The 55,939-nt window shown below is 58.1% G+C and carries 52 protein-coding genes and 2 pseudogenes (1 of these 54 cut by a window edge); 27 read left to right on the top strand and 27 right to left on the bottom strand.

The window, feature by feature from the left end:
* Together ACWKWM_RS05060 and ACWKWM_RS05055 are read right to left on the bottom strand one after the other, a co-directional pair.
* Positions 1 to 32: the beginning of a COG3650 family protein gene (locus tag ACWKWM_RS05060; protein WP_483845081.1), read on the bottom strand. 649 nt of this gene lie to the left of the window's left edge; the window shows 32 of its 681 coding nt (coding positions 1-32); it begins with the start codon at positions 30 to 32; the stop codon falls past the left edge of the window.
* A 62-nt stretch (positions 33 to 94) separates the two neighbouring features.
* Positions 95 to 694, bottom strand: coding sequence for a short chain dehydrogenase (locus ACWKWM_RS05055; protein WP_483845080.1), 600 nt, complete (start codon positions 692 to 694; stop codon positions 95 to 97).
* Positions 695 to 798: 104 nt separating this feature from the next.
* Here ACWKWM_RS05055 and ACWKWM_RS05050 point away from each other — a divergent pair, with 104 nt between their 5' ends.
* Positions 799 to 1,707, top strand: coding sequence for a LysR family transcriptional regulator (locus ACWKWM_RS05050; protein ID WP_483845079.1), 909 nt, complete (start codon positions 799 to 801; stop codon positions 1,705 to 1,707).
* Between the two features lie 249 nt (positions 1,708 to 1,956).
* Here ACWKWM_RS05050 and ACWKWM_RS05045 read toward each other — a convergent pair whose 3' ends face one another.
* From ACWKWM_RS05045 to ACWKWM_RS05025, 5 genes are all read right to left on the bottom strand, one after another.
* Positions 1,957 to 2,658, bottom strand: coding sequence for an ABC transporter ATP-binding protein (locus ACWKWM_RS05045; protein ID WP_483845078.1), 702 nt, complete (start codon positions 2,656 to 2,658; stop codon positions 1,957 to 1,959).
* Positions 2,659 to 3,426 (bottom strand): high-affinity branched-chain amino acid ABC transporter ATP-binding protein LivG, encoded by a 768-nt coding sequence (gene livG, locus ACWKWM_RS05040; protein ID WP_349802180.1) that lies wholly within the window; start codon positions 3,424 to 3,426, stop codon positions 2,659 to 2,661.
* Positions 3,426 to 4,691: a high-affinity branched-chain amino acid ABC transporter permease LivM gene (locus tag ACWKWM_RS05035; protein WP_483845077.1), complete on the bottom strand. Its 1,266-nt coding sequence runs from the start codon at positions 4,689 to 4,691 to the stop codon at positions 3,426 to 3,428. The genes livG and ACWKWM_RS05035 overlap by 1 nt, the downstream gene beginning before the upstream one ends.
* Entirely contained in the window at positions 4,688 to 5,617 is a 930-nt protein-coding gene (gene livH / locus ACWKWM_RS05030) for a high-affinity branched-chain amino acid ABC transporter permease LivH (protein WP_483845076.1), read from the bottom strand. Before livH ends, ACWKWM_RS05035 begins: the two co-directional genes overlap by 4 nt.
* A 218-nt stretch (positions 5,618 to 5,835) precedes the next feature.
* Entirely contained in the window at positions 5,836 to 6,963 is a 1,128-nt protein-coding gene (locus ACWKWM_RS05025; protein WP_483845075.1) for a branched-chain amino acid ABC transporter substrate-binding protein, read from the bottom strand.
* Positions 6,964 to 7,289: 326 nt separating this feature from the next.
* Between ACWKWM_RS05025 and ACWKWM_RS05020 the strand changes: the two genes are divergently transcribed.
* A complete protein-coding gene (locus ACWKWM_RS05020) occupies positions 7,290 to 7,598 on the top strand; it encodes a DUF2288 domain-containing protein (RefSeq protein ID WP_483845362.1) in 309 nt (102 codons plus the stop codon).
* 194 nt (positions 7,599 to 7,792) lie between these two features.
* Here the strand turns inward: ACWKWM_RS05020 and ACWKWM_RS05015 are convergent, their stop codons facing one another.
* Entirely contained in the window at positions 7,793 to 10,087 is a 2,295-nt protein-coding gene (locus ACWKWM_RS05015) for a putative bifunctional diguanylate cyclase/phosphodiesterase (RefSeq protein WP_483845074.1), read from the bottom strand.
* A gap of 297 nt (positions 10,088 to 10,384) precedes the next feature.
* Here ACWKWM_RS05015 and ACWKWM_RS05010 point away from each other — a divergent pair, with 297 nt between their 5' ends.
* Positions 10,385 to 11,755, top strand: a complete 1,371-nt coding sequence (locus tag ACWKWM_RS05010) for a spinster family MFS transporter (protein ID WP_483845073.1) — start codon at positions 10,385 to 10,387, stop codon at positions 11,753 to 11,755.
* Between the two features lie 211 nt (positions 11,756 to 11,966).
* On the opposite strand, the gene rapA is transcribed toward ACWKWM_RS05010, so the two are convergent.
* Complete coding sequence (gene rapA, locus ACWKWM_RS05005; protein WP_483845072.1) at positions 11,967 to 14,813, bottom strand: RNA polymerase-associated protein RapA; 2,847 nt, start codon at positions 14,811 to 14,813, stop codon at positions 11,967 to 11,969.
* A gap of 205 nt (positions 14,814 to 15,018) precedes the next feature.
* Here rapA and ACWKWM_RS05000 point away from each other — a divergent pair, with 205 nt between their 5' ends.
* Entirely contained in the window at positions 15,019 to 15,369 is a 351-nt protein-coding gene (locus ACWKWM_RS05000; protein WP_483845071.1) for an aspartate-semialdehyde dehydrogenase, read from the top strand.
* Positions 15,370 to 15,445: 76 nt separating this feature from the next.
* Complete coding sequence (locus ACWKWM_RS04995) at positions 15,446 to 15,607, top strand: hypothetical protein (RefSeq protein ID WP_483845070.1); 162 nt, start codon at positions 15,446 to 15,448, stop codon at positions 15,605 to 15,607.
* A 108-nt stretch (positions 15,608 to 15,715) separates the two neighbouring features.
* Here ACWKWM_RS04995 and ACWKWM_RS04990 read toward each other — a convergent pair whose 3' ends face one another.
* On the bottom strand, positions 15,716 to 16,186 hold the full coding sequence (locus tag ACWKWM_RS04990; protein ID WP_483834419.1) for a MaoC family dehydratase: 471 nt from the start codon (positions 16,184 to 16,186) through the stop codon (positions 15,716 to 15,718).
* A 55-nt stretch (positions 16,187 to 16,241) separates the two neighbouring features.
* Positions 16,242 to 17,186 (bottom strand): lysophospholipase, encoded by a 945-nt coding sequence (locus ACWKWM_RS04985; RefSeq protein ID WP_483845069.1) that lies wholly within the window; start codon positions 17,184 to 17,186, stop codon positions 16,242 to 16,244.
* Between the two features lie 199 nt (positions 17,187 to 17,385).
* Here ACWKWM_RS04985 and fadD2 point away from each other — a divergent pair, with 199 nt between their 5' ends.
* The 4 genes from fadD2 (at position 17,386) to ACWKWM_RS04965 (ending at position 26,646) form a co-directional block, all read left to right on the top strand.
* Positions 17,386 to 19,074: a long-chain-fatty-acid--CoA ligase FadD2 gene (fadD2, locus tag ACWKWM_RS04980; protein WP_483845068.1), complete on the top strand. Its 1,689-nt coding sequence runs from the start codon at positions 17,386 to 17,388 to the stop codon at positions 19,072 to 19,074.
* A 425-nt stretch (positions 19,075 to 19,499) separates the two neighbouring features.
* Positions 19,500 to 21,197, top strand: coding sequence for a long-chain-fatty-acid--CoA ligase FadD1 (gene fadD1 / locus ACWKWM_RS04975; protein ID WP_483845067.1), 1,698 nt, complete (start codon positions 19,500 to 19,502; stop codon positions 21,195 to 21,197).
* 186 nt (positions 21,198 to 21,383) lie between these two features.
* A complete protein-coding gene (gene hrpA / locus ACWKWM_RS04970) occupies positions 21,384 to 25,295 on the top strand; it encodes an ATP-dependent RNA helicase HrpA (RefSeq protein WP_483845066.1) in 3,912 nt (1,303 codons plus the stop codon).
* Positions 25,296 to 25,524: 229 nt separating this feature from the next.
* Positions 25,525 to 26,646, top strand: a complete 1,122-nt coding sequence (locus tag ACWKWM_RS04965) for a beta-ketoacyl-ACP synthase III (RefSeq protein ID WP_483845065.1) — start codon at positions 25,525 to 25,527, stop codon at positions 26,644 to 26,646.
* A gap of 267 nt (positions 26,647 to 26,913) precedes the next feature.
* On the opposite strand, the gene ACWKWM_RS04960 is transcribed toward ACWKWM_RS04965, so the two are convergent.
* A complete protein-coding gene (locus ACWKWM_RS04960) occupies positions 26,914 to 28,194 on the bottom strand; it encodes a putative porin (protein WP_483845064.1) in 1,281 nt (426 codons plus the stop codon).
* A 276-nt stretch (positions 28,195 to 28,470) separates the two neighbouring features.
* On the opposite strand from ACWKWM_RS04960, the gene ACWKWM_RS04955 reads away from it, so the two are divergent.
* Entirely contained in the window at positions 28,471 to 29,595 is a 1,125-nt protein-coding gene (locus ACWKWM_RS04955) for a GNAT family N-acetyltransferase (protein WP_483845063.1), read from the top strand.
* Between the two features lie 167 nt (positions 29,596 to 29,762).
* On the opposite strand, the gene ACWKWM_RS04950 is transcribed toward ACWKWM_RS04955, so the two are convergent.
* From ACWKWM_RS04950 to ACWKWM_RS04935, 4 genes are all read right to left on the bottom strand, one after another.
* On the bottom strand, positions 29,763 to 31,595 hold the full coding sequence (locus tag ACWKWM_RS04950; protein ID WP_483845062.1) for an ABC transporter ATP-binding protein: 1,833 nt from the start codon (positions 31,593 to 31,595) through the stop codon (positions 29,763 to 29,765).
* A 121-nt stretch (positions 31,596 to 31,716) separates the two neighbouring features.
* Positions 31,717 to 32,274 (bottom strand): peptidylprolyl isomerase, encoded by a 558-nt coding sequence (locus ACWKWM_RS04945; protein ID WP_483845061.1) that lies wholly within the window; start codon positions 32,272 to 32,274, stop codon positions 31,717 to 31,719.
* Positions 32,275 to 32,372: 98 nt separating this feature from the next.
* Positions 32,373 to 33,161: an alpha/beta fold hydrolase gene (locus tag ACWKWM_RS04940; protein WP_483845060.1), complete on the bottom strand. Its 789-nt coding sequence runs from the start codon at positions 33,159 to 33,161 to the stop codon at positions 32,373 to 32,375.
* Positions 33,162 to 33,278: 117 nt separating this feature from the next.
* A complete protein-coding gene (locus tag ACWKWM_RS04935; protein WP_483845059.1) occupies positions 33,279 to 34,202 on the bottom strand; it encodes a LysR family transcriptional regulator in 924 nt (307 codons plus the stop codon).
* 49 nt (positions 34,203 to 34,251) lie between these two features.
* On the opposite strand from ACWKWM_RS04935, the gene ACWKWM_RS04930 reads away from it, so the two are divergent.
* The 3 genes from ACWKWM_RS04930 (at position 34,252) to ACWKWM_RS04920 (ending at position 35,673) form a co-directional block, all read left to right on the top strand.
* Positions 34,252 to 34,566: a 3-phosphoglycerate kinase gene (locus tag ACWKWM_RS04930; protein ID WP_483845058.1), complete on the top strand. Its 315-nt coding sequence runs from the start codon at positions 34,252 to 34,254 to the stop codon at positions 34,564 to 34,566.
* A gap of 460 nt (positions 34,567 to 35,026) precedes the next feature.
* The gene (locus ACWKWM_RS04925; RefSeq protein WP_483845057.1) at positions 35,027 to 35,356 is read left to right on the top strand and encodes a hypothetical protein; all 330 of its coding nucleotides are present in this window, start codon (positions 35,027 to 35,029) and stop codon (positions 35,354 to 35,356) included.
* A 53-nt stretch (positions 35,357 to 35,409) separates the two neighbouring features.
* Positions 35,410 to 35,673: a hypothetical protein gene (locus ACWKWM_RS04920; RefSeq protein WP_483845056.1), complete on the top strand. Its 264-nt coding sequence runs from the start codon at positions 35,410 to 35,412 to the stop codon at positions 35,671 to 35,673.
* Positions 35,674 to 35,779: 106 nt separating this feature from the next.
* On the opposite strand, the gene ACWKWM_RS04915 is transcribed toward ACWKWM_RS04920, so the two are convergent.
* Positions 35,780 to 37,042, bottom strand: coding sequence for a mechanosensitive ion channel family protein (locus tag ACWKWM_RS04915; RefSeq protein WP_483845055.1), 1,263 nt, complete (start codon positions 37,040 to 37,042; stop codon positions 35,780 to 35,782).
* A gap of 180 nt (positions 37,043 to 37,222) precedes the next feature.
* Between ACWKWM_RS04915 and ACWKWM_RS04910 the strand changes: the two genes are divergently transcribed.
* Positions 37,223 to 38,563, top strand: a complete 1,341-nt coding sequence (locus ACWKWM_RS04910; protein ID WP_483845054.1) for a DEAD/DEAH box helicase — start codon at positions 37,223 to 37,225, stop codon at positions 38,561 to 38,563.
* 111 nt (positions 38,564 to 38,674) lie between these two features.
* On the opposite strand, the gene ACWKWM_RS04905 is transcribed toward ACWKWM_RS04910, so the two are convergent.
* On the bottom strand, positions 38,675 to 38,950 hold the full coding sequence (locus ACWKWM_RS04905) for a hypothetical protein (RefSeq protein ID WP_483845053.1): 276 nt from the start codon (positions 38,948 to 38,950) through the stop codon (positions 38,675 to 38,677).
* Positions 38,951 to 39,127: 177 nt separating this feature from the next.
* Here ACWKWM_RS04905 and ACWKWM_RS04900 point away from each other — a divergent pair, with 177 nt between their 5' ends.
* Entirely contained in the window at positions 39,128 to 39,535 is a 408-nt protein-coding gene (locus tag ACWKWM_RS04900) for a transcriptional regulator (protein WP_483845052.1), read from the top strand.
* A gap of 115 nt (positions 39,536 to 39,650) precedes the next feature.
* Here ACWKWM_RS04900 and ACWKWM_RS04895 read toward each other — a convergent pair whose 3' ends face one another.
* From ACWKWM_RS04895 to ACWKWM_RS04880, 4 genes are all read right to left on the bottom strand, one after another.
* Positions 39,651 to 40,523 carry a DUF6279 family lipoprotein gene (locus tag ACWKWM_RS04895; protein ID WP_483845051.1) on the bottom strand — a complete coding sequence of 291 codons (873 nt, stop codon included), beginning with the start codon at positions 40,521 to 40,523 and terminating at the stop codon, positions 39,651 to 39,653.
* Positions 40,524 to 40,599: 76 nt separating this feature from the next.
* A complete protein-coding gene (locus ACWKWM_RS04890) occupies positions 40,600 to 41,328 on the bottom strand; it encodes a TorF family putative porin (protein WP_483845050.1) in 729 nt (242 codons plus the stop codon).
* 164 nt (positions 41,329 to 41,492) lie between these two features.
* Positions 41,493 to 41,972 (bottom strand): hypothetical protein, encoded by a 480-nt coding sequence (locus ACWKWM_RS04885; protein WP_483845049.1) that lies wholly within the window; start codon positions 41,970 to 41,972, stop codon positions 41,493 to 41,495.
* Between the two features lie 185 nt (positions 41,973 to 42,157).
* Complete coding sequence (locus ACWKWM_RS04880; RefSeq protein ID WP_037012170.1) at positions 42,158 to 42,337, bottom strand: hypothetical protein; 180 nt, start codon at positions 42,335 to 42,337, stop codon at positions 42,158 to 42,160.
* Positions 42,338 to 42,719: 382 nt separating this feature from the next.
* Between ACWKWM_RS04880 and ACWKWM_RS04875 the strand changes: the two genes are divergently transcribed.
* On the top strand, positions 42,720 to 43,556 hold the full coding sequence (locus tag ACWKWM_RS04875) for a CvfB family protein (RefSeq protein ID WP_483845048.1): 837 nt from the start codon (positions 42,720 to 42,722) through the stop codon (positions 43,554 to 43,556).
* Between the two features lie 82 nt (positions 43,557 to 43,638).
* A complete protein-coding gene (locus ACWKWM_RS04870) occupies positions 43,639 to 44,040 on the top strand; it encodes a DUF2177 family protein (RefSeq protein WP_483845047.1) in 402 nt (133 codons plus the stop codon).
* Between the two features lie 151 nt (positions 44,041 to 44,191).
* On the opposite strand, the gene ACWKWM_RS04865 is transcribed toward ACWKWM_RS04870, so the two are convergent.
* Positions 44,192 to 44,572 (bottom strand): hypothetical protein, encoded by a 381-nt coding sequence (locus tag ACWKWM_RS04865; RefSeq protein WP_483845046.1) that lies wholly within the window; start codon positions 44,570 to 44,572, stop codon positions 44,192 to 44,194.
* 214 nt (positions 44,573 to 44,786) lie between these two features.
* On the opposite strand from ACWKWM_RS04865, the gene ACWKWM_RS04860 reads away from it, so the two are divergent.
* From ACWKWM_RS04860 to def, 3 genes are all read left to right on the top strand, one after another.
* Positions 44,787 to 44,978, top strand: coding sequence for a CsbD family protein (locus ACWKWM_RS04860; RefSeq protein WP_483845045.1), 192 nt, complete (start codon positions 44,787 to 44,789; stop codon positions 44,976 to 44,978).
* A gap of 255 nt (positions 44,979 to 45,233) precedes the next feature.
* Positions 45,234 to 46,214: a YihY/virulence factor BrkB family protein gene (locus ACWKWM_RS04855; RefSeq protein WP_483845044.1), complete on the top strand. Its 981-nt coding sequence runs from the start codon at positions 45,234 to 45,236 to the stop codon at positions 46,212 to 46,214.
* Positions 46,215 to 46,292: 78 nt separating this feature from the next.
* On the top strand, positions 46,293 to 46,832 hold the full coding sequence (def, locus tag ACWKWM_RS04850) for a peptide deformylase (RefSeq protein ID WP_483845043.1): 540 nt from the start codon (positions 46,293 to 46,295) through the stop codon (positions 46,830 to 46,832).
* Between the two features lie 9 nt (positions 46,833 to 46,841).
* Here the strand turns inward: def and ACWKWM_RS04845 are convergent, their stop codons facing one another.
* Positions 46,842 to 47,672, bottom strand: coding sequence for a class I SAM-dependent methyltransferase (locus ACWKWM_RS04845; RefSeq protein WP_483845042.1), 831 nt, complete (start codon positions 47,670 to 47,672; stop codon positions 46,842 to 46,844).
* A gap of 161 nt (positions 47,673 to 47,833) precedes the next feature.
* A complete protein-coding gene (locus tag ACWKWM_RS04840; RefSeq protein WP_483845041.1) occupies positions 47,834 to 48,232 on the bottom strand; it encodes a GNAT family N-acetyltransferase in 399 nt (132 codons plus the stop codon).
* Between the two features lie 120 nt (positions 48,233 to 48,352).
* On the opposite strand from ACWKWM_RS04840, the gene ACWKWM_RS04835 reads away from it, so the two are divergent.
* The 7 genes from ACWKWM_RS04835 to ACWKWM_RS04805 all read left to right on the top strand — a co-directional run bounded on the left by ACWKWM_RS04835 (position 48,353) and on the right by ACWKWM_RS04805 (position 53,892).
* A complete protein-coding gene (locus ACWKWM_RS04835; protein ID WP_483845040.1) occupies positions 48,353 to 49,294 on the top strand; it encodes a fatty acid desaturase in 942 nt (313 codons plus the stop codon).
* A gap of 14 nt (positions 49,295 to 49,308) precedes the next feature.
* Complete coding sequence (locus ACWKWM_RS04830) at positions 49,309 to 50,091, top strand: phosphate/phosphite/phosphonate ABC transporter substrate-binding protein (RefSeq protein WP_483845039.1); 783 nt, start codon at positions 49,309 to 49,311, stop codon at positions 50,089 to 50,091.
* A gap of 222 nt (positions 50,092 to 50,313) precedes the next feature.
* Positions 50,314 to 50,823, top strand: a complete 510-nt coding sequence (locus tag ACWKWM_RS04825; protein ID WP_483845038.1) for a sigma-70 family RNA polymerase sigma factor — start codon at positions 50,314 to 50,316, stop codon at positions 50,821 to 50,823.
* A 60-nt stretch (positions 50,824 to 50,883) separates the two neighbouring features.
* Positions 50,884 to 51,897 (top strand): ABC transporter substrate-binding protein, encoded by a 1,014-nt coding sequence (locus tag ACWKWM_RS04820; RefSeq protein WP_483845037.1) that lies wholly within the window; start codon positions 50,884 to 50,886, stop codon positions 51,895 to 51,897.
* A 305-nt stretch (positions 51,898 to 52,202) separates the two neighbouring features.
* The gene (locus tag ACWKWM_RS04815; RefSeq protein ID WP_483845036.1) at positions 52,203 to 52,751 is read left to right on the top strand and encodes a GNAT family N-acetyltransferase; all 549 of its coding nucleotides are present in this window, start codon (positions 52,203 to 52,205) and stop codon (positions 52,749 to 52,751) included.
* A gap of 109 nt (positions 52,752 to 52,860) precedes the next feature.
* Positions 52,861 to 53,388, top strand: a complete 528-nt coding sequence (locus ACWKWM_RS04810) for a hypothetical protein (protein ID WP_483845035.1) — start codon at positions 52,861 to 52,863, stop codon at positions 53,386 to 53,388.
* A gap of 66 nt (positions 53,389 to 53,454) precedes the next feature.
* Positions 53,455 to 53,892, top strand: coding sequence for a nucleoside deaminase (locus tag ACWKWM_RS04805; RefSeq protein WP_483845034.1), 438 nt, complete (start codon positions 53,455 to 53,457; stop codon positions 53,890 to 53,892).
* A 122-nt stretch (positions 53,893 to 54,014) separates the two neighbouring features.
* On the opposite strand, the pseudogene ACWKWM_RS04800 reads toward ACWKWM_RS04805, so the two are convergent.
* Positions 54,015 to 54,452 (bottom strand): annotated as a pseudogene (locus ACWKWM_RS04800) (methyl-accepting chemotaxis protein); the annotation flags it as partial.
* Positions 54,453 to 54,551: 99 nt separating this feature from the next.
* Positions 54,552 to 55,229 (bottom strand): annotated as a pseudogene (locus ACWKWM_RS04795) (PAS domain-containing protein); the annotation flags it as partial.
* Positions 55,230 to 55,939 lie beyond the last annotated feature (710 nt).

Below are 55,939 nucleotides of genomic sequence, written 5' to 3'. Positions count from 1 at the left end.
GCGAACATAACGACGGAACGAGCAGCGAACATGGGAGGGTCTCCAGACAAGTGCCGCCACGTTACTCAGCCTGTTCGCTCATCACAAGAGGCGATTATCCGACGTGATAAGTCTGTCCGGTTTGTAGCCCTTCGACACTTTTCGCATACGCCAGCGCTACATCGGCGGCAGGCACCGGTTTAAAGCCCCGAAAGTAAGGCGCGTAGCTGCCCATGGCCTCCACCAGCACATTGGGGCTGACCGAATTGACCCGCATGCCGCGCGGCATTTCAATCGCGGCAGCACGCACAAATGCATCGATGGCGCCGTTGACAAGGCTTGCCGACGCCCCGGCAGCAATGGGGTCATGGCTGAGCACGCCGGTGGTGAAGGTGAACGACGCGCCGTCGTTGGCAAATTCGCGACCGATCAGCAGCAGATTGACCTGCCCCATCAGTTTGTCCCGCAGACCGAGGGCGAAGGATTCTTCAGTCATGTCAGCCAGTGGCGCGAACGTCACGTTCCCTGCTGCGCAGATCAGCGCATCGAAAGGACCTGTCCGTTCGAACAGTTTGCGGATCGAGCCGCTGTCACTAATATCGACGTGCTCCTGGCCACTGCTGCGGCCGATTCGAACGATGTCGTGGCGTGGCGCCAACTCTTTCTCAATCGCCGAGCCAACGGTCCCGCTGGCGCCAATCAATAGAATTTTCACGGTGCAGTCCTTACCTGGATGGATATGACGCACAGTGTGAATCGCGTTTGCCCAGGGATATATGGGGTAAAGCGCAAACCCGGTTTGTGGATAAGGAAACAATGATGAGCGAAATGGATGATCTGGCCGCGTTCGCGATGCTGGTCGAGGCCAACAGTTTTACCCTCGCCGCGCAATGGCTGGACACCAGCACCAGCCAGTTGTCCAAGCGCATCAGCAAGCTTGAGAAAAGCTACGGCGTGACTTTGCTTCATCGCACGACCCGCAGCCTGACGCTGACCTCTGCCGGCGCGATTCTGCTGCCCGAAGCGCGCGCCTTGCTGATGCAGCGGGACCGGGTGCGCGATGCCATGGCCTATTTGAGCGAAAGCTTGACCGGCACGGTGCGCCTGACGGTTCCGGTTTCTTTGGGCGAAACGTTCTTTGAAGGGCTGCTGACCGAGTTCGCCGAGAGCTATCCACAGCTTCAGGTGGAGCTAGACCTCAACAACCATTTTCGGGACATGCGCCGCGACGGTTTTGACCTCGGGATTCGCTCCAGTGTCGGGGTGGATGAGCGGCTGGTGGCCAAGCCGCTGCTGGCGTTACAGGAGTTGACCTGTGCCGGCCCTGCGTATCTTGAGCAGTTCGGCACACCGCAGACGCCCGAAGATCTACGCGCCCATCGCTGTTTGCTCAATAGCCATTACAGCGGTCGGGAATCCTGGGTGTATCACCGCAACCATGAGCTACAGCGGGTGCCGGTGAGGGGCACGTTCGCCAGTAACCATTACGGACTGTTGAAGCGCGCTGCATTGGTCGGCGCGGGTGTCGCGCGACTGCCGTCTTACATGATCCACAACGAACTCAACGATGGCCGCTTGCACTGGCTGCTGCGCGATTACCAGACACCGACGTCATCGCTGTTTCTGGTGCATCCGTTCGAGGGGCAATTGCCAAGGAGAACCCAGGTAATGGCCGATTACCTGACCACCTGGTTTGAGCGCAGCAGCCAGGCGTTGGCCAATCTGTAGGCTGCGCGCTATCTGTAGGAGCCAACTTGTTGGCGAGGGAGGATGGCGCGCTGTGTCAGCAATGACGCTTCGCGAACAAGTTCGCTCCTACAGGGGAATGCAGTTTTTGTGGGAGCGGACCTGTCCGCGAAGGGGCCAGTACATTCGATAAATTTCTATCGACTGAAACGACGCATTCACGGACGAGTCCGCTCCCAAAGGTTCTTCCTCGACCGGAAGATTATCGTTTTTGATTAACCGTCCTGCTCATCACCCACCCAAGTAAGCATCGCGCACTTTTGGGTCGACCAGCAGTTCCTCGCCGGTGCCTTGCATCACCACCCGACCGTTCTCCAGCACGTACGCGCGATCAGCGATTTTCAGCGCCTGGTTGGCGTTTTGCTCCACCAGAAACACCGTCACGCCATCACGTCGCAGCTGTTCGACGATCTCGAAAATCTGCTGAATGATGATCGGCGCCAGACCCAGCGATGGCTCATCGAGCAGCAACAGCTTGGGCTTGCTCATCAGCGCGCGGCCAATCGCGAGCATTTGCTGTTCGCCACCGGACATGGTGCCGCCGCGTTGATTGAAGCGTTCTTTGAGGCGTGGAAACAGGTGCAGCACCTTGTCCATCTGCTCCTGGTAATCGTCCTTCTCGGTGAAGAAACCGCCCATGGCCAGGTTTTCTTCCACGGTCAGGCGCGCAAACACGCGACGGCCTTCCGGCACCACCGCGATGCTCTTGCGCATGATCACCGACGATTCCAGCCCCACAAGCTCTTCACCCATGTAACGGATGCTGCCGCTGTGGGCGCGGGGCGAACCGCACAGGGTCATCAGCAGCGTGGACTTGCCCGCGCCGTTGGCACCGATCAGCGTGACGATCTCGCCCTGACGCACATCGACGCTGACGCCGTGCAGTGCCTGGATCTTGCCGTAGAAGGTGGAAACGTTTTCGAATTGCAGCATTTACGCTTCCCCCAGGTAGGCTTTGATCACTTCAGGATTGTCACGAATCTGTTCGGGTGTGCCGTCAGCCAGCGGTGTGCCCTGGTTGATCACGACGATGTGATCGGAAATGCTCATCACCAGCTTCATGTCGTGCTCGATCAGCAAAACGGTTGCGTTGTGCTCGTTACGCAGCACACCGATCAACGCCTTGAGGTCTTCGGTTTCCTTGGGGTTCAGGCCCGCAGCGGGTTCGTCGAGCATGAGGATGCGCGGGCGCGTCATCATGCAGCGGGCGATTTCCAGACGGCGTTGCTGCCCATAGGCCAGCGTACCGGCAGGACGGTTGGCGAACTCTTTCAGATCCACCGCTTCGAGCCAATGCTCGGCGTACTCCATGGCCTCGCGCTCGCTTTTGCGATACGACGGGGTCTTGAACAGGCCGGACAGAAAGTTGGTGTTGAGGTGACGATGCTGAGCCACCAGCAGGTTCTCGACAGCGGTCATTTCTTTGAACAGGCGCACGTTCTGGAACGTACGCACCACGCCTTTGCGGGCGATTTCATGACCGGCCAGGCCTTGAATTGGCTCGCCGTCCAGCAGGATGGTGCCAGCCGTCGGCTTGTAGAAACCGGTCAAGCAGTTGAACACGGTGGTCTTGCCGGCGCCGTTGGGGCCGATCATCGACACCACCTGTTTCTCGTGAACGGTCAGGCCCACGCCGTTGACGGCCAGGAGGCCGCCGAAGCGCATGCTCAGACCTGAGGCTTGCAGAAGTGGACGGCTCATCAGCTCAGATCCCCTTTGAGTTTCATTACGGGACGCTGCATGGGCAGGAAGCCCTGAGGACGCCAGATCATCATCAGCACCATCAAGGCGCCGAAGCCCAACATGCGGTATTCACTGAACTCACGCATCATTTCGGGGAGCAGAATCATCACGATCGCCGCCAGAATCACGCCCAGTTGCGAGCCCATGCCGCCCAGTACCACGATCGCCAGAATGATCGCTGACTCAAGGAACGTGAACGATTCCGGCGTGATCAGGCCCTGACGTGCAGCGAAGAAGCTGCCGGCAAAACCTGCAAATGCAGCGCCCAGGGTGAAGGCCGAAAGCTTGATGATGGTCGGATTCAAACCCAGCGCGCGGCAGGCGATTTCGTCTTCGCGCAGCGCTTCCCACGCGCGGCCAATCGGCATGCGCAGCAGGCGGTTGATCACGAACAGCGCCGCCAGTGCCAGCAACAGCGCAACCAGGTAAAGGAAGATCACCTTGTTGATCGAGTTGTAGGCCAGGCCGAAATACTCGTGGAAAGTCTGCAAGCCTTCGGCGGCTTTGCGCTCGAAGCTCAGGCCGAACAGGGTTGGTTTTTCGATGTTGCTGATGCCGTTCGGGCCGCCGGTGAGGTCGGTCATGTTACGCAGCAACAGGCGAATGATTTCCCCGAAACCCAGCGTCACGATGGCCAGATAGTCGCCTCGTAGACGCAACACCGGGAAGCCCAGCAGGAAGCCGAACAGCGCCGCCATCAATCCGGAAATCGGCAGGCAGATCCAGAAACCCAGGCCGAAGTAGTGCGACAGCAGCGCGTAGCTATAGGCGCCGACGGCGTAAAAGCCGACGTAGCCCAAATCCAGCAAGCCAGCCAGACCAACCACGATGTTCAGGCCCAGGCCAAGCATGATGTAGATCAGGATCAGCGTGGCAATGTCCACCGCGCCGCGCGAACCGAAGAATGGCCAGATGAACGCGCCGACCACCAACGCCAGCAGGAACCAGCGCTGAGTCGACGGCAGGGTCAGAAAGTTGCTGGCCTTGCTCGGAACACTGGGCAGACTTGGGGATGAACGCCAGGCAGCGCTGATTTGCTCAGCGAACAGCACCCGCAGGAACATCAGCAGCGCGCAGCCGAAGATGATCGCGACGGTGGTGTGGCTGGCGCCGAGAACGGTCAGGTTGACCCCGACGATTTCCAGCTTGAGCCCCAGGATCGGGTAAGCCACGGCCAGCACCAACAAGGCGCTGAAGAAGGCCGATTTAAGATTGCGAGTCATACTTTTTCAACCTCCGGACGGCCCAGCAGGCCGGTTGGCCGGAACAACAACACCAGAACGAGCAAGCCGAACGCCACCACATCCTTGTACTGGTCGCCGAAGATGTCGGCGCCAAACGCTTCAGCCACCCCCAGCACCAGACCGCCGAGCATCGCGCCCGGGATACTGCCGATGCCGCCCAATACCGCAGCGGTGAAGGCTTTGATACCGACCAGGAAACCGGCGTTGGGGTTGATCACGCCGTATTGCATGCTCAGCAATACCGCAGCGACCGCCGCCAGTGCAGCGCCGATAACGAAGGTCAGGGCGATGATGTTGTTGGTATTGATGCCGAGCAGGTTGGCCATCTTGATGTCTTCGGCGCAGGCGCGGCAGGCGCGTCCCAGACGAGAGCGGGAGATGAACCAGGTCAGGGCGAGCATCGCGATCAGGGTCACGATGAAAATCAGGATCTGCATGTAGGAGATCACCACTTCATGGGTGCTCACACTGCCGAATACGATGTTGCCGGGGATCAGGTTGGGGATCGATTTGTCCTTGGAATCCTGCGCAAGCAGCACAGTGTTCTGCAGGAAAATCGACATGCCGATGGCGGAAATCAGCGGGATCAGACGGTTGCTGCCGCGTAACGGACGGTAGGCGACCCGCTCAATGGCGTAACCGTAGGCGCTGGTCACCACGATACTGGCGACGAAAGCTGCGGTGATCACCAGCGGCAGGCTGTTGATACCCATCATGCTCAAGCCGGCAATGGCGATGAACGCCACGTACGAGCCGATCATGTACACCTCGCCGTGAGCGAAGTTGATCATGCCAATGATGCCGTACACCATGGTGTAGCCAATGGCGATCAAGGCGTAAGTGCTGCCAATGGTCATGCCATTAACCAGCTGTTGGAAAAAGTGATAGATGTCTATCTCGGGCATTGCCGCGTGCTCCTAAAAACCTTATCGGTGTTTCACTGGTGAAGTCTTTTTCCCGCTCGCACGTCGTGATCTACGTCCGCGTTTGGCACGAGCCCAGTGATTCACTGGTGCGGTTTCAAGATGTTCAGGTGGGCGCAATCTTGTGAATTGTGACCGGGCCTTTAAAACAAAGCCCACTGCGGTTGCAGTGGGCTTCGGGTTCGACGCAGGGCGTGTGATTACTTCACAGGCGCTTCAGTCTTGGTGCCGTCTTTGTGCCAGGTGTAAACGACGAATTTGAAGTCTTTCAAGTCACCCTTGGCGTCAAACGACAGATCGCCGGTAGGGGTCTTGAAGTTACCGGCGTGGATGGCAGCAGCCACTTTGGCGGTGTCTTCGGACTTGGCGGTCTTGATGGCTTCGGCGATGACTTCAACGGCAGCGTAGGCCGGGAACACGAACGGACCGCTCGGGTCTTCTTTCTTCGCGGCGAAGGCGTCAACCAGTGCCTTGTTGGATGGATCCTGGTCGAACGATTTCGGCAGGGTCACCAGCAGGCCTTCGGATGCGTCCTGGGCGATCTGCGAGATCGAGGCGTTGCCCACGCCTTCCGGGCCCATGAAGCCGGCTTTCAGACCTTTTTCCTGTGCCTGACGCAGGATCAGACCCAGCTCAGGGTGGTAGCCGCCGTAGTAGACGAAGTCGACGTTGGCCTGTTTGAGCTTGGCGATCAGCGAGGAGAAGTCTTTGTCGCCGGCGTTGATGCCTTCGAACACAGCGACTTTCACGCCGTCTTTTTCCAGAGTCTGCTTAACGGCGGTGGCGATGCCTTCACCGTATTGCTGCTTGTCGTGGATGACCGCAACGACCTTAGGCTTGACCTGCTTGGCGATGTACTCACCAGCGGCTGGGCCTTGAGCGCTGTCCAGACCGATGGTGCGGAAGATCAGCTTGTAGCCACGAGCAGTGATTTCCGGGCTGGTTGCAGCCGGGGTCACCATGATGATGCCTTCGTCTTCGTAGATGTCGGACGCTGGCTGAGTGGAGCTGGAGCACAGATGGCCAACCACGAACTTGACGCCGTCGTTGACCACTTTGTTGGCGACCGCTACCGCTTGTTTAGGGTCGCAGGCGTCGTCATATTCCACCGCTTCGAGTTTCTTGCCATCTACGCCGCCTTTGGCGTTGATTTGCTCGATGGCCATTTTCGCGCCGCTGAACTGCATGTCGCCGTATTGGGCAACCGGCCCGGTTTTAGGGCCGGCGATGCCGATCTTGATGGTGTCGGCTGCGAATGAATGGCTGGCAACACCCGCCAGAACCAGTGCGGCGAACAGCTTGGAAATCTGAGTAATACCCTTAGTCATGATGCTCCACTCTTGCGTTGTCGTTTTTATAATCCTGACGGCCAAAAGGCGCAGGACCAGATTAACTTATCCAGACCGTACCCCCGGCAACTGTACCGGAACAGTTTAGAGCGCCGATTGATCGCTTGAAAAGCTGGCTGCGAGGGGCAAAGCGTGTCGATGTCGCTTAATTGACACAAAGATACACATTCATGCCGGTCGATCCCTGTGAACTCCCCAAATCTATCGGCGTGTGTGAAGTTCTCTGCAATCAATCACTTGAATCTGGGTTTGTCCGAAGAAAACAGGGCGCTATCATTGCCCGGATTTTCTTTTTGGTGAAACCCATGACGCAAGAACCTAGCACCCTCTATGCCAAGCTGCTTGGCGAGACCGCATCGATCACCTGGAAAGAATTGCAACCGTTCTTTGCAAAGGGTGCCCTGTTGTGGGTCGAGCCTGAGCAGGATTTGATCGCAGTGGCAGTGGCCTTTGCCGAGAACGATGAAACGGCCGTGGCCGGCTGGCTCGGTCGGGGGGACGTTGTGAAAGTGGCTGAGTCGCGGGCCTTGGACTTGCTGGAGCGCGATCCGGCGTTGTGGGCCGTCGTTGTTGCCCCTTGGGTGCTGATCCAGGAAAGGGCATCGCAGTCGTAGGTGCTTTGTTTTGGTGCGAGCAGTGATGGCAAAGTGGGTAGGTCAGTAACTGTCGGCTGTGCTCAGGTAGCGAAAAATCCCATGACAGTGCCTGCTTTTCTGTAGGAGCCAACTTGTTGGCGAGCCGGACTCTGGGGTAAATCAGATCAGACGCTTCGCGAACAAGTTCGCTCCTACAGTATCTTCATGCGCCCTTAAGTCTGCCGAATAGGTTTTGATCGGAAACGATCGGCTCGTGGGTCTTCGGGCGCTTCGACGCTTTCGAGTTGCGGCGTATGCAAACTCAGTCGGGCGGCTTCGAGCATTGCCATGGTGGGGGAGAGCCCTGCCGGTTTGCGCTGATTGATTTGCTGCACCAATGGCAGCAAAACCTCAAGCGGCGCCGGTTTGCTGAACAGATAACCCTGCACGTAATCGCAACCATGCTTGCTCAGAAACTCTAGCTGCGCAGCGGTTTCCACGCCTTCGGTCACGACTTTGAGGTGCAGCGTGTGGGCCATGACGATGATCGCTTGCACGATCTCCATGTCCTGTGGCGAAGCGGGTATGTCGAGGATGAATGAGCGGTCGATCTTCACGGTGTCCAGCGGCAGGCGTTTGAGATAGGCCAGCGACGAATAACCGGTGCCAAAGTCGTCGATGGACAACGCAACACCCATCTTGCGGATTTCCTTGAGCAACACAATCGTGTTGCTGATATTGCCCATCAGCGCGTTTTCCGTGACCTCCACCTCCAGCCGATTAGCGCAAACGCCGGCGTCCTCAAGGGCATGAGCAACTTCGTCCACCAGCGCGTCGCGCGCCAGATTGAGCGCCGAGCAGTTGACCGCGATGATCAGTTTGTCAAAGTCCGATTCACGCAACTTACCCAGATCGTGACAGGCGCGGCGCAGCACCCAATTGTCCAGTTCGGCAATCAGGCCGTTGTTCTCGGCGATGGTGATGAAACGATCCGGCGTCAGCAGCCCCTGCGTAGGGTGCTGCCAGCGCACCAGTGCTTCGAGCTTGGCGACGTGCCCGGTGCGCAAGTCGACGATGGGCTGGTAATACAGCTGCAGCTCGTTCTGCTCGCGCAGGGCGTGACGCAGTTGCTCCTCAAGTTGCAGCTCCATGCTGGCGCGGGTTTTCAGGTTGGCGCTGAAGAAGTGAACCGTATTGCGCCCATGCCCTTTGGATTGATACAGCGCCAGGTCCGCGTGCTTGAGCAGTTCATCGCAACTGTCGCCGTCGTCAGGGAACACGCTGATGCCAATACTGGTGGTCATCACCATGCGCCGACCGCTCAGGTCGATAGGCTCTTTCATTTTCTGCATGACCCGCTGGGCCAGATAACGCGATTCATCAGGGTTTTGCAGGGTGATGAGGATGCAGAATTCGTCTCCACCAAACCGCGCGACCACATCAGCCGCGCGCGTCGCGCCACGAATACGATCAGCGATGACCTTGAGCAGTTCGTCCCCGGCGTCGTGGCCCAGGCTGTCATTGATGCGTTTGAAGTGATCGATGTCCAGAAACATCACCGCCAGCTTGCCGTTGCACCGTCGCTGTTCGGTCAGCCGTTCGCCGAAAACCTGATTGAAGCCGCGACGGTTGATCAGGTTGGTCAGAGGGTCATAGTGCGCGACCTGCTGTAGAGACGCGCGCGCTTGATCGAGTTGATTGAGCAGCGCGTTGACCCGGCGCAGGTCGTGATCCTTGCCCTGCAGCTTTTTGTCGGCCAATGCGGCGCTGATGCTGCCGGTCATGATCAGCAGGACGATCAGGGCAATGGTCAGGCTCAGTTGCAGGCCATTCTGGGTCCCGGCCATTTGCAGTGTCGCGTCCGCCGGCACCACCAGATGCAACGCCCACATGCCCATGAAGTGCGTGCTGACGATACCGGCGCCCAATACCAGACTGGCGACGTACTTGAGCAAGTGGTGGGTCAGGCCGCTGCCATTGCGAAAGCGCATCGCCAGTATCAGCGCCACCAGACTGGACGCGATGGCGATCACGATCGACAAGCTGAACAACAGCGGATCGTAGTACTGAGTGGCGCTGGAGCGCATCGCCGACATGCCGACGTAATGCATGGCGGCAATCCCCAGCCCCATGCAAGTGGCCGCCAACAGGTATTGCCCCGGTCCTAACGACGCCTGGTTCAGCGCGCGCATCGCTACCAGCCCCGCGAAGAGCGCGATCATCAGCGAAGCCACGGTGATGGGCAATTCGTAGTGGATTTCCAGCGGCGTCTGAAACGACAACATGCTGATGAAGTGCATGGCCCAGATGCCCACCGCCAGGCACAACGCCCCAAGTCCGCGCCAGCGTATTTTCGCGCTGGGGTTTTCCACATGCCCCACGCGTTCGGCGATGTTCAGCGTGGCAAAACTGGCGGCGCAGGCAACCACGTAAGCGAGCAACACCAGAGAGGGGTTGTGATTGCAGTTGATCAGCAGACGGCCGTCTGCCGGGATGGCATTTAAAAATTGTATGCCCAGCCATTCCATAGCGTGTCCCTGTGCCAAATCCAAGGTTGCCACCATCCGAGTGGAGTGCTGGCAATTTGAAATGATTATAGATATCCGTTTGAGTTAGTCAGCAGGTGCAGGACGGCCGCACCAACTATTTCGAAATAACACTACTAACTAAAGGTTATAAGCCTATAGCCGGTTTTTGTTGCCGTGAGTCTGTTGCAGTGATCCGCCTCCATCCACTTTACGAATGTTTACAGACATGGCCCCCGGACGGATTTAGATTGCGGGCACAGGCAGTCCCCGAATAACAAAAATAGAGACGGATGACTCATGGGCGAAACTTCAATTGCGGCCAATAAACAAGCAGCGAATGCATGGCGCGTTCTGTTTCTGCTGTTTCTCGCCAACCTGTTCAACTTCTTCGACCGCACCATCCCGGCGATCATCATCGAGCCGATCCGGATGGAGTGGCACCTGAGCGATTTCCAGCTAGGGATCATCGGCACCGCGTTCACCCTGGTGTACGCCATTGCCGGCTTGCCGCTCGGGCGCATGGCCGATAACGGCTCGCGGCGCAAATTGATGGGCTGGGGCCTGGCGGTCTGGAGCGCGCTGACGGCGGTCAACGGGCTGGCGGGCAGTTTCTGGACATTCCTGCTAGTGCGCATGGGCGTCGGCATCGGCGAGGCGAGCTACGCGCCTGCGGCCAATTCGCTGATTGGTGATCTGTTCCCGGCCCACAAGCGTTCGCGGGCGATGGGCATTTTCATGCTCGGCCTGCCACTGGGTCTGCTGCTGGCGTTCTTCACCATCGGCGCGATGGTCAAGGCGTTCGACAGCTGGCGCGCGCCGTTCTTTATCGCGGCGGTGCCGGGGCTGATTCTGGCGGTGTTCATGTTCTTCATTCGCGAGCCGCAACGAGGGGCGGCCGAGAGCGTGAAAATGTCCCAGGAGAAAATCAAAAAGCCGATTCGCAGCGTGCTGGCGATCCCCACGTTTCGCTGGCTGGTGCTCGCCGGGCTGGCCTTCAACTTCGCGACCTATGCCTGCAACTCGTTCATGGTGCCGATGCTGCAGCGCTATTTTTTGCTGCCGTTACAGGAAGCGGCCATGGCCACCGGGCTGATCGTGGGCGTGACCGGTCTTGTGGGTCTGACTGCAGGCGGTTGGGTCGCGGACAAGCTGCATCAGCGTACGCGCAACGGACGGCTGCTGTTTGCCGCGTTCAGCATGCTGGTCGCAACGCTCGCAACCGGCTACGGGCTGCACGCCGGGCGAATTGAGATTGGCATGTTTGTCGCGGTGTTCAGCGTTGGTTGGCTGTTTTCCTACAACTTCTATACCTGCGTTTACACAGCGATTCAGGACGTGGTCCAGCCAAGATTGCGCGCGACGGCCATGGCGTTGTTTTTTGCCGGTTTGTATTTGTTGGGCGGGGGGTTGGGGCCGGTCGTAGTCGGTTTGCTGTCGGACCATTTTGCTCACTCAGCGATGTACGCGGCGCAGGCCGAGCAGATGACCGAAGCGTTCAAAGCCGTGGGGTTGCACGACGCGATGTATCTGATTCCGGTGGCGCTGTGTTTTGCGCTGGTCTTTCTTCTTCAGGGGGCGCGGTGTTTCAGCCGGGATGCCGAACGGATGCGGGAGGGGATGGCGGCGGACGCGCCGGTGGCGGAGGGGGCCAGGCCGTCGGTGGCTTGAAAGATTGAAAGGATGTCGCGGTTACCTGTAGGAGTGAGCTTGCTCGCGATCGCGTCTCGTCCGCTCACAAATGCGAGTCAGGGAAATCGCAATCGCGAGCAAGCTCACTCCTACAAGGTTTCGCGTTCATCAGCCAAACCGGGGACAGATTTATTTACGGTGAAGCGTTGTAAATAAAATCAGTCCCCTGGGCCTCTAGTCCCCTCGGCTCTTAACCGGCCACCAACACTCGGATTGCTTCCAGGCGCAGCGCGGCTTTGTCCAGCATCGCCAGTCCTTGTTCGCGACGCTCGCGCAGAGCCACCAGCTCGCTGTCGCGCACAGTCGGGTTGACCGCTTGCAGCGCGGTCAGGCGCGCGAGTTCTTCGTCGGTATCTGCTGCCAGTCGACGCTGCGCTTCAGCCACACGCTCGATGTGCTTGGGCGAGATCTTTGCTTCACCGGCATTGATCCGTGGGGTGAGTTCGTCACGCTGGGCCTGGATGAACTTGTTGGCACTGGCGCGGGGAACGCTTTCCAGTTGCTCGTTGAGCTTGGTGAAGGAGACACCACCCGACAGGTCGTTGCCATTGGCGTCCAGCAGGCAGCGCAAGGCGGCAGGCGGCAGATAGCGGCCCAGCTGCAACGAGCGCGGCGCGACCACTTCACTGACGTACAACAATTCCAGCAATACAGTGCCGGGCTTGAGTGCCTTGTTCTTGATCAGCGCCACGGCGGTGTTGCCCATGGAACCGGCCAGTACCAGATCCATGCCGCCCTGAACCATCGGGTGCTCCCAGGTCAGAAATTGCATGTCCTCACGGGACAGCGCCTGGTTGCGGTCGTAGGTGATGGTGACGCCTTCGTCGTCGCCAAGCGGGAAGCTGGCGTCGAGCATCTTCTCGCTCGGTTTGAGGATCAGCGCGTTTTCCGAGTGGTCTTCGCTGTCGATGCCAAACGCGTCGAACAGCGTTTCCATGTAGATCGGCAGGGTGAACTGATCGTCCTGCTCAAGAATCGCTTCGACCAGCGCATCGCCTTCGCCCGCGCCGCCGGAGTTGAGCTCCAGTAGACGGTCGCGACCGGTGTGCAGTTCCGATTCCAGACGCACACGCTCATCGCGCGCCTCGTCCACCAGGGCTTGCCATTCGTCGTCATCGCCACCTTCAAGCAGCGGCAGAAGACGCGGGCCGAACTGGTGTTGCAGGGCGTTGCCGGTGGGGCAGGTATTGAGGAAGGCGTTCAGCGCTTCGTGATACCACTGGAACAGGCGCTCTTGCGGGCTGGTTTCCAGATACGGCACATGCAGCTCGATGATGTGTTTCTGGCCGATCCGGTCCAGACGCCCGATACGCTGCTCCAGCAGGTCCGGGTGCGCCGGCAGATCGAACAGCACCAGGTGGTGCGAGAACTGGAAGTTGCGACCTTCGCTGCCGATCTCCGAACAGATCAGCACTTGCGCGCCGAACTCTTCATCAGCGAAGTAAGCGGCAGCGCGGTCACGTTCGAGGATGTTCATGCCCTCGTGGAAAACGGTGGCCGGAATGCCGGAACGTACGCGCAGCGCGTCTTCCAGGTCCATCGCGGTTTCGGCGTGGGCGCAGATCACCAGCACTTTGACGCGCTTGAGCATCTTCAGGGTGTCGATCAGCCAATCGACGCGCGGGTCGAAGCGCCACCAGCGTTCGTCTTCCGGGGTCTCCATCTGCGCCTGAAAGCTGACCTCAGGGTACAGATCGGCGTGTTCACCAATCGGCAGCTCCAGGTATTCAGCCGGGCAAGGCAGCGGATACGGATGCAGTTTGCGCTCCGGGAACCCCTGCACAGCGGCTCGGGTATTACGAAACAGCACGCGGCCGGTGCCATGGCGGTCAAGCAGTTCGCGGATCAGCCGGGCGCTGGCTTCGGTGTCGCCATCGGCCACGGCGCCCAACAGTGCTTCGCCTTCGGCACCGAGGAAGCCGCGAATCGTTTCGTGCGCCTTGGGCGACAAGCGCCCCTGATCCAGCAGCTCCTGTACGGCTTCGGCCACCGGGCGATAGTTTTCGCTCTCGGCGCGGAAGGCATGCAGGTCATGGAAACGGTTTGGATCAAGCAGACGCAGGCGCGCGAAGTGACTGTCCTGGCCCAGTTGTTCCGGGGTTGCAGTCAGCAGCAGGACGCCGGGGATGACCTCGGCCAGTTGCTCGACCAGGGAATATTGCGGGCTGGCCTTTTCTTCATGCCAGACCAGGTGGTGAGCCTCGTCGACCACCAGCATGTCCCAGCCGGCGGCGAACAGCGCGTCCTGAGCTTTTTCGTCTTCGACCAGCCATTCCAGCGACACCAGCGCCAGTTGCGTGTCTTCGAACGGGTTGCTGGCATCGCTTTCGATGAAGCGTTCGGCGTCGAACAGCGCGACCTGCAGATTGAAGCGGCGACGCATTTCGACCAGCCACTGATGCTGGAGGTTTTCCGGCACCAGGATCAGCACGCGATTGGCGCGGCCCGAAAGCAGTTGGCGGTGGATGATCAGACCGGCTTCGATGGTCTTGCCCAGGCCCACTTCGTCCGCCAGCAGTACGCGGGGAGCGACGCGGTCGGCGACTTCCCGGGCGATGTGCAACTGGTGGGCAATGGGCTGGGCACGAACACCGCCCAGGCCCCACAACGAGGATTGCAGTTGGCGGCTGGTGTGTTCGAGGGTGTGATAACGCAGGGAAAACCATGGCAGCGGGTCGATCTGACCTGCGAACAGGCGATCGCTGGCCAGGCGGAACTGAATGAAGTTCGACAGTTGGGTTTCAGGCAGGGTAACGGGTTGGTTCTGCGCGTTGAGCCCGTGGTAGACCAGCAGGCCGTCGACATCATCGACTTCGCGCACGGTCATTTTCCAGTTCTCGAAGTGGGTGATCACGTCCCCCGGTGAGAACCGCACGCGTGTGAGCGGCGCATTGCGCAGCGCGTATTGACGCGTGTCGCCAGTGGCCGGATAGAGCACGGTCAACAAGCGGCCGTCCTGTGCCAGAACGGTGCCTAAACCCAGCTCGGCTTCGCTGTCGCTAATCCAGCGTTGCCCCGGTTGATACTGCTGCGCCATGCTGCCTGACTCCCGCCGTGAAAAAGCCGACTATGTTAACGGAACAAGGCCCTCAGGCCAAAGATACATTGCAAAAACGCCTGTATTTGTGGGTCGTGGTGCCTGTTTCAGCACTTGCTGAGAAAAACATAGTCCAAACTTTTCGATCAAACGGCTCAAGTCGACGAAAAGGCAGCCGACAGGGTTGTATCAGGAGACCATTACCATGCTGCCACCGTTGATCCCATTGAGCGCGGCCCCCGTGACATCGCAGCTGGACCCGGTCAAATCCACCCCGGATATACCGCCGGTGGCCGCCGTGCAGGCCAGCTTCAGCGAAACTGTCATCGACATGGCCGAGCGCGATCCGGCTCAGGGCGAACTATTGCTGCGCGAAGAACAGCGCAGGCAGCAACGCCGTCGCAATGACCGACGCACCGCCGATCGCCACCCCGAATTGCAGGAAGAACCGCTCGCCGTGCCCGGAGAGTCGTTGAACGCAGACAACACGGTGCCGGTCATCCCAATCATCGACGATGAACCGCGCAAGGGCTTGTGGCTGGATTTGAAGGTTTGACGGCATACCTGCGCTAGTCATGGGCGGCGCGATTGCGCATTATTGGCCGCATTACGATTGCGAGAGCCTTCCCGCCATGAGCGATAACGAAAAGCTGGTAGATCTGGGCGCCGAACGTGCCAAGCGTGTGCACGACCTGAACGACAAACGACTCAACGAAGTCCGCTCCGCTTTCGAGCAGGCGCTGCCGCTGGGCAAGGGCAAGAAAAAGCCCAAGGGCAAGCCAAAGAAGCGTTGAGCCTTGCGCTACGCATCCGGTAGGAGCGAATTTATTCGCGAGACGGCCCATCTGATGTAACTGTATCCACCGCCTCGCCAACAAGTTGGTTCCTACAGAGTCGGTGTTTCAGCCGAGCGTAATCTTCGGCAAATCCGTCAGCGTTACGGTCTGCAGCTTGCGCGGCGCGAGGATCTCGGCCTCGCCATCCACCACCAATTCATCGTTCTGGTTGAACACGCGGGTCGCGATGCGCACGCGGAATTTCGGCAGTTTCTCGAGAATCTCCAAACGCACGGTCAATGTGTCGCCAATCTTCACCGGCTTCTGAAAGGTCATCTGCTGGCCCAGGTAAATCGTCCCCGGCCCAGGCAGTTCGCACGCCACCGCAGCGCTGATCAGCGCGCCACTGAACATGCCGTGGGCGATACGCTCCTTGAACATGCTTTTGCCCGCGAATTCAGCGTCCAGGTGAACTGGATTGCGGTCGCCGGACATCTCGGCGAATAGCTGGATATGACGCTCTTCGACGGTCTTGCTGTAGCTGGCGGTCTGGCCAACTTCAAGGGCCTCGTAAGGGGTGTTAGTGACTTCGGTCATGGGGTGATCCTGAGACATGAATATTGAAAGCGGAGAAAATCGACATCCGTGACGATCATTGTGCCTGACGCGCCCGCGGCTCGGTCAGCGCCTGTTTGAGCCAGGCGAGTAAATCACGGGTGACTTCATCGCGGTTGGTTTCGTTGAAGATTTCATGCCGCGCCCCGGGGTAAAGATTCAGCGTTACTGACTGCTGCCCTGTGCCTTTGAACGCGTCAGTCAGATCCCTCAGACGCTTGCCTTCGCTCACCGGATCACATTCGCCGCCCATAATCAGCAGGGGCAGGCTGTGATCGATCTTTTCCAGCTCTGACGGTGTGCTGATCTGCTCCAGCCCGCCCAGCAGGTCGATCCAGAATTGATTGGTGCAGCGAAACCCGCACATCGGGTCGTTGATATATATATCAACCTCGGCAGCGTCGCGGCTGAGCCAGTCGAACGGCGTGCGGGCCGGTTTGAATGCCTTGTTGAACGCGCCGAACGACAGCCACTCGATCAACGCGCTGCGGCCTGTCGCACCCTGTCGCCAGCGTTCAAAGCGAGCGATGAGAGCCGCGCTGCGGTACAACGAGACCGGTTGAAAATTCGAGCCGCTGAGCACCGCTCCCTGCAAGGTGCTGCTGTCCTGCAAAAGATAAGATTGGGCGACGTAGCTGCCCATGCTGTGCCCGAGCAGGAAAATCGGCAGCCCTGGATGTTGCAACTTAATCGCTTTGCTCAGGCTGGCGAGATCACCCACCACCTTGTTCCACCCATCGTCATTGGCGTAATGGCCAAGCACGCCGTGCGCCGCCGTTCGGCCATGGCCGCGCTGGTCGTGGGCGTACAGCGCAAAACCTGCGGCGCTCAGTGCTGCGCCCAGACGCGCATAGCGCCCGCTGTGTTCGGCCATGCCGTGAGCCAGCATGACCACTGCTTTGGGGCCCGATACAGGAATCCAGGCGTTGACGTATAAACGGCTATTGTCGGCGGCGTCGAGCCAAAAGCCTTCGTGTTTCATGGCGATTCCCTGCCTTGTAAGAATTTGTCTTGAAAAGCCACGTGTCGGCGTTTCGGTAGAAGTGTATAGCCCATGGCAAGGTGAGCTTCTGATCACTGGCAAGATTCACAATAATGATGACACCTGCCGGGCTATTTGCCTGACAGACGTTAGCTGCTAACGTCCGGCAAGCACTCTCAGGTAAGAGGATAAAAACAATATGCAACCTGACTTCTGGAACGATAAACGCCCCGCGGGCGTGCTGCCTGAGGTGGATTTAACAGCCTATAAATCGGTGGTGGAGGTCTTCGAGCGTAGTTGCAAGAAATACGCAGATCGGCCCGCATTCAGCAATATGGGCGTCACCATCACTTACGCCCAGCTGGATCGCTACTCCGCCGCCTTTGCGGCGTATCTGCAACAACAAACCGATCTCAAACCCGGCGACCGCATCGCCGTGCAAATGCCCAACCTGATTCAGTACCCTATTGCCGTCTTTGGTGCGATTCGCGCCGGCCTGATCGTGGTCAACACCAACCCGCTGTACACCACCCGCGAGATGCGCCATCAGTTCAAGGATTCCGGCGCTCGCGCCCTGGTTTACCTCAACCTGTTCGGCAAGAACGTGCAGGAAGTGCTGCCCGACACCGACCTTCAATACCTGATCGAAGTGAAGATGGGCGACATGCAATCGGCGGCCAAAGGCTGGCTGGTCAACACCGTCGTCGACAAGATCAAAAAGATGGTCCCCGCGTACCACTTACCCCAGGCCGTGGCCTTCAAAAGCGTATTGAAGCTGGGGCGCGGCGACCACTTGCAGCGTGTGCAACTGGATCTGGAAGACATCGCCGTCCTGCAATACACCGGCGGCACCACCGGCTCGCCCAAGGGCGCGATGCTGACCCACGGCAATCTGGTGGCGAACATGCAGCAGGTCTATGCCTGCATGTTGCAGCATGGCCCCGATGGCCAGCCGATTTTCCGGCAGGGCAGTGAGATCATGGTCGCGCCGCTGCCGCTGTATCACATCTACGCGTTTACCGTGAACTGCATGTGCATGATGGTCAGCGGCAATCACAACCTGCTGATCACCAACCCGCGGGACATCGGCGGCTTCATTAAAGAGCTCAAGAACTGGCGTTTCTCGGCCATGATCGGGCTCAACACCTTGTTCGTCGCCCTCATGGAGCACCCGGATTTCAAAACCCTGGATTTCTCGACGCTGCGTTTGACCAACTCAGGCGGCACGGCCTTGGTGAAATCCACTGCTGAGCGTTGGCAGCAATTGACCGGTTGCCCGATCGTCGAAGGCTACGGCCTGACCGAGACCTCGCCGGTGGCCACGGCCAATCCTTATGGCGACAAGTCGCGGCTGGGCACCGTCGGCATGCCGGTGCCGGGCACGATCGCCAAAATCGTTGACGACGAAGGCGTTGAATTGCCGGTCGGCGAGCGCGGCGAATTGTGCCTCAAAGGTCCGCAGATCATGCTCGGCTATTGGCACCGCCCGGATGCTACTGCCGAGGTGCTGGACGCTGATGGCTGGCTCAAGACCGGCGACATTGGGGTGATCGACCCGGACGGGTTCATCCGCATCGTTGATCGCAAGAAAGACCTGATCATCGTTTCGGGTTTTAACGTCTATCCCAACGAGATCGAAGACGTGGTCATGCGTCATCCGAAAGTCGCCAACTGCGCGGTGATCGGCATTGCTGACGAGCGCTCCGGGGAGGCGGTTAAGCTGTTCGTGGTGCCTCGAGATTCAAGCCTGACGTGCGAGGAATTGAAGGCCTACTGCAAGGAGAACTTCACCGGCTACAAGATCCCCAAGCAGATCGTGCTGCGTGAGTCATTGCCGATGACGCCGGTGGGGAAAATCCTGCGTCGCGAGTTGCGCGATATGGCTTAGGCGGCATAAAGAAGAAAGACGGCGTGTGATAACACGCCGTTTTTGTTTGTGCCGATGAAGGACGGATTCTGTAGGAGCGAATTTATTCGCGAAGCAATCGTTCAGACAGCAGGGATATGTCTGCGGCGCTAAACTTTCGCGAACAAGTTCGCTCCTACAGAAAGATTCCTTGAGCCATTGGAGCGGCAGAATTTTCGACATTTAGGTTCATTGCTCTAAACGTGACCGCGCCCAATTCAAGAGTCACGCTTGTGACCGTAGAGCCCACCTTTGGCTCTAGGCGCCCTTTGGCAAAGCTGCTACTCTCGGCCCGCTTTTGGACCCGTAATCGGGCCGAAACGCGCGAGCTACACCCTTCCAAACACAACAAAATCGCCGCATTCAAGCGGTGTGTAGAAATCGCTGCAGCTGAGGAGTCGTCTTCCGTGATCGAAAATTTCTGGAAGGATAAATATCCGTCTGGTATCGCCGCTGATATCAATCCTGACGAGTATCCAAACGTTCAGGCCGTATTGAAGCAGTCTTGCGAGCGTTTCGGCAACAAACCGGCTTTCAGCAACCTGGGCAAGACGCTGACCTACGGTGAGATGTATGCGCTGTCCGGCGCCTTCGCCGCCTATTTGCAGCAGCACACTGACCTGCAACCCGGCGACCGCATCGCGGTGCAATTGCCTAACGTGTTGCAGTACCCGATCGCCGTCTTCGGCGCCATCCGCGCCGGGCTGATCGTGGTCAACACCAACCCGCTGTACACCGCGCGGGAAATGGAACATCAATTCAACGACTCCGGCGCCAAGGCGCTTGTCTGCCTGGCCAACATGGCGCACTTGGCAGAAAAGGTCGTCCCTAAAACCGGCGTCAAACACGTCATCGTCACCGAAGTCGCCGACTTGCTGCCGCCGCTCAAGCGCCTGCTGGTCAATAGCGTCATCAAGTACGTGAAGAAAATGGTCCCGCCGTACCATTTGCCCAAGGCGATCAAATTCAACGACGTGCTGGCCAAAGGTCAAGGCCAGCCGGTGAGAGATGCCTCGCCTGACAGCGGCGAGGTCGCGGTGCTGCAATACACCGGCGGCACCACCGGCATTGCCAAAGGCGCGATGCTGACTCACCGCAACCTCATCGCCAACATGCTGCAGTGCAAGGCGCTGATGGCGTCGAATCTCAACGAAGGCAGTGAAATACTCATCACGCCGCTGCCGCTTTACCACATCTACGCCTTCACCTTTCACTGCATGGCGATGATGCTGATCGGCAATCACAATATCCTGATCAGCAACCCGCGCGACTTGTCGGCGATGGTCAAAGAGCTGTCGAAATGGAAGTTCTCGGGCTTCGTGGGCCTTAACACGCTGTTCGTGGCGCTGTGCAACAACCAGGATTTCCGTCAGCTGGATTTCTCCTCCCTCAAAGTCACGCTCTCTGGCGGCATGGCGCTGCAACAGGCGGCGGCTGAGCGCTGGAAGGAAGTGACCGGCTGTGAGATCTGCGAAGGCTACGGCATGACCGAAACCAGCCCTGTGGCGACGGTTAACCCGATCCAGAAGATCCAGATGGGCACCATCGGCATCCCGGTGCCATCGACGTTGTGCAAAACCATCAACGATGCCGGCGAAGAACTGCCCCTGGGCGAAGTCGGTGAGTTGTGCGTGAAAGGCCCGCAGGTAATGAAGGGCTATTGGCAGCGTCAGGACGCCACCGATGAAATGCTCGACGCCGAAGGCTGGCTGAAGACCGGTGATATCGCTGTGATTCAACCCGACGGCTACATGCGCATCGTCGATCGCAAGAAAGACATGATTCTGGTGTCGGGCTTCAACGTGTACCCCAATGAACTGGAAGACGTATTGGCCGGCTTGCCGGGCGTATTGCAGTGCGCGGCGATTGGCGTGCCGGACGAAAAGTCGGGCGAGGCGATCAAGATCTTCATCGTCACCAAGCCAGGCGCCACATTGACCAAAGAACAGGTCATGGAACACATGCGCGCCAACGTCACGGCCTACAAAGTGCCGCGCAGCGTCGAGTTTCGCGATGCCCTGCCGACCACCAACGTCGGCAAAATCCTGCGCCGCGAACTGCGCGACGGCGAAATCAAAAAGCTGGCGCTGAAGAAACAGGCTTGATCTCGGGCATCTTTGTGTCCTTCACGACTCTGTAGGAGCGAATTTATTCGCGAAACGGTAGGCCAGGCGATAAATCATCGTTTGGATTACGCACGTCTCGCGAATGAATTCGCTCCTACAGCATGACCGCGTCTAAATCTGCGACAATCCGCGCCCTGCATTTCAAATGAAGACCCTGCGCCGCTGATGACCGACGAATCGCCCTCCATCGACCAACTGCTCAAGAACCTCGACCACGCGATGATCAGTGATCGTCATCGTCTGCGGCGGCAGTTGCATGAGCTGCGCAAGAAGCCCGACGAGGCGAAGCTGGCGCAATGGGCCGAGCGTGTTCAGGCCTCCAGCGCTCAGGTGCTGGCGCGCAAAAACAGCGTGCCGACGGTCCGCTACGACGACAACCTGCCGATTGCCGCCAAACGCGAAGAGATCAAAGAAGCGCTGCTCAAGCACCAGGTGCTGATCATCGCCGGTGAAACCGGGTCCGGCAAAACCACCCAGCTGCCGAAAATCTGCCTTGAAATCGGTCGCGGCCAGCACGGTCTGATCGGCCACACGCAACCGCGCCGAATCGCTGCGCGCAGCGTCGCGAGCCGGGTCGCCGAAGAAATCGGCACGCCCCTCGGGGCGTTGGTCGGCTATCAAGTGCGCTTCGAGGACCAGAGCGACAGCAACACCCTGATCAAACTCATGACCGACGGCATCCTGCTGGCCGAAACCCAGCACGACCGTTTTCTCGAGCGCTACGACACGATCATTGTCGACGAAGCCCACGAACGCAGCCTGAACATCGATTTTTTGCTGGGTTACCTTAAAACCCTGCTGCCCCGTCGCCCGGACCTGAAGGTCATCATCACCTCGGCCACCATCGACCTTGAGCGCTTCTCCGAGCATTTCGACAAGGCCCCGATCATCGAAGTCTCGGGCCGCACCTTCCCGGTCGAGACTATCTATCGTCCGCTGACCTCGCAGCAGGACGAGGACGGCAACAGCGTCGAAGAAGACCTGACCGTTGACCAGGCGATTCTGGCGACGCTGGACGAACTGGCTGACATGGAACGCGCCGAACGCAAATCCCCGGGTGACGTGCTGGTGTTCCTGCCCGGCGAACGCGAGATTCGCGACGCCGCCGAAATGCTGCGCAAGGCGCAACTCAAACACACCGAAATCCTGCCGCTCTACGCGCGTCTGTCGCCTGCCGAGCAGCAGCGGATTTTCCAGTCGCATCCGGGGCGTCGCGTGGTGCTGGCGACCAACGTGGCCGAGACTTCGCTGACCGTGCCGGGCATTCGTTACGTGATCGACACCGGCACCGCGCGCATCAGTCGTTACAGCTATCGCGCCAAAGTCCAGCGCCTGCCCATCGAGGCGATTTCCCAGGCCAGCGCCAACCAGCGCAAAGGCCGTTGCGGCCGGGTCGAGCCGGGTCTGTGCGTGCGTCTTTACAGCGAAGAAGACTTCAACGGGCGTCCGGGATTCACCGATCCGGAAATCCTGCGCACCAACCTTGCCGCCGTGATCCTGCAGATGCTGCATCTGCGCTTGGGCGAGATCACCGATTTCCCATTCATCGAGCCACCGGACGGCAAGGCGATCAGCGACGGTTTCAACCTGTTGCAGGAGCTGTCGGCGGTCAATCGCGAGAACCAGCTCACGCCGCTGGGGCGCCAGTTGGCACGGCTGCCGGTGGACCCGCGAATGGGCCGCATGTTGCTGGAGGCGGCGAAGCAGGGCAGCTTGCAGGAAGTGCTGATCGTCGCCAGTGCCATGTCGATTCAGGACCCGCGCGAGCGTCCGCCCGAGCGCCAACAGGCGGCCGATCAGGCCCACGCGCAATGGAAGGATCAGGATTCGGATTTTGCCGGGCTGGTCAATCTGTGGCGTGGCTTCGAGGAGCAGCGACAGGCGCTGACCGCGAGCCCCTTGCGCAACTGGTGCCGCCGCAACTTCCTCAATTACCTGCGGCTGCGCGAGTGGCGCGATTCCCATCGCCAGCTGAGCCTGATCTGTCGAGACCTGCAACTGACGGTCAATAAAGAGCCGGCCGACTTTCCGAAATTTCACAAAGCGGTACTGTCCGGGCTGCTCAGCCAGATCGGGCAGAAGGCCGAAGAAGGCGATTACCTCGGCGCGCGTCAACGGCGCTTCTGGGTGCATCCGTCGTCGGGGCTGGGTCGCAAGCGTCCGCAATGGCTGATGGCAGCCGAGCTGGTTGAGACCACCAAGCTCTACGCGCGCATGGTGGCGAAGATCGAGCCGGACTGGATCGAGCCGCTCGCCGGGCACCTGATCAAGAAGAACCATTTCGAGCCCCATTGGGAGAAGAAGCGCGGGCAAGTCGTGGCGTTCGAGCAGATCACCCTGTTCGGGCTGATTGTGGTGGGTCGGCGTCCGGTGCATTTCGGGCCGATCGATCCGGTGGTGTCCCGCGAGTTTTTCATCCGCGAAGGGCTGGTGCGTGGCGAGATCCTGTCCCGTGCCAAATGCCTGACCGCCAACGCCAAACTGCTGGAAGAACTCGATGAGCTGGAGGCCAAGGCCCGCCGTCGCGACATTCTGGCAGACGAAGAAACACTGTTCCGTTTCTACGACGAGCGCCTGCCTGCGGAGATCCACCAGACCGCGACGTTCGACAGTTGGTACAAGACCGAAAGCCATAAAAACCCGCACTTGCTGATCATGCGTGAGGAAGACGTGCTGGCCCGTGAAGCCAGCGAAGTCACCGCCAATCAATACCCGGACACTTTGCGACTGGGCGATTTGACCCTGTCGTTGACCTATCACTTTGAACCCAACCATGCGCGCGACGGCGTGACGGTGCGCGTGCCGGCGCCGCTGCTGCTGTCTCTGCCTCCCGAGCGTCTTGAGTGGCTGGTGCCGGGGCTGCTGGAAACCAAATGCATTGCCTTGGTCCGTGAGCTGCCCAAAGCCCTGCGCAAGAATTTCGTGCCGGTGCCGGATTTCGTCAAAGCCGCTTTGCAGCGCATGACGTTCGGTGAGGGGTCGTTGACTCAGGCCTTGGGCCGCGAACTGCTGCGCATGACGGGGGCTCGCGTCTCCGATGAAGCGTGGGATGAGGCGACCCGGCAGCTTGAAAGTCATCTGAAAATGAACCTGGAAATCGTCGACGGCGACGGAAAATTCCTCGGCGAAGGTCGTGAACTGGATGAGTTGACCGCGCGCTTTGCCCAGGCCAGTCAAGCCGCGTTGGCCGTGCCGCAGACCGCGAAAAGTCAGCAGCCGGTTGAGCCAAAAGGCTTCTCGGCGGTGGCGCAGCAGACTCAGCAAAATATCGCCGGGCTGTCGATGACCGTGTATCCGGCGTTGGTGGAAGAGGGCGGCGCGGTCAAGGAAGGGCGTTTCTCCACGGCCACCGAAGCTGAATATCAACACCGCCGCGCCTTGCAGCGCTTGTTGCTGCAACAACTGGCGGAACCGGCGAAATTCCTGCGCAGCAAACTCCCGGGCCAGACTGAGCTTGGGTTGTTGTATCGCGAGCTGGGCCGGGTGGATGCGCTGATCGAAGACATCCTTTTGGCGAGCCTGGACAGCTGCATTCTCGAAGGCGAAAGCAGCTTGCCGCGCGACGGTGCGGGCTTGTTGTCGTTGGCTGAGCGCAAGCGTGGCGGGTTGACCGAGCACGCGGAGCGACTGGCGAAGCTGACACTGGAAATCCTCAAGCTATGGCACGGCTTGCAGAAGCGCTTCAAGGGCAAGATCGATCTGGCTCAGGCCGTTGCGCTCAACGACATCAAGTCGCAACTGAGCAAACTGGTGTATCCGGGTTTCGTGCGCGAGACCCCGGCGCAGTGGCTCAAAGAGCTGCCGCGTTACCTGAAAGCGATTGAACTGCGTCTGGAAAAACTGCCGTCGCAAGTGCAGAAGGATCGGGTCTGGAGCATCGAGTTGGCCAACCTGTGGGCGCAATACCAGGCCCGCGCCGACAAACACGCCCAGGAAGGCAAGCGCGACGATGAACTGGTGGTCTACCGTTGGTGGATGGAGGAATACCGCGTCTCGCTGTTCGGTCAACAACTGGGCACCAAAGTGCCGATTTCGGATAAGCGCTTGAGTAAGCAATGGGCGGCGGTTGAGGGTTGATTCGTATTTGTAGGCCTCCGGCCAGAAGCCGGAGCTTGCACGCCTACTAACGCCAAACTCCAGCCGATATGGCAAACTTCGCGACTTAAATCATCAAAGCGTCACGAACACTGTCCCCGCTTCATGGGGAACAATTATTGCTGCATTGGCACTGCCGTCCCAAAAGCCCGCAGCGCCAATGCCTGAGCAGGTCTGTTGCCTGCTGCCATCAAACAAGAGAGGAACGACCGTGTATAACGTCGTGATCAGTGGCACAGGGCTCTACACCCCGGCCAGCAGCATTTCCAATGAAGAACTGGTGCAATCTTTCAACACTTATGTCGCCCAGTTCAATGCCGAAAACGCATCAGCCATCGAGCGCGGTGAGCTCCAGCCGCTGACCGAATCCAACGCGGCGTTCATCGAAAAAGCCTCCGGCATCAAAGCCCGCTTCGTGATGGACAAGGACGGCATCCTCGACCCGCAACGCATGAAGCCTCGCTTGCCGGAGCGCTCCAATGACGAATGGTCGATCCTCTGTCAGATGGGTGTCGCGGCGGCCGAACAGGCGCTGCAACGGGCAGGCAAGACTGCCGCCGATATCGACGGCGTGATCGTCGCCTGCTCCAACCTGCAACGTGCCTATCCCGCCATTTCAATCGAAGTGCAGGCCGCGCTGGGCATTCAGGGTTTTGGTTTCGACATGAACGTGGCCTGTTCGTCGGCCACGTTCGGCATTCAGACGGCCTGCAACAGCGTGCAACTGGGCCAGGCCCGAGCGTTGCTGGTGATCAGCCCCGAAATTTGCACCGCGCACCTTAACTTCCGCGACCGCGACAGCCACTTCATCTTCGGCGACGCCGCCACTGCTGTAGTGGTTGAGCGCGCGGATCTGGCCACTTCGCCGTATCAGTTCGATATCGTTAGCACCAAGCTGCTGACCACTTTTTCCAACAACATCCGCAACAACTTCGGCTTCCTCAACCGCACCGCGGAAGAGGGCGAGGGCCAGCCAGACAAACTGTTCGTGCAGGAAGGCCGCAAAGTCTTTCGTGATGTCTGCCCGATGGTGGCAGAACTGGTCGGTACCCACTTGCACGAGAACAGCCTGAACGTCAGTGATGTGCAGCGATTCTGGCTGCATCAGGCCAACCTCAGCATGAACCACCTGATCGTCAAGAAGCTGCTGGGCCGCGAAGCGACAGTTGAAGAAGCGCCGGTGATTCTCGACACCTACGCCAATACCAGCTCGGCGGGTTCGGTGATCGCGCTGCATAAATACCAGGACGACCTGCCAAGCGGCGCGCTGGGCGTGTTGAGTTCTTTCGGGGCGGGGTATTCGATTGGCAGCGTGATTCTGCGCAAGAAGTAAGGGACGCAGCCCTCTGTAGGAGCGAATTTATTCGCGAGAAAACGTGTCCGGCGATGTATCAGTCATGCAGCCGAAGCCTCGCGAATAAATTCGCTCCTACAGACGGGGAAGAAATAAAAACAGCCCGGCGCTGACCTGTCGAACGGATGATGGGGATCCGACAGGTCAACGGCGGGCTGCAAGGGTGTGACGGCCTAAAGCGGCGGGAGCAACTCCGCTTCAGGCTTCTAACTTGTCGCTTTCAACTTCAAGCGTGCAGCTGCTGTTTTAGAACTTGGCAAGCACGTCCAGTTGCAGCGTGTTCGCATCGGCGTCGCGCTGGCTGGACACTGCGTAGTCTGCCTTGGTCAGGAAGTAAGTAGCGCCGACCGAGAAGTTCTTGTCGATGTCGTAGGAAACGCCCAGCTTGTGACCGCGCGAGCCGGTAGTGCCGTTGGCGAAGTCCGAGTCGGTGAAGGCGCCAACCACTGCGTTACGCTGAGTATCGCGATAGTTGTAGTCCAGACCGAAACCAAACACCTTGGTTTTTACGCCGGTCAACCAGCCAGTGTCTTCGTCGCTGTCTGTCGCGTTGTTGACCACATACTGGCCATATACCGACAGCGGAACGGCCAGGCCGTTGATGTCCACTTGACCAAAGCCTTCGATCAGACGGAAGCGGTCGGTGTTGTTGCCGTTGACCGACAACGCAGCAGCGTCCTTGTCATTCTGGTACTGGTAGATACTGCCGCCCACGGTCACTTTCAGCGCGTCGATCGGCGCAAACTTGGCACCCAATTGAGCGGCGTTCAGGCGCAGGTCGTTTTTGAACTGCGTACCGTCGCCGTCGATGTTGTCCTTGAGGGTGTAGTTACCGGCGCTACCGAACAGCTCGAAACCTTTGGTGATCGGCAGGCTATAGGTGGCAGCCAGACCTTCCGGGTTGATGTCGCTATCCCAGATGATGTCGCCCATGCTGACCCACGGCTGACTCATCTTGCCGCCAATGATGTGCAGGTTCTTGATAGCGTCAGGGTGGTAGTCGATGTAACCCTGATCCAGCCACAGGTCTTTCTTGACGAAGTAGCCATCCAGATCCTGGTTGGTGGAGCGTGCGTCGTTGCTGCCGCCGGTAGCGATACGAATACCGGTGGTGACTTGCGGGTTGATCTCGGTGTATGCGCCCAGACGAGCACGGATACGCTGGCGATCTTTGTCCTGGCTGTTGTTCTGGCCATCGATCTTGATGGTTTCCTGACGGACACGAACGTCACCCTTGAACTGAGTCTTGGCAGCCCAGGCCACTTTCTGTGCGAAAGCGTTCATTTCATCGGTCTTGCTTTGCGATGCTGCGATCTGCGTGGCCTGTTGCTGTTGAGCGACCTGTTGAGCTTGCTGATCCTTGGCCAGCTCGGTTTGCAGTTCAGCGTACTGAGTTGGGGAAATCGATCCGTTTGCCTTGAGCATGTCGAGCAATTTGGCGTCGACTGCGGCACTGGCCGGAACGCTCATGGCCAGGAACAAACCCCCGCACAGGGCCGCCGCAGTTTTGGTGTAAGCAAGACGCATATCAATCTCCGTTACTGAGTGGGGCGGACACACACCGCCCTGGAAAAACCGTCCGGGAGTCAACGGGGAAAGCCCGCGTTTAGAACCGGACGCTCTAAAAACTGGCGCCAGTATCGTTATCGATTGTTACAAGTTGGTGGCAAAGTGATGCCATCTCGATGACATGTGAAAAATTCGTTGAACCCGCCATCTAGAGCGCTTTCCTGGGAAATTTCATGTGCAATCCCAAGCAATGAGTGATACTCCCGAGGCGATCGAGATTAAGTGGGGGATGCAATGTCGCTACATCGATTGGAGCGCCTGTCGGCCTTGGCGCCGGCAGAGTGGGATGGCTTGGTGCCTGGGGATTCGCCTTTTCTACGCCACGCGTTTCTGAGCGCGATGGAGGACAGCGGCAGCCTCGGCCCGCGCTCCGGCTGGCGCGCCGAACACCTGCTGCACTACGAAGGCGATCAGCTGATGGCTGCGTTGCCGGCGTATCGCAAGTGGCATTCCTACGGCGAGTACGTGTTCGATCACGGCTGGGCCGATGCCTGCCGCCGTGCGGGGATCGCTTATTATCCAAAGCTGTTGGTGGGGGTGCCGTTCAGCCCTGTCAGTGGGCCTCGGTTGCTGGCGCGACGCCCGGAAGACGGCAGGGAGCTACTGGCCGCGCTGCCGGGGTATGTCGAGATTGAGGAGCTGTCCAGCGTCCACGTCAACTTCACTGACCCCACCGCCGACACCCTGCTGGCCGAGCAACCTGGCTGGTTGCCACGCATCGGTTGTCAGTACCACTGGCAGAATCGCGGCTATCGGGATTTTCAGGATTTCCTCGATGCCTTGAGTTCACGCAAGCGCAAGCAGATGCGCAAAGAGCGCGAGCAAGTGGCGGGGCAGGGCATTGAGTTTGAATGGCTTGAAGGGCACGAACTGACGCAGGCGCAGTGGGATTTCGTTTACGCCTGTTATTCCAATACCTACGAGATTCGTGGGCAAGCGCCGTATCTGACGCGGGATTTTTTCAGCCTGGTGGCGGAGCGCATGCCCGAGTCCATTCGCGTGGTGCTCGCCAAACAGGGCTCACGTCCAGTGGCGATGGCGTTCAGCCTGATCGGCGGCGACAGTTTTTACGGGCGCTATTGGGGATGCCTGGCGGAGTTCGACCGGCTGCATTTCGAGACCTGTTTCTATCAGGGCATGGAATACGCGATCGACAAGGGCATCAAGCGTTTTGATGCCGGTGCCCAAGGCGAGCACAAGCTGATTCGTGGCTTTGAACCAGTGATCACCCATTCCTGGCATTACCTGACGCACCCTGGATTACGCGAGGCGGTGGCGGATTTTCTCGAGCAGGAAAGGGCGGGGATATTGGCTTATGCCGAAGACGCAAAAAGCGCGCTGCCCTACCGGCAAACATAATTCTTACGGTCAGACGAGATCCACTGTGGGAGCGGACCTGTCCGCGAAGGCTGAGGTGAAGTCACTGCAACTGTGTCGACTGCACCGGCCTATTCGCGGACAGGTCCGCTCCCACTGGGTCTTGGGTTTGGCGCACATAATCGCAAGCGCCAAGGATCACTGGGGGCTCAATCCACCCCGACAAACCCGCCGGTCTGATGTGCCCATAGCCGCGCATACAAACCCTTATGCGCGAGCAGCTCTGCATGGGTGCCGGTCTCGGCGATCTGGCCGTTTTCCAGCACCACCAGTCGATCCATGCGGGCGATGGTCGAGAGCCGGTGAGCGATGGCGATCACGGTTTTGCCCTGCATCAGGGTTTCCAGGCTTTCCTGAATCGCGGCCTCTACTTCCGAGTCCAGCGCCGAGGTCGCCTCGTCCATGATCAAAATCGGCGCGTCCTTGAGCAGTACTCGAGTGATCGCGATCCGCTGACGCTGGCCACCCGACAACTTCACCCCGCGCTCGCCCACATGCGCATCCAGCCCTGTACGGCCTTCGGAGTCGGTCAGCAGCGGAATGAACTGATCAGCCCGTGCCTTGCGCATGGCTTCCCAAAGGTCCTCATCCGTCGCATCCGGTTTGCCGTACAGCAAGTTATCGCGGATCGAGCGGTGCAGCAGCGATGTGTCTTGGGTGATCATGCCGATGTGGGCGCGCAGGCTTTCCTGAGCAACGTAGGAAATATCTTGGCCATCGATAAGAATCTGTCCCCCTTGCACGTCATACAGACGCAGCAGCAGGTTCACCAAGGTCGATTTCCCTGCGCCCGACGGCCCGATCAAACCGATTTTCTCGCCCGGCTTGATGTTCAGGTTCAGGCCTTGAATCACGCCGTTGCCTTTGCCGTAATGGAAGTCCAGGTTCTCGAACTTGACGCCGCCGCGGTCCACTTCCAGCTTGGGTGCGTCTTTACGGTCAGTGACGCCGACCGGCTGAGAAATGCTCTCTAGTCCGTCCTGCACCATGCCGATGTTTTCGAAAATGCCGTTGACCACCCACATGATCCAGCCCGACATGTTGACGATGCGGATCGCAAGACCTGTGGCCAGGGCAATCGCGCCCACCGAAATCAGCGACTGGGTCCACAGCCAGAGCGCGAGGCCCGTGGTGGTGACGATCAAGATACCGTTGAGCGTGGTGATCACGGTGTCCATCGAGGTGATGACCCGGCCCGCCAGTTGCGTCTTTTCGGTCTGCTCGGTGATCGCCTCACGGGCGTATAGCTGTTCGGAATTGGTGTGGGCGAACAGCTTGAGCGTGGCGATGTTGGTGTAGCCATCGACGATGCGGCCCATGAGCTTGGAGCGGGCATCGGACGACACCACCGAGCGCTCTTTCACGCGCGGTACGAAGTAAAAAAGCGCGACGATATAGGCAGCGATCCAGCTCAGCAGCGGAATCATCAGGCGCCAGTCTGCCTCGGCGAACAGCACCAGCGAACTGATGGCGTAGATCAACACGTGCCACAGCGCATCTACCGCCTGCACCGCTGAATCGCGCAACGAGTTGCCAGTCTGCATGATGCGTTGGGCGATGCGCCCGGCAAAGTCGTTCTGGAAGAAGTTGAGGCTCTGCTTGAGCACGTAACTGTGGTTCTGCCAGCGAATCATGCTGGTCATGCCGGGGCTGATGGTCTGGTGCACCAGCAGGTCATGCAGGGCGACGAAAATCGGGCGCAAGACCAGCGCGACGACCACCATCCAGATCAGTTCGGTGGCATGTATTTTGAAGAAGTCCGGGTTTGGCGTGCCTTGGGCCAGATCGATGATGCGGCTCAGATAACTGAACAACGACACTTCGATCAGCGCGCCGATCAGCCCGACCACCAACAACGCCGCGAAACTCGGCCAGACCTGACGCAGGTAGTACACGTAGAACGACAGGACTTTGGTGGGCGGGGCGGCAGTGGGGGCTTCGCGGAAAATATCGATCAGTTGTTCGAAACGGCGATAGAACATTGGCTATGACACCCACGGGCTAAGCGGGCACTCCTTGCTGAGGGGCAGACCCCTGATCGGATCGCACGAAACCGCTATTGGCTCAGGCCGGTTTCGTGCGGATATGCGTCAAGCCAGTTGCTCAGTTAACGCGCTTTGCAGATTTGATCAGGATTGGATCGATGGGCACATTCTGCATGCCGCTTTTGGTGGCGGTTTGTGAGTGAACAATGTTGTCCACCACGTCCATGCCTTTTACCACTTTGCCGAATACCGCATAACCGAAGTCACGCACGCCGTGGTCGAGCATCGCGTTGTCGTTGGTGTTGATGAAGAACTGGCTGGTGGCCGAATTCACGTCCGAAGTGCGCGCCATCGAAAGCGTGCCGCGTACATTGTGCAGGCCATTTTCAGCTTCGTTCTTGATCGGGTCTTTGGTGTTCTTCTGGACCATTTGCGGAGTGAAACCGCCGCCCTGAACCATGAAGCCCGGGATCACACGATGAAAGATCGTGTTGTCGTAGAACTTGCTGTCCACGTAAGTGAGGAAGTTCTTGGTGCTGATCGGCGCCTTGTCCTGTTCCAGTTCAATCTCGATCTGGCCGAAGCTCGTGTCCAGAATGACGTGAGGCGCCGGTGCGGCCATCAGGTTGGAGGCAAAAAGCACGGCGGCGGCAGAGAGAGCGATTTTTTTCAGCATGAGGCAGTAGTCCTGAAAAGTGATTTTCGACGGCAAAAACAGGACACAAGGGAAGCACGTTTGGGGCGATTTGGACAGTACGTCATGCCTGGGCGGGTTCAACCTTCATGCGCTGCCAGGAAGGCCATCAGTACCCGGTTGAACTCGTCGGGCTGATCCAGGGGCGTGGCATGTCGGGAGTCGGCGATGATTTGCAGGCGTGCGTCGGGGATCAGTTTCACGTACTCGGCTTTCAGTTCTACCGGGGTGTAGTCCTTGTCAGCGGTCACGATCAGTGCCGGGCAACGTATTCGCGATAGCCGCTCGCGCACCCCCCACCCCACAATCGCGTCGAAACTGGCGAGGTAGGCGCGTTTGTCGTTCTGCGCCCAGCGCGTCGCTATCTTGAGTCGCAGATCGGACTGTTCGGGCTTGGGGAACAGGTTTTTGCCCAGCCCCTTGCCGATGGTTTCCATGCTCACGAGGCGAGCGAGCGTCCAGCGTTTGGCGTATTGCCAAAAGTCCTTGGCTGATTTGATCTTCACTTCTGGCGCGCTGTTGACGATGGTCAGGCTTTTAAGCAGGTCGGGACGATCGACCGCCAGTTGAAAGCCGATCATGCCGCCCATGGACAGGCCGACGTAATGCACGGGGCCGAGGTTCAGGTGCTCCAGCAGCGCTTCGATGTCAGCGCTGAAGGCGGGGATGCTGTAACGCTCGCGGGGTTTATCGGACCTGCCGTGGCCGCGCACGTCGACGGCGATCACTCGATATCTTCCTGACAGAGTCGGAATTTGATATTCCCAATCCTGGCAGCTCGACCCCAGGCCATGCACCAGTAACATCGGCGCGCCATGGCCGTATTCTTCATAGTGCAATGAGCAGCCGTCGTGGTCGAAAAATGCCATGTTTTACGTCCTTGTTTGCGTCGGAGTCTGTAGGAGCGAACTTGTTCGCGAGGCGGCGTGCCTGATGCGCCGCGGCGCCCATCTCGCCAACAAGTTGGCTCCTACAGACGACCTAATTCAAACCAACTGCGGCGCCACAAACGGAACATCCAGCGGCGCGGTGTCGAAATTCTGTATCAGTTCAATGAGGATCTGCGTCGCGGGCCCCAGCGGTTTGTCTTTGCTGGAGTAAAGATAGAACAGCGGATGGCGACTGCCACCTTTGTCTAGCGGCAGAATCTTCAGCACACCTTCCTTGAGTTCGCGCTCGATCAAGTGCCTTGGCAACCACGCAAAACCCAGCCCGTTGCTGACGAACGTCGTGGCGGTCGCCAGGCTGCCCACGGTCCAGCGCTGTTCGGCGCCGAGCCAGCCGACATCGCGTGGCTGACTGCGGCCCGAATCGCGGATCACCACTTGCAGCTGGCTTTCCAGGTCCTGAAAATTCAACTCGCGGTGCATCTGATGCAGCGCGTGTTCCGGGTGAGCCACGGCGACAAACTCGACGGCACTCATTTCGGTGCCCAGATACCCCGGAATGCTGAAACTGCTGATGGCCAGATCGGCCACCCCCTCCAGTAGCACCTCTTCCACGCCCGATAGCACCTCTTCTCGCAGCCGCACGCGGCAACCGCGGCTTTGCGGCATGAAGGCGGTCAACGCACGCACCAGTCGAGCGTTGGGATAAGCGGCATCGACCACCAGCCGTACTTCGGCTTCCCAGCCTTGCTCCATGTGATGTGCCAGGTCTTCAAGTTGGCTGGCCTGTTTGACCAGTTGACGAGAGCGGCGCAGTAACACACCACCCGCCTCGGTGAGTACAGCCTTGCGCCCATCGATGCGCAGCAGGGGCACGCCCAATTGATCCTGCATCCGGGCAACGGTGTAACTCACTGAAGACTGCGAACGGTGCAGCGCTTCGGCAGCCTGAGCAAATCCACCATGATCGACCACGGCCTGCAATGTTCGCCATTGATCAAGGGTCACGCGGGGCGCTTTCATCTTTCGCTCCTGTTGTCCTAAGCTGGCATCCCTGACTGGAGACTGCCGCATGAAAAAAATCTGTTGTGTGCTGCTGGCGATGCTGCCCTTGAGCGCGTTTGCGTACCCCATTGATGTGGACAAGGATCTCAATGGCGTGCAGATCGACTACAACACTCACGACACCACGTACGACATCGGCAACATCACGCTGAACAACTACGGCTCTGTCCCGGCCAAATGCAGCGTGATCTTTCGCAACGGCCCCGAGGCGCCGCGCACGCGCCGGGTGCAGGTTGCGGCCAAAAGCAGCGTGGACGTCACGGCCAAGTTCAACCGCGAAATCATCAAGCTGTACATCAAGCTCAAGTGCGAGCCGCTGTGACCTTTACTCACTTTCAGGGAGCGTACTGCGCCCTTGTAGATAAAACAATTTCTTAGATGGTTCATAGCCGGTTTTCAGGCTTTTTGATCGATATCGTCATGCTGGGTCTTCGGCCTCTTCTGGAAGGTTGCCGTTGCGATCACTGTTCGGTCATGCGGATGATTTAATCGCGGGTTAATCGGCCCGGTGCATCCTGACCACGTTCATCGACTCTCCCTTTGGCATCTGAAAGCTCCTGGATGCGTTGCCCGATAGACCCGCTTGCGTGAGGTCATCGGGCTTTTTTATGCCTATGACGTTTCCCCAAGCCCCCCCTGTAGGAGCGAATTCATTCGCGAGCAAGCCGTTTGCGACGAGGATCTCACGAGCGAATTCGCTCCTACAGAACCGCTTTTCAAACCCAGTGATCGCAAGACACGCAGACTAGAGGCGCTCGTGCCTGATATCAGTGGCATCGATAATGACGATTCATCAGAGTGGTTTCTCAATAGTAGGCCCAGCCCATAAAGTTGCTCCAACGAAACGAATTAACCCTAACTTCTCGGAGCAACTGATTATGAAAACTTCCATCGCCATCGGCTTCGCACTTTCTGTTCTGGCATCTTCGGCCGTATTCGCCAGCCCTGAAAAAACTTACACCCGCGCCATCGTCGACGCTTCAAGCGCCACTGTTATTGATACCAAAGTTGCTGCAAAAGATAGCGTCAAGCCTTTCGACAGCAAATCTTCCAGCACAGTGATCGTGGCTGAAAACCGCAAAGAGTTCGGTTCGAGCTATCAGCGCTACTGAGTTGCCCACCCATTTTAAAACTGCTTACTACTTATGCTAACTGGAGAATCATCATGAAACTTTCAATCGTTGCAGGCCTTGCTTTGACCGTTCTGGCTACCACTTCTGTGTTCGCCAGCCCACAGACCACCACTGCTGCCGGCCAACCGGTTGTGCTGGAAAGCACTTACGTTCACGCCGTTGCTGCCGCTAACAGCACCGATGACATCAACGCCGACAATCAGAATGGCGCTCAACCTTTCGCCAGCAAATCGTCGAGCACTGTGATCGTTGCTGACAACCGCAAAGAGTTTGGTTCGACTTATCAGCGCTACTGAGTAATGCTTTGCGCTACAGCAGTTCAAAAGCCCGACGGACGTCGGGCTTTTTGTTGTGTGAAATAAAGTTATTCAGCGTCGGGTCTGCGACATAAGTTGCTGACTTTCAAACTGCCGTGATTCGCGCCAACCCCGCCCGCAAATCCGTACCGCTCGGTTGCTGATAAAGACTCAAGCCAAACTCCGGCAGCACGGCCAACAAGTAATCGAAAATATCGCCCTGTACCCGCTCGTAATCCCCCCACGCAGTTGTGCGGGTGAAGCAATAGATTTCCAGCGGCACGCCTTGAGCCGTGGTTTCCATTTGCCTAACCATGCAGGTCATGTCGGGGTGAATGTCGGGATGGGACTTGAGGTACGCCAGCGCATAGGCACGAAAAGTCCCCAGATTGGTCATGCGACGACGATTGGCCGAGACCTGCGCAACATCGCCCTGGGCGTCATTCCAGGCGCGAAGTTCGGCTTTCTTGCGGCCGATGTAATCTGTCAGCAGATGCACCTTGGTCAGGGTTTGTTCCTCTTCGTCGGTCACGAAGCGCACTCCGCTTGCGTCAATGAACAGGCTGCGTTTGATGCGTCGGCCACCCGCCTGCTGCATGCCGCGCCAGTTTTTGAACGACTCGGACATCAATCGCCAGGTAGGAATCGAGACGATGGTTTTATCGAAGTTCTGGATTTTGACCGTGTGCAGCGTGATGTCGACGACATCGCCATCGGCGCCCACCTGTGGCATCTCGATCCAGTCACCCACCCGCAGCATGTCGTTGCTGGTCAGTTGTACGCTGGCGACGAATGAAAGCAGTGTGTCTTTATAAACCAGCAGAATCACCGCCGACATTGCGCCCAGCCCGGAAAGCAGCAACAGCGGCGAGCGATCGATGAGGGTCGCGACGATGATGATCGAGGCGAAAATGTACAAAATCATCTTTGCCAGTTGCACATAGCCTTTGATCGAGCGTGTGCGGGCGTGATCGGTACGAGCGTAGATGTCCAGCAGCGCGTTGAGGAGCGCGCCCACTGTCAGCATCAGGAACAGAATCGTAAAGGCCAGCGCGATATTGCCCAGCACCTGGCTGGTGGTTGCGCTGAGGTTCGGTACCAGTATCAGACCGAACTGGATGATCAGCGAGGGGACAGTTTGCGCGAGGCGATGAAAGACCTTGTTATGCAGAAAGTCATTGAGCCAGAACAGCGCGGGTTGCCTGCCGAGCACCTTCACGGCGTACAAGATAATGAAACGTGCCAACCGGCCCAGGACCAGCGCTGCGATCAGGAGCACGGCCAGGCCGATACCGGTGCGCAGCAGTGGTTGTTGTTCAAGCATCCCCCAGAATTCCTGAACCCGAAGCCAAAGCGATTGAGTGTCCATGTGGTCCAGATCTCCTGTCCGAAAAAAAGGGGCGCGATTAGAGCATTGTTGCGAGTGCGAAGGCTGTAAATGGAAAATCCGGTAACAAAATGGGGCGTTTGAGGTAAAGAAACTCGGCCTTGCCCTCCGAAACCGGTACCCTATGCGACTGTTTTTTTGTATTTCGCCGAGGTAACACCCGTGTTCTCCCAATTCGCCCTGCACGAACGCCTGCTAAAAGCCGTGGCCGAACTCAATTTCGTCGAGCCTACGCCTGTGCAAACAGCGGCTATTCCGCTGGCGCTCGAAGGGCATGATTTGCGAGTCACGGCGCAAACCGGCAGCGGCAAGACTGCAGCGTTTGTATTGCCAATGCTCAATCGCCTGATGGGGCCGGCCAAAGTCCGCGTCGATATTCGTGCAGTGATCCTGCTGCCGACCCGCGAGCTAGCGCAGCAGACGCTCAAGGAAGTCGAGCGTTTTTCTCAATTCACCTTCATCAAGGCTGGCCTGATCACCGGCGGCGAGGACTTCAAGGTCCAGGCCGCGATGCTGCGCAAGGTGCCGGACATCCTGATCGGTACCCCAGGTCGTTTGCTCGAGCAATTGAACGCCGGCAACCTGGACCTCAAGCACGTGGAGCTGCTGGTGCTCGACGAAGCCGACCGTATGCTCGACATGGGTTTTGCCGAAGACGTCGAGCGTCTGGCGGGCGAATGCGCCAACCGTGAGCAAACCATGCTGTTCTCGGCCACCACCGGTGGTTCGGGTTTGCGCGAGATGATCGGTAAAGTGCTCAAGGATCCACAGCATTTGCAGGTCAACAGCGTCAGCGAGCTGGCGGCCGGTACGCGTCAACAGATCATCACCGCGGACCACAACGTTCACAAAGAACAAATCCTCAATTGGCTGCTGGCCAACGAGAAGTACCAAAAAGCGATCATCTTCACCAACACCCGCGCCATGGCGGATCGTCTTTATGGCCGTCTGGTCGCGCTGGAGTACAAGGCGTTTGTCCTGCACGGTGACAAGGATCAGAAAGATCGCAAGCTGGCGATCGATCGTCTGAAGCAGGGCGGGGTGAAGATTCTGGTTGCTACCGACGTCGCAGCCCGTGGTCTGGACGTTGATGGCCTGGACATGGTCATCAACTTCGACATGCCACGCAGCGGTGATGACTACGTTCACCGCATTGGCCGCACCGGTCGTGCAGGCGGCGAAGGTTTGGCCATCTCCTTAATCTGCCACGGCGACTGGAACCTGATGTCCAGCGTCGAGCGCTACTTGAAGCAAAGCTTCGAGCGTCGAGTGATTAAGGAAGTTAAAGGCACCTACGGCGGGCCAAAGAAGGTCAAGGCGTCGGGCAAGGCTGTTGGCGTGAAGAAGAAGAAAACCGACGGCAAGGGCGACAAGAAGAAAGTAGCTGCCAAAGGCCCGACCAAGCGTAAGTCGCAGAACCGCCCCAAGCCTGATTCGCTGGTGAGCAGCGATGGCATGGCGCCGTTGAAAAAGCGCAAGACCGAAGCGCCTGCTGCCGAATAACCGCCCAGTTCTGTAGGAGCGAATTCATTCGCGAGAAGCTGGTTCGTCCGATGCTCATTGCTCGCCTGAAACCGCCTCGCGAATAAATTCGCTCCTACAGGGTTTGATTGTTCAACCCTCTGCCTTCTTCGCCGCTTCATCCATCTCTTTCAATCGCTGATCAATCAACTGGCACTTGTCCGGCAAGTCCTTGCTGGCGGTCTCCAGTTGCATATCTTTGATTTCTTGATTCAGCTCTTTGGCTTTAGCAGGGTTCTGCTGGGTCAGCTTCTGGACTTCTTGCGCCAGTTGTTCGCGTTTGGCCTGGGCTTCTTCAGGCGTGCACGCCCAGACTGGCATTGCGGTCAACAGCGTCAATGCTGCGGTCACGCTAATCAGGGTTTTCATGACGGCCTCTGTTTTCTTGCGGGCTTATAAAATGGAGCCGGTGGCCGACGCGAAGTTCACGGCGACCGCCCGGCCAATGTGCTGAACGGCCAGCGCGCTGCTGGGTCACACCTCTAGAGCAATGCAAACATGGTGACCGGATGTCACGGGTCTTTAATCCCTGCTGGAGGTTGAAAAATGTCTAACAAATACAACTGGGATCTGATCGAGCGGCTGCTGCATGAAGTACAAAACAGCGCCGATGACAGCTTCAAACCACGCAAATACGCCGAAGAGTACGCTGCTGCCAAGGCTGCGGACGGCGAGGATGTCGGTAATCTCGACACCCTGAAAATGGAAGCGGCGAATTATGAAGCGCTGCTGTTCAGGAATGGCTTCATTGAAACGCGCCCGGAAGGAGAGGGCGGCAATGGCGAGAACTTCGTCCTGACTCCTCGGGGCGCGAGCTTGCTGGCCATGATCGACAGCAGCATCCCCGGCGAAAACCACCCGCGCCATGTGCTGGACGATCAGGACGACGCCTTGGAGCCAGAAACCTTCGATGAAGTGGCGTCCAAAGCACAAATTGCCGGTGGCTCGATTTAAGCTTTAAACAGAGCGCGGTCCCTGTAGGAGCGAACTTGTTCGCGAGCGATTTTGACTTTGAAAACCCAGCTCGCGAACAAGTTCGCTCCTACAGATTCGGGCTCGCTTTTACAGATTAGGGCGCCGCTTTGGCCGCCTTCAAACAGCTCAAGTCCGTGAAGTCCTGCCGGGTATCGGCGATCTTCTGCAACAGCCTTTGCTGCTGCTCTGGTGTGCTTTCAGCGACCAGATCAACCAGCAACGAGATAGCCGCCTGCTCGGTGCGGTCGTACGCTTTGCGGTATTCAGGCGTCCAAAACGTCTCGCGGTCCTGCAGCAGTTTGGCAATCTTCCCGTCGAAGTCGCTGGCCTGGCGCTGTTTGACAGTGTTGATAAATTGCGTCTGCCAGTGCGTACGGTTGTCGATCCACAGGCGATTCTGCTCACCCAGTGAAGCTGACCACTGGTTCACGCGCGCTTGTTGCGCCGGATTCAGCTTGCCGATCCATGGACTCAAACGCTTTTCCATCCGTTGCGTGCGGTCTTTGATTTGGTCATCCAGCGGCTGATTGACGAATTCATCTTCGTGCTTGCGCAGATCTTTGGCGAACGCATCCTGCATTTCCGCGACCTGCTTATCGTCCAGCTGCTTGAGTAGCTCGACGGCCGATGGCGTGATTTCACGGGAAAGGGTGGCAACGGCCTGCTTGGCCTCTGCGGTGCGGGCGGCCAGCTCGGTTTCGTTTACTTGATGGCTTTCGACCATGCGCTGCAAACGATCAAGCCAGGCAACATATTCGGGGATTTGCGTGGTGCAGTGCCAGCTGAGGTGCTCTTTCAAGCGCTCGTTCAGCCAGTCTTTCTGCGTGGTGTTCATGTCCAGATAGTCGCTGAGCGACCACGGAATAATCACGTCGAGATGACGGTACGCCAGGCCAACACGGCTGCATCCGGTCACAAGCATCAGGGCAAACAGCAGCGAAATACAGGCTTTGACCGTGTGGCGCATGGCGGATCCTTGCTCGTTTGACTTCTGGTATAGAGCAGAGGATGCCACACCGGTTCAGCGCGTTTTGATTTGACCGTCAGAAAAACGAACGAACGACCTTTAACGTAACGGTGCTTTCGCAATAAGCGTTGTGCCCGCTGTAGGCACTGCAGTCAGCCCCGGTCAGGCTTGAGCCGCTATACATCAAATTCATGTCCATGCCCATCAAGGGGCGCGAAACGTTGAACGACCAATCGTTGTAAGCGTTGACCAGACCGCCACCGTCGATGGCGGCGGGCGTGTCGAGCTGGTGATTGCCGTATTGCATGCGCAGGTCCAGGCCCAATGGCACGATGCCGCCCAGGTCCAGGAACAAGGTGCTGTCCTGACGTCCGGCGTCGTTGCTGAAAGCAGTGCCGATGCGGCTGTCGAAGACACGGAAGCCTGCGTACAGCTCATGGCTGTCGAGCTGGTCGGTATTGGGGTAGCTGTAACGAATTACGCCCAGTTCATAACCGAGCGTTTTGTCGAAGGGCTTTTTGAACCCTGCGTAGGAATCGACTTCGAGGACGCTATCCGGCGCAATGCCGGCATTGGGCGACCACTGGCCAAAGTAGAACCCGCTGTTGTGAGTCAGGTCCAGGCCGCCGTGGAAGGCCGAGTCGCCGCCAGTAGGCGTGACTAGCCCCTGCGCCATGGTGCGGCTGGGCGTGGTGCCGAGTTTGAGGCTGAAATCGCCGAGATCTCGCTCTATAACCTGAGCAGCGGCGGTTTGACAGACAAGCAGTGTGCTGGCGAGCAGCAGGTAATAGCGAGCATAAGGCATGCGTCACTCCTTGGATTAACAGGAGGAGTGGAATCGATGGTGTCAAATCGATATGGCCTGAAAGCCTGATAAGAACCGCGAGCTAGAGCCTCGCCAGCATACCGGGCTATGGGCTGCGGATTTGACCATCTGTCGATTCAATACAAAAAAGGTGAACTTTGCTTTCAGTTGTCAGCGGAAACGAGATTATTCACCACGATCAACGCCTGAGGAAACGAGGGGTATCCGCTCTTGGCGACATCCAGCGCGTCATACTGCAAGCGGTAAGCGCGGGCCTTTTCCTGATCACGCATGCCCGTGAGCTGAGCCAAAAGGGCGATGGCAAGCGGGTAATGGTGATCGGCCGATTCCTGCAACAGCTTCATGATGCTGGCGTCATCGCCCTGTTGGCGAATGAGCAGGACTGCCTGATAAAAATCCGCTTCGCCTGAGGTGTCATCCCTGGCGGCTCGTTGCAGTAAAGCGCCAGCCAGTTCGTAGTTTTCCGGGCGTCGTTCGCTGATCAGCATCTTGGCCTGGATCATGTCGTTTTGGTAAAGCAGGTGTTCAGCGCGGCAAGGGCTGCCTTGAACCGTAGGGTCGCAACCGTGAGTCGCGCAGCCACCCAGACAAAGTACTGCACCGAAAAATATCCATTTCTTCATTTTGGATTCCGCAGGGGAGTCTGGTTTCAGGAGTTTGGCGTATCGATCAGTACGGTTGGTCAGTGGCGGCCAAGTGATGGCGCCTGACGAGACAGTAAAGCAGAGCTTTGTTAACGCGGGGATCGATAGCCCTGGCGCTTTGTGTTCAAAGCGCCCAGAGATCGACAATTGATGCGGAGGAAAATTTACTTTTTGCCGAGGGAGATTTGCTTGGATGGGCCGAAGGTCTGGCCGCTGACGCCTTTTGCGATCTGTTGGATCTCGCCGCCAGATTTCAGGAAAGCCGCGATTTGCGCGTTGATCGAGTCGCTGGTTTCAACGGCTGGAGCTGGCTTGGCTTTCGAGTTGGATGCTTTTACACGCATGGCTGCTATTAACCTATATAAAATTAATACGGCCGGCCATTCTATCTGAACCGCCCGGCAATTGCTTGGCAAATATGGGCGTGAATGAGAGCCCGGTTTAAGCGCAAAAAATGGGTGGGATCCTTAAGTATTCCGCTAAATCACTGTTTTAATTGCCAAGATGTCAATCTGCAAGGGCTGATAAACGGCTGCGATCGATCACTGCGCACGCGCAATCATCTGACGAGTGGGCCGTTTGCCGGGCGTCCTGGTGCTCGTAGAAAGCAGTAACACCTTGATTTTCCTGAGCCGGATTGAGCTGACGGGCCGCCACCGCCGACAGCCATCAACCTCTGGCCTAAACTCGGGTAGAATGCCGCCCACGTAACGAAGGTATTCGAACATGGCTTTAATCGGGCGCTACAACAGTTTGCAAGTGGTTAAACATACTAACTTCGGTTTATATCTGGACGGCGCTCAAGACGGCGAAATTCTGCTGCCTAATCGCTATATCCCTAAAGATATTCCCAGTGAAGATGAAGACTGGCTCAATGTTTTTATTTACCTGGACAGCGATGACAAATTAATCGCAACGACTGAAAAGCCGAAAGTTCAGGTCGGTGAATTTGCCAGTCTTAAAGTCATTGAAGTGAACAGCATTGGCATCTTTCTGGATTGGGGTTTGCCCAAGGATTTGCTGCTGCCGTACTCTGAAGAACGGCAGCCACTCAAAGCGGGCGACTACTGTGTGGTGCATGTCTATCTGGACAAACACACCAGACGCATCACCGCCACCAGCCGGCTTGACCGTTATCTGGACAAGGTGCCTGCCACGTACAAGGTAGGTCAGGAAGTCGATCTGTTGGTGGCCGAAGCCACGGATATGGGCTTCAAGGCGATCATCAACAACAAGCATTGGGGCCTGATCCACAAGAACGAAGTGTTCAAGTTCTTGCGCCCCGGTAAAGAAGAAAAGGGTTACATCAAAGAGATTCGTGCGGACGGCAACATCAGCCTGAGTCTGCAGCCGGTAGGGGAACAGGCTGCCAGTAGCTTGAACTCCAAAATCCTCGCCAAGTTACGCGAGAACAACGGCACGCTGCCGGTCAGCGACAAAAGCGATCCGCAAGTGATTAGCAACTTGTTTGGCGTCAGCAAGGGCAACTTTAAAAAGGCCATTGGCGCGTTGTACAAGCAAGGCGACATCGTGATTCACGCCGACCGTATCGATTTGGTTTGAATCTTAGGTCCCTGAACACGCTCTATCCTTCAGAGCGATGGGTCACCTCTGACCCTCCGATAGCCTGTTCAGGGACTTCCCCATGAAGAAAACGCTTACCGCTTACATCGCCACGCTGCTGGCATTCCTGGTCCTGGATGGTTTATGGCTTGGCGTCCTGATGGGCCCGACCTATCGGGCCTGGCTGGGCGGGCTGATGCTGCCGGTGCCGGTAATCGCCCCCGCGGTGCTGTTCTATCTGCTGTACGGGGCAGGGATCGTTTTTTTCGGCGTGCTGCCGGGTTTGCGCCATCATCGGATCGGCCGAGCAGCGGGGCATAGCGCAATGCTGGGACTCATGGCTTACGGCACGTACGATTTGACCAACTGGGCCACGCTGCAAGGTTGGCCCGCGCAGTTGTCACTGGTGGATTGGGCGTGGGGGACATTTGCATCGGGCGTGGCTGGCGCGGTCGGGTATCTCGCGGCGCGGCGTTTTGGTTGATTCAGCGACGTTCTGTAGGAGCTGACGAGCAACGCGAGGCTGCGAGGCGGTGTGTCAGGAAGTCATCTTCAGCTGTACCACCGCATCGCAACCTCGCTCCGCTCGTAAATCGCGGGACGTAGGCGGATACGTGATTATCCAAGTGCTGTTTTTACTTCTGCAAAAACGCCGCAAAGCTCACATTTGCCCCATTGGGCCGCGCATCACGCAACCAGGCATCCCTGTCGGCGCTCAATTCCAGACTGACCGTGGATTTGCGCTTGCCTTCGTTGCGTACCACCAGACCTTCCATGTGCTCGCGCATGAACGCAGTGGTCACTTTCAGGTGCAGCAACTCATCGGTGCTCGGGGTGTGCAGCAGCAGGTGCAGCCATTCGTATTGCCCAACTTGCAGGCGCGTTACCGGCAGGTCGAACCACCAGATATTCCGGTTGGTGTTCAGCACCGCGAAATGGGTGTTGTTGGTGCCGAGAACGGCGCCACCCAAGTCCTTATTCCTGCGTGCGATGGCCTGCGTCTTGTCAAGTTTCATGATGTTCCTGTGGATATGCGTTTCAGTCGCGCATTCTCAGGCGTTGCCCGACAAACATAAAGTCAAAATTGCCGCGCGATTGAAAAGCTTCGGTTTTTCGTCCGGCAATCGTTGTGCACGCCGTTTGGAAAAATAATTGAAACCTTCGCAAACGGCCATGAGTCAATCATTACGTCGAGGTTATGACACCTGATTCTTACCCAGGAGACATCTCATGAGCAGCACTGGCGATAAAATTAAAGGCATGGCTAACGAAGCAGTCGGCAACGTCAAACAAGGCGTTGGTAAAGCTACTGACAACGACGAACTGCGTGCAAAAGGCAAAGCCCAGGAAATCAAAGGCGAAACCCAGCAAAAAGTTGGCGAAGCCAAAGACGCTGTGAAAAAAGGCGTCGACAAGGTCTGACGGCCCGCGCACGCAGGCCTGACGAGCGTGCGCAAACATCTTAAAACGCGATAACGGCTGTCCTCGGACGGCCGTTATGCTGTGTGGCCACTGCACGCCTGAAACCTTGGGTTATAAAGAGCGTCCAGCTTTACGGCTCGCAACACCGCGTTAGTTAGGGTAAAAAGCCCGCCCGCGCGGCTGGCAACGGAAGTTCACAGCGTTTGCCCGCTCGTATGAATAAGTGTGCTTAGCGACGTTGCGAAAGGAGACGCCATGATTTTCCCGGATTTGCGCCAATTACCCTTCTCCAAGGTAATGGTCAGGACGGTCAAAGAATTTCTCGATGACGAGATGTCGACCTATGCGTCGGCCCTTGCCTATCAGATGTTGTTTTCGTTGTTCCCGTTCTTGCTGTTCCTCATCGCCCTGATCGGCTTCCTGCATTTGCCGGACTTCTTCTCCTGGTTGCGGCTGCAGTCTGAATTCGTCCTTCCGCCCCAGGCGCTGGAGCAGGTCAACCCCGTCATCGACCAACTTCAGCAGTCCAAGGGCGGACTGTTGTCGATTGGTATTGTGATTGCACTGTGGACCGCTTCGGCCGGTGTTCGCCTGCTCATGAGCGCGATGAACGCCGCCTACGATGTGGTCGAGGCGCGTCCGGTCTGGAAGCGGATTCCGCTGTCGGTCCTCTACACCATTGGTATCGCCGGCATGATGCTGGCTGCTGCGGCGCTGATGGTCACGGGCCCTCAGGTCATGAGCTGGCTGGCAGCCCAGATTGGTCTTGAAGACTTCATCGTTACGCTGTGGACCATCCTTCGCTGGCCGTTGATCATTCTGCTGCTGATGGTGGCCGTAGCGCTGATGTACTACGTCATGCCCGACGTCGAGCAGAAATTTCGCTTCATCACCCCGGGCTCGGTGCTCGCCGTGTTGGTGTGGATCGTAGGTTCCTTGGGATTTGCCTACTACGTCAAAACGTTCGCCGACTACAACGCCATGTATGGCAGCATCGGCGCGATCATTGTGCTGCTGTTGTACTTCTACATCTCGGCTGCGGTGCTGTTGCTCGGAGCGGAAATGAATGCGGTCATTGAGCACATGTCTGCGGAGGGCAAGGACAAAGGCGAGAAGGTCGAAGGCGACGGCGGTGTCGAGTCGACGCACAAGCAGCACGTGTCCGGACTGGGCCGCGACCACAGTCACGATCACGACCCAGAGCTGCAACCTGCGCTCAAAGTAGATAAATCCTGACACCGTTTATGGCAGGATGTGTCCGCGCGCGCTGTTCTCAGGCAGCGCGGCGCATCCCGTTCACTAGCAAGGGCCACTATGATTCATGAAATTCTGAAGATGGGCGATGAGCGCCTGCTGCGCATCGCGCCGCCGGTGCCTGAGTCGATGTTCGGCTCCCCGGAGTTGAAAACCCTGATTGCCGACATGTTCGAAACCATGGAAAGCGTTGGCGGCGTGGGGCTGGCTGCACCGCAGATTGGTGTCGATCTGCAATTGGTGATCTTCGGATTTGAACGCAGCGAGCGTTATCCCGAAGCAGAGGCTGTCCCTCAGACCATCTTGCTCAATCCGCTAATTACACCGTTGGAACAAACCCTCGAAGAAGGTTGGGAAGGGTGCCTTTCGGTCCCCGGACTGCGGGGCGTGGTTGATCGCTTCGAACACATTCGCTACGAGGGCTTCGACCCCGACGGCAAGCGCATTCAGCGCGTCGCCCACGGCTTCCATGCGCGGGTGGTACAACACGAGTGCGATCACCTGATCGGTCGGCTGTACCCCTCGCGCATCACCGATTTCAGCCGCTTCGGTTACATCGACGTGCTGTTTCCGGGCATGGACCCCAACGCCGACGAATGAGTCGGCATTTTACTTGGCCGGTTTTATGAAGCGCAGGGTCATCCGGTCAGATTCGCCGATGGCCTGATATTTCGCGTGATCTTTATCCCCCAGGACATAAGACGGCGGCAGCGTCCAGACGCCGTCCGGATAATCCTTGGTGTCCTTGGGGTTGGCGTTGATTTCGCTTTCGCCCACTAGCTTGAACCCAGCATCCGTTGCCAGTTTGATCACGTACTCGGTCGGCAGATAACCGTTGTTTTCATTCTGTGCCGCGGTCGTTCCGGCCTTGGCGCGGTGATCGACAATGCCCAGCGTGCCGCCCGGTTTCAGCACTTCATAGAAGCTCTTGAACGTCGCGACTTCGGTCTTGGCGTCGGTCCAGTTGTGCACGTTGCGAAAGGTCAGCACTGCGTCGGCCGAGGCAGGTTTGCCCAGATCAGGCTGCTTGGGGTTGTACTCAATGACCTGCGCCTTGCTGTAGTGCTCGGGGTCTGCGGCGAATTTCTGCTTGAGATTATCCACGGCGCGTTTGGCGTAATCGCTGGTGTCGGGCGCGACAACAGCGGCGATGTACTGGCCTTTGTCCTTGAGCAACGGGGCGAGGACTTCGCTGTACCAGCCGTTACCCGGCGTGATCTCGATCAACGTCTGGTCATCGCGCAGGCCGAAGAACTGCAGGGTCTGTTCCGGATGACGGTATTGATCGCGAGCGCTGTTTGCCGGCAGTCGCCAGTCTCCGGCCAGCACTTTGGCAAATTGCTCATGGCTGATATTGGAAGGCTGCGGTGTGTCGGCAGCCATGACAAGCGTCGATCCGAACAACGCGGCAAGAGAGCATGCGATAAGCGTCTTTTTCATGGGCGTCCCGTTGGTCTGGAGAAGGGTGATGGCCGAGGCTAGCACGCGGGTTTGCGCTTGGGATCATGCATTTGGTTGGGCCGGGTGTGCAATAAGGATCTAAGCACCTTGGGCCGGATGTTTCTTGTCGGTATGCGTGCTGTTCTATTCACGGCGCATCTTTATTCACGGCACATTGCGATCAGCGCTTTAGTCCTGGCGTAACGTGCGAAGCGCCCTGCGAGCACTTCAGGCAGGTCCGATACCGCTTCAAATTTCAAGCGTGCGTAAAAGTCGCTCAGGTCGGGGTGGCAGAACAACCAGACTTTGCCACCAGCCTTTGCCACCGCCGCATCGATCAGACGCGCCGCGATGCCTTGGCCTCGTCGATCGGGTGCGACAAACAAACCCGTTAGCCAATACCCGCCGCCTACCGGCGTGATGCACAGCGCGGCGATGACCTCTGGGTCCTTGACCACCCACGCCACAGCCTCACCCTTGCCGCGCATGGGCGATTGGTGAGCGCGGTAGAACTTTTCCAAAAGCGGGCGGGAAATCTCGGGCAATACGCAAATCTGCATGGGAAACGTCGAGGTACAGGCGGCTTTGGGGCTTTCGTTCTACCGCCATAACCAATAGGTCTACAAGATTTTCCTGCGTTGATGCACATACCGGTATCAGCCCCGATGCAGGAATTAGCGATGCCCAACTACCTCGACGACCGCCAGCGTGAAGACGTTCAGCGTCTGCGCGCAAGCTTTACCGGCCGCACGGAGTGGCCGACCTGGATGTTGCTCGCGGGGGTGTATGGCGCATGGTTCGGCTTGCTGCTGCTCAGCCCGCGACTGGGAATCTGGCCGACAACACTGCTGATGATCCCGTTGCTGGTGCTGTGGATGTCGGTGCAACACGAAATGCTGCACGGCCATCCGACCCGGTTGTTGTGGCTGAACAAAGTGCTGGGCTACGCGCCGTTTGCCGTGTGGTACCCCTACACGCTGTACCGAGACACCCATCTTGAGCATCACCGCGACGAAGATTTGACCGTGCCGGGCCTTGATCCCGAGAGCCGTTACCTGAGTCAGTCGGGCTGGGCGCGCACTCAAGGCATTGTGCGACTGCTGCGCTGGCTCGATAAAACCTTGCCGGGGCGCGTGCTGTTTGGTGCTCCGCTGGCGTTGAGCAGTCTGTTGATCGGGGAATCGAAACGTTTGCTGCGCGGCGAACGCCAGGCCTGGCTGATGTGGGCCACCCATGGCGCGTTCGCGGTACTGATGTTCTGGTTCATCGCCCGTTACAGCGCGCTGTCGCCGCTGCATTATGTATTGCTGATCGCTTTGCCGGCCCTGGCCGTGTCAATGGTGCGGTCCTATTACGAGCATCGGCCCAGCGAACATCCCGAGCAGCGCACGGTGATCAACGAAGCCTCGTGGCCCTGGAGCTGGCTGTTCCTGAATTTGAATCTGCATCTGGTGCATCACGATTTGCCGGGGCTGTCGTGGTACCACATGCCGACCGTGTATCACGCACGGCGGGAACAATGGCTGGCACGCAGCGGGTTTTTTCTGGTGCAGGGATATGGTGAACTCTTTCGGCTGCACAGCCTCAATCCTATTGACAGCCCGCAGCATCCCTACGTCTGATCCGGAATTTCCTCATGCCCCAAGGTTTCGCCGAACTGCTGATGTACGTCGCGCCGCAGCGAGTACGCGAGGCGCAGGAACGCTGGCTGACGCGCACCTTAGAGCTTTTGGCGATAACTCGCGTGACCGACGAGGCCTCGGACCTCAAGGCGCTCTGGCTTTCTCCGGAACTGATACTGGCGCAAACCTGCGGCTATCCGCTGATGACCCAACTGCGTGGCCGCGTCCAAATCATCGGGCGCCCGGTGTATCAATTGCCCCATAGCGCCGAGGGCAGCCATTGCAGCCTGCTGATGGCGCGCGAGGATGATCCGCGGCATGAGCTGATCGACTTTCGGGGCAGTCACGGGCTTATCAACAGCGAAGATTCCAATTCAGGCATGAATTTGTTCCGCCACACGCTGGCGCCGTTGCAAGTGCAGGGTCGATTCTTCGGACAGGTGTCGGTCACCGGTGGCCATCGCGACAGTCTGCGTTGGTTGAAAGAAGGACGGGGCGATCTGGCAGCGATCGATAGCGTGACCTACGACTATCTGGCGCGGGACAGCAGCGATGAAGTGGCTGGTTTGAGGATTGTTACCCAGACTGCGCTGAGTCCTTGTTTGCCCTATATCACCCGGCTCGGCGTCAATAGCGAATCGATTCGTACGGCGATGAACAAAGCGTTGGGAGAATTACCCGACGTCGCCCAAGTGCTGGCAATCAGCGAAGTCATCACTGCCAGCGAAGACGACTACCAGGTGCTGCTCGATTATCAGCAACATGCCATCGATTTCGGATACCCCACTGTCCGGTAATCGCCGGCTCTCTGTAGGAGCGAACTTGTTCGCGAGGCGGTGCGTCATGGTGAACGCGATAAATCTTCTCGCCAACAAGTTGGCTCCTACAGATCACGGAGATATATTCGAACTTGGAATATCGATCGCACATCCAGCTATTTTTAATGCATAAAAGCCCTTGTTACGATACCCATCACCGGTTCGCCGGCGAGAATAAAAACCATCGCTCAAGGACGCCCCATGCCTGCCGCCGAACTCACCCATCGCGAACTCATCAGCAGTCTGTTCGCCAGCCATTACCTCTGGCTGTGTGAGCGCCTGCGGCGGCATCTGGATTCCCCCGCGTGCGCCGAAGACATCGCTTCCGAGGCGTTCATCCAGTTGCTGGAGTCACCCAACGTGGTGCCGATTCGCCAGCCCCGCGCGTTGCTTACCACGATCACCCAGCGCTTGCTTTACCAACGCTGGCGGCGGCGCGACCTTGAGCGCGACTATTTCGATGAACTGAGCGTGATTGACGACGGTCACAATCCGTCACCCGAGCATTTGGCCCAGACCATCGAAACCCTGAACCGTATCGATCGGCGCTTGAATCGCCTGCCGGCCAAGGTCAAGGCGACGTTTTTGCTGTCCCGGGACAACGGCCTCACCTATCCGCAAATCGCTGTCCGACTGGGTATTTCCCAGCGCTCGGTCAGCGTTTACATGGACCAGGCCCAGACGTGCTGCAAGCGTGCCTGCCTGGAATGACGCGTCTGCTGTGCTACAAACAATTGAGCCTTCTGACCCTTTGAACCCCGAGAAACGACCATGACATCAATCAGAAAATTGTTGGGCGGCTCGCTGCTGGCGTTGGCAGTGCTGACGCAATCGGTCCACGCGGCGGATAAAACCGCGCCCATCCTGTTCGGCGACATCACCTGGGAAAGCGGGAGCCTGATCACTGAAATCCTGCGCACCATCGTCGAAAAGGGCTACGGCTATCCGACTGACAAACTGCCTGGCAGCACAGTGAGCCTGGAAGCAGCGCTGGCGAAGAACGACATTCAGGTCATCGGTGAAGAGTGGGCAGGACGTAGCCCGGCGTGGGTTAAGGCCGAGTCGGAAGGCAAGGTTTATGGTCTGGGCAATATCGTCAAAGGCGCGACCGAAGGCTGGTATGTGCCGGAGTTCGTGATCAAGGGCGACGCCGCGCGGGGGATCAAGCCGCTTGCGCCTGATTTGAAATCGGTAGCAGATTTGCCCAAATACAAAGACGTGTTCAAGGACCCGGAATCTCCGGGCCAGGGTCGCTTTCTCAACAGCCCGTCTGGCTGGACCTCAGAAATCGTCAACACGCAAAAGCTCAAAGCCTACAAACTGACTGATAGTTATGTGAACTTCCGCACCGGTTCCGGCGCTGCGCTGGACGCCGAAGTCAGCTCATCGGTGCGTCGCGGACAGCCGGTGTTGTTTTACTACTGGTCGCCGACGCCGCTGCTGGGTCGCTTCAAGTTGATCAAGCTGGAAGAGCCACCGTTCAACGAAGCGGCCTGGAAAACGCTGTCCGATGCCAGCAACCCGAACCCGATCGGCAGCGCTTCACTGGCTGCGCACTTGGCGATTGGCGTGTCTGAGCCTTTCCACAAGCAGTATCCGGAACTGGTGTCGTTCTTCGAAAAGGTTGATCTGCCAATCGATCAGTTGAACAAAACCCTGGGCGAGATGAGCGAGAAGCGCGAACAGCCGGACGCGGTTGCCAAAAGCTTCCTGAAAGATCACCCGGAAATCTGGACCGCATGGGTCCCGGCGGATGTGGCGAAGAAGGTGACGGCGGGGTTGTAACTACCCCCTCTGTAGGAGCGAACTTGTTCGCGAGGCGGCGTAACTGTCACACCGCATAAAGGCCACTCGCCAACAAGTTGGCTCCTACAGAGAGGCGGTGTGTCTGGCACCGCGCACAGACTGCTCGCCAACAAGTTGGCTCCTACAGAGAGGCGGCGTGCACCGCACCGCGCACAGACTGCTCGCCAACAAGTTGGCTCCTACACAGAGGCGTTGTTCGCTACCCGCCCAATCCCCACTGGCAACGTCGCTTCCCCTGCGCCATGATCAAGCCTTGTCAATTCGACTGACGCCGAGGCGACATCATGAGCATTCACCATTCTGCGTTGCGCACTGATCGCCTGATCCTGCGTGAACTGACCAGCGACGACACCCCAGACCTGGCGCGCATCCTCGGGGATGCCGAAGTCATGCGCCATTCCGTGCGCGGGGTCATGTCCGAGAAGTCCACGGGCGAATTCATCGAGTGGTGCCGACATTCCTACCGCGAACACGGTTTCGGTCCGATGGCCGTCGTCGATAAATCCACCTCAACCTTGGCCGGCTTCTGCGGTCTCAATGCTGAACGCGTGGATGGCGCCGACGAAATCGAGATCGGTTATCGCCTGGCAACTGCATGGTGGGGCAGGGGGATCGGCACCGAGGCCGCCCGCGCCACACTGACCCATGCGTTTGGCCGGCTTGGCATCGATTCGTTGATCGCCATCGTCGAGCCGACTAACGTGGCGTCGGTCAAAGTCATTCAGAAATTGGGGTTCAGCGGCTTCATTCACAGCCAATACCACCGACGTGGTGTGCGGATATACCGGATGACCGAGCCGCAGTGGTCATCCGCCCGAGTGCCGCGTATATGACTTTGTTGCGCGATGGCGTCTGACTCGATGGCGATCCATGGCTCAGCTGCTAGCGTCATCAGCGCAGCGAGTGAGTTGAACCCACGATAAAAATGGCCGGGGAGAGGACATGGGGTATCGCAGATCAACTGCGCTGACGGTAATGAACGTAGTGGTGAGTGCGTTGTTTTGCCTGATGCTGAACACGCCACGCAACGCGTTGGCCGATGTGACCGCGCCAGCAACCGTGCCGTTGACTGCGCCGGATCAGGCGCTGGTTTTCGTGCAGGACCATCATTTGGGCGAGAGCCTGGGCTGGCTGGGTTATCAGGTCGCCTCGCGCACTGTCACCTTCGCCACCATCGTCGAAGCCGTCGGCCGCACGCAGGCGCAGACGCTGGTGCAGGACGAGCTTCAAAACCTTCAGCCGCAATACCAGCCTGAATGGGATCGCAATCTCGCGGCGGCCTACTCGCAGTCCTTCACGCCTGAAGAATTGCAGCAGCTCAACGTCGGCGAGCCAGCGCAACCGCTGGCCAATAAATTTCGCGCCAAGCAGCGCGACGTCGGCATGGACATGAAGGGCCGCTCCAGCGAGCTGCTCAAGGTCTACGTCTCCACCGCGCTAGACAGTGCGCTAAAAAAAGCCAAACCTTGACGCCCCATTGCTGCAGATCAGCAGAAGGCGGACGATTTTTTTTGATGTGACGGGGGAGTGAACACCATGGATCCATTCATGCAGGCGGCCATCGACGAGGCGCAAAAAGGACTGGATGAGGGCGGCATTCCGATCGGCTCGGTGATCGTTCACGACGGGAAGATTATCGGTCGCGGGCACAACCGTCGGGTGCAGGAAGGCAGTGCGATCAAGCACGGCGAAATGGATGCGTTCGAGAACGCCGGACGCCAACCCGCCAAGGTTTATAAGGAAGCGACGCTGTACACCACCTTGTCGCCCTGTGCGATGTGCAGCGGCGCAATCCTGCTGTACGGCATTCGCAAGATCATCGTGGGTGAAAACCAGACGTTCATGGGCGAAGAAGAACTGCTGCGCTCACGGGGCGTGCAAGTGGACGTGGTGCACGACGCCACCTGCGTGGCGCTGATGACCCAATTCATCGCCGACAAGCCTGAATTGTGGAATGAGGATATTGGGGAGTGAAGATCTGCGATCTGTAGGAGCGAATTTATTCGCGAGGGAATGTCCAGACGATGGAGATGCCTGGAAGTACCGACGTGCTCGCGAATAAATTCGCTCCTACAGCGTTTGTTGCTAGGGGAGCTTCAGTTCAACTGCAATGTCGAGTTGAACTGGCTGATGGCATTGACCACATGCCGCGCGCCCTGTTGAATCTCCAGAATCACTTCCCCGGCCTCATTGGCCAATTCAACGCCCGTGCCGGTTCGGCTCAGGCTCGATTGCATGCTCGACACCGCACTTTTGGCCAGCTCATTGTTCTGCCGCACCACATCGACAATCTCGATGGTCGCCTTACTGGTCCTTGCTGCCAGCCCTCTGACCTCATCGGCAACTACCGCGAACCCACGTCCATGCTCGCCAGCCCTGGCTGCTTCAATGGCAGCATTCAGTGCCAGCAGGTTGGTCTGGTCGGCAATGCCACGAATGGTCTGCACGATGGTGGCGATGATTTCCGACTGTTTGTTCACCGCGTCAATGCTGCGGGCAGCCTCATTCAGATCGGTGGAGATCTGCTCGATCACGGCAACGGTCTGCTGCACGACACTGGACCCCTTCTGCGCGCAGGCGTCGGTGCGCACCGAGGTGTCGTGGGCGGTCGTCGCGGCCATGCGCTGCACGGTCACTTGCTCGGTGATATCACTGGCGAATTTCACGACTTTGTACAGACGGCCCTTGGCGTCAAATAGCGGGTTGTATGACGCTTCGAGGTAAATCGTCTGACCGTATTTGTTGACCCGCTCAAAGCGACGGGAATGGTATTCGCCGCGATTGAGCGATGCCCAAAACGCCTTATAAGCAGGTGAATCCACCTCGGCACGGGTGCAGAACATGCTGTGGTGCTGGCCAACCACTTCGTTGAGTGCGTACTGGGTGGTCTTTAAAAAGTTGTCGTTGGCGGTAATGACGCGTCCGTCCGGCGCGAACTCGATCACGGCCATCGAACGGCCGATCGCGTTGATCATGCTGTCGTGTTCGTGACTCTCGTGAAGCCGGGCCGAGACGTCAGAGGCGACTTTGATGACGCTGTTCACTTTGCCGTCGGCGTCAAATACTGGCATGTAACTGGCCTCCAGCCAGATCTCCCGGCCTGATTTGTCCAGGCGCATAACGGTGCCGCAAATCGCCTCGCCCCGGGCCAGATCGCGCCAGAGCTTGGGGTAGGCTTCGCTGTCGCAGTAAGACTTTTCGCAGAAAATCCGGTGGTGCTTGCCGACCAGTTCGTTGGGCTGATAACCCATGGCGTTGCAGAAATTCTCGTTGGCCTGAATGACGATGCCGTCAGGCGTGAATTCGATCATCGCCATACATCTGCTGATCGCAGCGAGCTTGGCCTGCGTGTGGCACAGGGCAGCTGAGGAAACTTGCAACTCGGCTTCAACGGCCTTGCGGTGAGAGTTAAACATCTGCACTCCGTGACTCGATAATTCGAATGCGGTCACAGTGACCGTCTTCCTTGATTGGCATACGTTTGCATCGACACAATGGGGCGGGACTTGAGTCATGGCGGTATGACATAAGTTTCGCAAGCGGGTCCGGCATTTATCGCCAAACCTGCGAAATAGACGTGTTTGGATTGAAAGGCGGGGGCAGCGAACCATCGTCTGATGACTATCGAAGCGACAAGCGGCAGCAGGGGACAAGGGTCAGCCTGACGATCCATATCGGCTCCAGCACGAAATTTTCGGAGAAATCACGCACGCAGTGCCATTCATTTGAATGGTGACCGTTCGCAGATCAGAGCATAGACAAAGAAAAATCGGATGCAATAGGGTGATGGCACTTTCGTATCTGGCGAATGCATCCATTGCACCGCGCCGCGTCTGCCGCCGGAATCAACTTAGATTTGTGGCGCAGCACGATGCCGCTTCTGCCCGGAGGACGCAGGAGTCCGGCTTGCCGACGATGGGGCGCGAAGCGGCGCTGAAACCAAGCACCTCGATTGCACCTGACACACCGCATGCGCAGGTTTTGTTGCCGCTGCGCGCCAAATCGCGAGCAAGCTGCGCTC

It is taken from the genome of Pseudomonas rosaeacicularis, from assembly GCF_057128745.1.
The sequence above is the reverse complement of the archived record's forward strand: the minus strand, read 5'-3'. Positions and strand labels throughout refer to the sequence as shown.

Excerpts from the sequence above, each read along its gene's own strand:
- ACWKWM_RS05050 (WP_483845079.1), top strand. The coding sequence starts at position 799 with ATGAGCGAAATGGATGATCTGGCCGCGTTCGCGATGCTGGTCGAGGCC.
- ACWKWM_RS05045 (WP_483845078.1), bottom strand. The coding sequence starts at position 2,658 with ATGCTGCAATTCGAAAACGTTTCCACCTTCTACGGCAAGATCCAGGCA.
- livG (WP_349802180.1), bottom strand. The coding sequence starts at position 3,426 with ATGAGCCGTCCACTTCTGCAAGCCTCAGGTCTGAGCATGCGCTTCGGC.
- ACWKWM_RS05035 (WP_483845077.1), bottom strand. The coding sequence starts at position 4,691 with ATGACTCGCAATCTTAAATCGGCCTTCTTCAGCGCCTTGTTGGTGCTG.
- livH (WP_483845076.1), bottom strand. The coding sequence starts at position 5,617 with ATGCCCGAGATAGACATCTATCACTTTTTCCAACAGCTGGTTAATGGC.
- ACWKWM_RS05025 (WP_483845075.1), bottom strand. The coding sequence starts at position 6,963 with ATGACTAAGGGTATTACTCAGATTTCCAAGCTGTTCGCCGCACTGGTT.
- ACWKWM_RS05020 (WP_483845362.1), top strand. The coding sequence starts at position 7,290 with ATGACGCAAGAACCTAGCACCCTCTATGCCAAGCTGCTTGGCGAGACC.
- ACWKWM_RS05015 (WP_483845074.1), bottom strand. The coding sequence starts at position 10,087 with ATGGAATGGCTGGGCATACAATTTTTAAATGCCATCCCGGCAGACGGC.
- ACWKWM_RS05010 (WP_483845073.1), top strand. The coding sequence starts at position 10,385 with ATGGGCGAAACTTCAATTGCGGCCAATAAACAAGCAGCGAATGCATGG.
- rapA (WP_483845072.1), bottom strand. The coding sequence starts at position 14,813 with ATGGCGCAGCAGTATCAACCGGGGCAACGCTGGATTAGCGACAGCGAA.
- ACWKWM_RS05000 (WP_483845071.1), top strand. The coding sequence starts at position 15,019 with ATGCTGCCACCGTTGATCCCATTGAGCGCGGCCCCCGTGACATCGCAG.
- ACWKWM_RS04995 (WP_483845070.1), top strand. The coding sequence starts at position 15,446 with ATGAGCGATAACGAAAAGCTGGTAGATCTGGGCGCCGAACGTGCCAAG.
- ACWKWM_RS04990 (WP_483834419.1), bottom strand. The coding sequence starts at position 16,186 with ATGACCGAAGTCACTAACACCCCTTACGAGGCCCTTGAAGTTGGCCAG.
- ACWKWM_RS04985 (WP_483845069.1), bottom strand. The coding sequence starts at position 17,186 with ATGAAACACGAAGGCTTTTGGCTCGACGCCGCCGACAATAGCCGTTTA.
- fadD2 (WP_483845068.1), top strand. The coding sequence starts at position 17,386 with ATGCAACCTGACTTCTGGAACGATAAACGCCCCGCGGGCGTGCTGCCT.
- hrpA (WP_483845066.1), top strand. The coding sequence starts at position 21,384 with ATGACCGACGAATCGCCCTCCATCGACCAACTGCTCAAGAACCTCGAC.
- ACWKWM_RS04960 (WP_483845064.1), bottom strand. The coding sequence starts at position 28,194 with ATGCGTCTTGCTTACACCAAAACTGCGGCGGCCCTGTGCGGGGGTTTG.
- ACWKWM_RS04955 (WP_483845063.1), top strand. The coding sequence starts at position 28,471 with ATGTCGCTACATCGATTGGAGCGCCTGTCGGCCTTGGCGCCGGCAGAG.
- ACWKWM_RS04950 (WP_483845062.1), bottom strand. The coding sequence starts at position 31,595 with ATGTTCTATCGCCGTTTCGAACAACTGATCGATATTTTCCGCGAAGCC.
- ACWKWM_RS04945 (WP_483845061.1), bottom strand. The coding sequence starts at position 32,274 with ATGCTGAAAAAAATCGCTCTCTCTGCCGCCGCCGTGCTTTTTGCCTCC.
- ACWKWM_RS04940 (WP_483845060.1), bottom strand. The coding sequence starts at position 33,161 with ATGGCATTTTTCGACCACGACGGCTGCTCATTGCACTATGAAGAATAC.
- ACWKWM_RS04935 (WP_483845059.1), bottom strand. The coding sequence starts at position 34,202 with ATGAAAGCGCCCCGCGTGACCCTTGATCAATGGCGAACATTGCAGGCC.
- ACWKWM_RS04930 (WP_483845058.1), top strand. The coding sequence starts at position 34,252 with ATGAAAAAAATCTGTTGTGTGCTGCTGGCGATGCTGCCCTTGAGCGCG.
- ACWKWM_RS04925 (WP_483845057.1), top strand. The coding sequence starts at position 35,027 with ATGACGATTCATCAGAGTGGTTTCTCAATAGTAGGCCCAGCCCATAAA.
- ACWKWM_RS04920 (WP_483845056.1), top strand. The coding sequence starts at position 35,410 with ATGAAACTTTCAATCGTTGCAGGCCTTGCTTTGACCGTTCTGGCTACC.
- ACWKWM_RS04915 (WP_483845055.1), bottom strand. The coding sequence starts at position 37,042 with ATGGACACTCAATCGCTTTGGCTTCGGGTTCAGGAATTCTGGGGGATG.
- ACWKWM_RS04905 (WP_483845053.1), bottom strand. The coding sequence starts at position 38,950 with ATGAAAACCCTGATTAGCGTGACCGCAGCATTGACGCTGTTGACCGCA.
- ACWKWM_RS04900 (WP_483845052.1), top strand. The coding sequence starts at position 39,128 with ATGTCTAACAAATACAACTGGGATCTGATCGAGCGGCTGCTGCATGAA.
- ACWKWM_RS04895 (WP_483845051.1), bottom strand. The coding sequence starts at position 40,523 with ATGCGCCACACGGTCAAAGCCTGTATTTCGCTGCTGTTTGCCCTGATG.
- ACWKWM_RS04890 (WP_483845050.1), bottom strand. The coding sequence starts at position 41,328 with ATGCCTTATGCTCGCTATTACCTGCTGCTCGCCAGCACACTGCTTGTC.
- ACWKWM_RS04885 (WP_483845049.1), bottom strand. The coding sequence starts at position 41,972 with ATGAAGAAATGGATATTTTTCGGTGCAGTACTTTGTCTGGGTGGCTGC.
- ACWKWM_RS04880 (WP_037012170.1), bottom strand. The coding sequence starts at position 42,337 with ATGCGTGTAAAAGCATCCAACTCGAAAGCCAAGCCAGCTCCAGCCGTT.
- ACWKWM_RS04875 (WP_483845048.1), top strand. The coding sequence starts at position 42,720 with ATGGCTTTAATCGGGCGCTACAACAGTTTGCAAGTGGTTAAACATACT.
- ACWKWM_RS04870 (WP_483845047.1), top strand. The coding sequence starts at position 43,639 with ATGAAGAAAACGCTTACCGCTTACATCGCCACGCTGCTGGCATTCCTG.
- ACWKWM_RS04865 (WP_483845046.1), bottom strand. The coding sequence starts at position 44,572 with ATGAAACTTGACAAGACGCAGGCCATCGCACGCAGGAATAAGGACTTG.
- ACWKWM_RS04860 (WP_483845045.1), top strand. The coding sequence starts at position 44,787 with ATGAGCAGCACTGGCGATAAAATTAAAGGCATGGCTAACGAAGCAGTC.
- ACWKWM_RS04855 (WP_483845044.1), top strand. The coding sequence starts at position 45,234 with ATGATTTTCCCGGATTTGCGCCAATTACCCTTCTCCAAGGTAATGGTC.
- def (WP_483845043.1), top strand. The coding sequence starts at position 46,293 with ATGATTCATGAAATTCTGAAGATGGGCGATGAGCGCCTGCTGCGCATC.
- ACWKWM_RS04845 (WP_483845042.1), bottom strand. The coding sequence starts at position 47,672 with ATGAAAAAGACGCTTATCGCATGCTCTCTTGCCGCGTTGTTCGGATCG.
- ACWKWM_RS04840 (WP_483845041.1), bottom strand. The coding sequence starts at position 48,232 with ATGCAGATTTGCGTATTGCCCGAGATTTCCCGCCCGCTTTTGGAAAAG.
- ACWKWM_RS04835 (WP_483845040.1), top strand. The coding sequence starts at position 48,353 with ATGCCCAACTACCTCGACGACCGCCAGCGTGAAGACGTTCAGCGTCTG.
- ACWKWM_RS04830 (WP_483845039.1), top strand. The coding sequence starts at position 49,309 with ATGCCCCAAGGTTTCGCCGAACTGCTGATGTACGTCGCGCCGCAGCGA.
- ACWKWM_RS04825 (WP_483845038.1), top strand. The coding sequence starts at position 50,314 with ATGCCTGCCGCCGAACTCACCCATCGCGAACTCATCAGCAGTCTGTTC.
- ACWKWM_RS04820 (WP_483845037.1), top strand. The coding sequence starts at position 50,884 with ATGACATCAATCAGAAAATTGTTGGGCGGCTCGCTGCTGGCGTTGGCA.
- ACWKWM_RS04815 (WP_483845036.1), top strand. The coding sequence starts at position 52,203 with ATGAGCATTCACCATTCTGCGTTGCGCACTGATCGCCTGATCCTGCGT.
- ACWKWM_RS04810 (WP_483845035.1), top strand. The coding sequence starts at position 52,861 with ATGGGGTATCGCAGATCAACTGCGCTGACGGTAATGAACGTAGTGGTG.
- ACWKWM_RS04805 (WP_483845034.1), top strand. The coding sequence starts at position 53,455 with ATGGATCCATTCATGCAGGCGGCCATCGACGAGGCGCAAAAAGGACTG.